Origin of the sequence: Arthrospiribacter ruber (genome assembly GCF_019343195.1) — a bacterium.
Classification (GTDB): Bacteria; Bacteroidota; Bacteroidia; order Cytophagales; family Cyclobacteriaceae; genus Arthrospiribacter; species Arthrospiribacter ruber.
Genome location: NZ_RPHB01000001.1, coordinates 57,672 through 115,342, shown reverse-complemented (window position 1 = coordinate 115,342; position 57,671 = coordinate 57,672). Strand labels below are relative to the sequence as shown.

Annotated in this window: 49 protein-coding genes (2 of these 49 cut by a window edge); 16 read left to right on the top strand and 33 right to left on the bottom strand. The window is 41.0% G+C overall.

Going from position 1 to position 57,671, the window contains the following annotated elements; genetic code table 11:
- Nucleotides 1–617: the 5' portion of a Na+/H+ antiporter NhaC gene (nhaC, locus tag EGN73_RS00485; RefSeq protein WP_219286079.1), read on the bottom strand. 865 nt of this gene lie to the left of the window's left edge; the window shows 617 of its 1,482 coding nt (coding positions 1–617); the start codon lies at nucleotides 615–617; the stop codon falls past the left edge of the window.
- A 51-nt stretch (nucleotides 618–668) separates the two neighbouring features.
- A complete protein-coding gene (locus EGN73_RS00480; protein WP_219286078.1) occupies nucleotides 669–1,796 on the bottom strand; it encodes an NAD(P)/FAD-dependent oxidoreductase in 1,128 nt (375 codons plus the stop codon).
- Nucleotides 1,797–1,874: 78 nt separating this feature from the next.
- Here EGN73_RS00480 and EGN73_RS00475 point away from each other — a divergent pair, with 78 nt between their 5' ends.
- Nucleotides 1,875–2,354 carry an Mpo1 family 2-hydroxy fatty acid dioxygenase gene (locus EGN73_RS00475; protein WP_219286077.1) on the top strand — a complete coding sequence of 160 codons (480 nt, stop codon included), beginning with the start codon at nucleotides 1,875–1,877 and terminating at the stop codon, nucleotides 2,352–2,354.
- A gap of 65 nt (nucleotides 2,355–2,419) precedes the next feature.
- Nucleotides 2,420–4,444, top strand: coding sequence for a monovalent cation:proton antiporter family protein (locus EGN73_RS00470; protein WP_219286076.1), 2,025 nt, complete (start codon nucleotides 2,420–2,422; stop codon nucleotides 4,442–4,444).
- A gap of 2 nt (nucleotides 4,445–4,446) precedes the next feature.
- On the opposite strand, the gene EGN73_RS00465 is transcribed toward EGN73_RS00470, so the two are convergent.
- The gene (locus tag EGN73_RS00465) at nucleotides 4,447–6,729 is read right to left on the bottom strand and encodes a patatin-like phospholipase family protein (RefSeq protein WP_219286075.1); all 2,283 of its coding nucleotides are present in this window, start codon (nucleotides 6,727–6,729) and stop codon (nucleotides 4,447–4,449) included.
- Nucleotides 6,730–6,847: 118 nt separating this feature from the next.
- Between EGN73_RS00465 and EGN73_RS00460 the strand changes: the two genes are divergently transcribed.
- On the top strand, nucleotides 6,848–7,465 hold the full coding sequence (locus EGN73_RS00460) for a DUF4494 domain-containing protein (RefSeq protein WP_219286074.1): 618 nt from the start codon (nucleotides 6,848–6,850) through the stop codon (nucleotides 7,463–7,465).
- A gap of 81 nt (nucleotides 7,466–7,546) precedes the next feature.
- Nucleotides 7,547–7,969 carry a hypothetical protein gene (locus EGN73_RS00455; protein WP_219286073.1) on the top strand — a complete coding sequence of 141 codons (423 nt, stop codon included), beginning with the start codon at nucleotides 7,547–7,549 and terminating at the stop codon, nucleotides 7,967–7,969.
- Here the strand turns inward: EGN73_RS00455 and EGN73_RS00450 are convergent.
- Nucleotides 7,953–8,576 carry a histidine phosphatase family protein gene (locus EGN73_RS00450; RefSeq protein WP_219286072.1) on the bottom strand — a complete coding sequence of 208 codons (624 nt, stop codon included), beginning with the start codon at nucleotides 8,574–8,576 and terminating at the stop codon, nucleotides 7,953–7,955. The two genes, EGN73_RS00455 and EGN73_RS00450, sit on opposite strands and share 17 nt — an antisense overlap.
- A gap of 53 nt (nucleotides 8,577–8,629) precedes the next feature.
- Here EGN73_RS00450 and EGN73_RS00445 point away from each other — a divergent pair, with 53 nt between their 5' ends.
- Genes EGN73_RS00445 through menD form a run of 3 tightly spaced genes read left to right on the top strand, consistent with a single transcriptional unit; the run spans nucleotide 8,630 to nucleotide 11,941 of the window.
- Nucleotides 8,630–9,052, top strand: coding sequence for a hotdog fold thioesterase (locus tag EGN73_RS00445; protein ID WP_219286071.1), 423 nt, complete (start codon nucleotides 8,630–8,632; stop codon nucleotides 9,050–9,052).
- Complete coding sequence (locus tag EGN73_RS00440) at nucleotides 9,049–10,260, top strand: chorismate-binding protein (RefSeq protein ID WP_219286070.1); 1,212 nt, start codon at nucleotides 9,049–9,051, stop codon at nucleotides 10,258–10,260. The genes EGN73_RS00445 and EGN73_RS00440 overlap by 4 nt, the downstream gene beginning before the upstream one ends.
- 4 nt (nucleotides 10,261–10,264) lie before the next feature.
- On the top strand, nucleotides 10,265–11,941 hold the full coding sequence (gene menD, locus EGN73_RS00435) for a 2-succinyl-5-enolpyruvyl-6-hydroxy-3-cyclohexene-1-carboxylic-acid synthase (RefSeq protein ID WP_219286069.1): 1,677 nt from the start codon (nucleotides 10,265–10,267) through the stop codon (nucleotides 11,939–11,941).
- Nucleotides 11,942–11,996: 55 nt separating this feature from the next.
- On the opposite strand, the gene EGN73_RS00430 is transcribed toward menD, so the two are convergent.
- From EGN73_RS00430 to EGN73_RS00415, 4 genes are read right to left on the bottom strand one after another with little or no spacing between them, the layout of a single operon-like run.
- Nucleotides 11,997–13,115: a glycoside hydrolase family 16 protein gene (locus EGN73_RS00430; protein WP_246611401.1), complete on the bottom strand. Its 1,119-nt coding sequence runs from the start codon at nucleotides 13,113–13,115 to the stop codon at nucleotides 11,997–11,999.
- Between the two features lie 14 nt (nucleotides 13,116–13,129).
- Nucleotides 13,130–14,602 carry a PKD domain-containing protein gene (locus tag EGN73_RS00425; RefSeq protein WP_219286067.1) on the bottom strand — a complete coding sequence of 491 codons (1,473 nt, stop codon included), beginning with the start codon at nucleotides 14,600–14,602 and terminating at the stop codon, nucleotides 13,130–13,132.
- 18 nt (nucleotides 14,603–14,620) lie between these two features.
- Entirely contained in the window at nucleotides 14,621–16,090 is a 1,470-nt protein-coding gene (locus tag EGN73_RS00420) for a RagB/SusD family nutrient uptake outer membrane protein (RefSeq protein ID WP_219286066.1), read from the bottom strand.
- A 4-nt stretch (nucleotides 16,091–16,094) separates the two neighbouring features.
- Nucleotides 16,095–19,175, bottom strand: a complete 3,081-nt coding sequence (locus EGN73_RS00415; RefSeq protein ID WP_219286065.1) for a SusC/RagA family TonB-linked outer membrane protein — start codon at nucleotides 19,173–19,175, stop codon at nucleotides 16,095–16,097.
- 244 nt (nucleotides 19,176–19,419) lie between these two features.
- Here EGN73_RS00415 and EGN73_RS00410 point away from each other — a divergent pair, with 244 nt between their 5' ends.
- Entirely contained in the window at nucleotides 19,420–22,284 is a 2,865-nt protein-coding gene (locus EGN73_RS00410; protein ID WP_246611400.1) for a helix-turn-helix and ligand-binding sensor domain-containing protein, read from the top strand.
- Nucleotides 22,285–22,301: 17 nt separating this feature from the next.
- Here EGN73_RS00410 and EGN73_RS00405 read toward each other — a convergent pair whose 3' ends face one another.
- From EGN73_RS00405 to EGN73_RS00380, 6 genes are all read right to left on the bottom strand, one after another.
- Nucleotides 22,302–23,606, bottom strand: a complete 1,305-nt coding sequence (locus tag EGN73_RS00405; protein WP_219286064.1) for an MFS transporter — start codon at nucleotides 23,604–23,606, stop codon at nucleotides 22,302–22,304.
- A gap of 78 nt (nucleotides 23,607–23,684) precedes the next feature.
- The gene (locus EGN73_RS00400) at nucleotides 23,685–24,512 is read right to left on the bottom strand and encodes a helix-turn-helix domain-containing protein (RefSeq protein ID WP_219286063.1); all 828 of its coding nucleotides are present in this window, start codon (nucleotides 24,510–24,512) and stop codon (nucleotides 23,685–23,687) included.
- A 468-nt stretch (nucleotides 24,513–24,980) separates the two neighbouring features.
- Complete coding sequence (locus EGN73_RS00395; RefSeq protein WP_219286062.1) at nucleotides 24,981–25,184, bottom strand: type II toxin-antitoxin system VapB family antitoxin; 204 nt, start codon at nucleotides 25,182–25,184, stop codon at nucleotides 24,981–24,983.
- A gap of 99 nt (nucleotides 25,185–25,283) precedes the next feature.
- Complete coding sequence (locus EGN73_RS00390; protein WP_219286061.1) at nucleotides 25,284–25,619, bottom strand: type II toxin-antitoxin system PemK/MazF family toxin; 336 nt, start codon at nucleotides 25,617–25,619, stop codon at nucleotides 25,284–25,286.
- Nucleotides 25,619–25,906 (bottom strand): AbrB/MazE/SpoVT family DNA-binding domain-containing protein, encoded by a 288-nt coding sequence (locus EGN73_RS00385; RefSeq protein ID WP_219286060.1) that lies wholly within the window; start codon nucleotides 25,904–25,906, stop codon nucleotides 25,619–25,621. Before EGN73_RS00385 ends, EGN73_RS00390 begins: the two co-directional genes overlap by 1 nt.
- A 150-nt stretch (nucleotides 25,907–26,056) precedes the next feature.
- Entirely contained in the window at nucleotides 26,057–26,305 is a 249-nt protein-coding gene (locus tag EGN73_RS00380; RefSeq protein ID WP_219286059.1) for a LysR substrate-binding domain-containing protein, read from the bottom strand.
- 445 nt (nucleotides 26,306–26,750) lie between these two features.
- Between EGN73_RS00380 and EGN73_RS00375 the strand changes: the two genes are divergently transcribed.
- Nucleotides 26,751–27,398, top strand: a complete 648-nt coding sequence (locus EGN73_RS00375; protein ID WP_219286058.1) for a hypothetical protein — start codon at nucleotides 26,751–26,753, stop codon at nucleotides 27,396–27,398.
- A gap of 304 nt (nucleotides 27,399–27,702) precedes the next feature.
- On the opposite strand, the gene EGN73_RS00370 is transcribed toward EGN73_RS00375, so the two are convergent.
- Complete coding sequence (locus tag EGN73_RS00370; protein ID WP_219286057.1) at nucleotides 27,703–28,575, bottom strand: LysR family transcriptional regulator; 873 nt, start codon at nucleotides 28,573–28,575, stop codon at nucleotides 27,703–27,705.
- A 268-nt stretch (nucleotides 28,576–28,843) separates the two neighbouring features.
- Nucleotides 28,844–29,278, bottom strand: a complete 435-nt coding sequence (locus tag EGN73_RS00365) for a GxxExxY protein (RefSeq protein ID WP_246611399.1) — start codon at nucleotides 29,276–29,278, stop codon at nucleotides 28,844–28,846.
- A gap of 336 nt (nucleotides 29,279–29,614) precedes the next feature.
- Between EGN73_RS00365 and hutH the strand changes: the two genes are divergently transcribed.
- From hutH to EGN73_RS22790, 5 genes are all read left to right on the top strand, one after another.
- Nucleotides 29,615–31,183 carry a histidine ammonia-lyase gene (hutH, locus tag EGN73_RS00360; protein WP_219286056.1) on the top strand — a complete coding sequence of 523 codons (1,569 nt, stop codon included), beginning with the start codon at nucleotides 29,615–29,617 and terminating at the stop codon, nucleotides 31,181–31,183.
- Nucleotides 31,184–31,379: 196 nt separating this feature from the next.
- The gene (gene hutI, locus EGN73_RS00355) at nucleotides 31,380–32,624 is read left to right on the top strand and encodes an imidazolonepropionase (RefSeq protein ID WP_219286055.1); all 1,245 of its coding nucleotides are present in this window, start codon (nucleotides 31,380–31,382) and stop codon (nucleotides 32,622–32,624) included.
- Nucleotides 32,625–32,848: 224 nt separating this feature from the next.
- A complete protein-coding gene (locus EGN73_RS00350) occupies nucleotides 32,849–34,843 on the top strand; it encodes a urocanate hydratase (RefSeq protein WP_219286054.1) in 1,995 nt (664 codons plus the stop codon).
- A gap of 31 nt (nucleotides 34,844–34,874) precedes the next feature.
- On the top strand, nucleotides 34,875–35,057 hold the full coding sequence (locus tag EGN73_RS00345; RefSeq protein ID WP_009034835.1) for a hypothetical protein: 183 nt from the start codon (nucleotides 34,875–34,877) through the stop codon (nucleotides 35,055–35,057).
- A gap of 39 nt (nucleotides 35,058–35,096) precedes the next feature.
- Nucleotides 35,097–35,351, top strand: coding sequence for a type II toxin-antitoxin system RelE/ParE family toxin (locus tag EGN73_RS22790; RefSeq protein ID WP_219286950.1), 255 nt, complete (start codon nucleotides 35,097–35,099; stop codon nucleotides 35,349–35,351).
- Here EGN73_RS22790 and EGN73_RS00335 read toward each other — a convergent pair.
- The 17 genes from EGN73_RS00335 to tsaD form a co-directional block, all read right to left on the bottom strand.
- A complete protein-coding gene (locus EGN73_RS00335; RefSeq protein WP_219286053.1) occupies nucleotides 35,343–36,056 on the bottom strand; it encodes a CPBP family intramembrane glutamic endopeptidase in 714 nt (237 codons plus the stop codon). The two genes, EGN73_RS22790 and EGN73_RS00335, sit on opposite strands and share 9 nt — an antisense overlap.
- 279 nt (nucleotides 36,057–36,335) lie before the next feature.
- Nucleotides 36,336–36,560, bottom strand: coding sequence for a Blp family class II bacteriocin (locus EGN73_RS00330; RefSeq protein WP_219286052.1), 225 nt, complete (start codon nucleotides 36,558–36,560; stop codon nucleotides 36,336–36,338).
- A 560-nt stretch (nucleotides 36,561–37,120) separates the two neighbouring features.
- Nucleotides 37,121–37,858, bottom strand: a complete 738-nt coding sequence (gene istB, locus EGN73_RS00325; protein ID WP_219286051.1) for an IS21-like element helper ATPase IstB — start codon at nucleotides 37,856–37,858, stop codon at nucleotides 37,121–37,123.
- A gap of 11 nt (nucleotides 37,859–37,869) precedes the next feature.
- Nucleotides 37,870–39,417: an IS21 family transposase gene (gene istA / locus EGN73_RS00320; RefSeq protein ID WP_219286050.1), complete on the bottom strand. Its 1,548-nt coding sequence runs from the start codon at nucleotides 39,415–39,417 to the stop codon at nucleotides 37,870–37,872.
- Nucleotides 39,418–39,592: 175 nt separating this feature from the next.
- Nucleotides 39,593–40,066: a hypothetical protein gene (locus tag EGN73_RS00315; protein WP_219286049.1), complete on the bottom strand. Its 474-nt coding sequence runs from the start codon at nucleotides 40,064–40,066 to the stop codon at nucleotides 39,593–39,595.
- 365 nt (nucleotides 40,067–40,431) lie between these two features.
- A complete protein-coding gene (locus EGN73_RS00310; protein WP_219286048.1) occupies nucleotides 40,432–40,617 on the bottom strand; it encodes a hypothetical protein in 186 nt (61 codons plus the stop codon).
- 12 nt (nucleotides 40,618–40,629) lie between these two features.
- Nucleotides 40,630–40,809, bottom strand: a complete 180-nt coding sequence (locus EGN73_RS00305; protein ID WP_219286047.1) for a class IIb bacteriocin, lactobin A/cerein 7B family — start codon at nucleotides 40,807–40,809, stop codon at nucleotides 40,630–40,632.
- A 265-nt stretch (nucleotides 40,810–41,074) separates the two neighbouring features.
- Nucleotides 41,075–41,179 carry a hypothetical protein gene (locus EGN73_RS22785; RefSeq protein WP_425515015.1) on the bottom strand — a complete coding sequence of 35 codons (105 nt, stop codon included), beginning with the start codon at nucleotides 41,177–41,179 and terminating at the stop codon, nucleotides 41,075–41,077.
- A gap of 894 nt (nucleotides 41,180–42,073) precedes the next feature.
- Nucleotides 42,074–42,568, bottom strand: coding sequence for a CPBP family glutamic-type intramembrane protease (locus EGN73_RS00295; protein ID WP_246611398.1), 495 nt, complete (start codon nucleotides 42,566–42,568; stop codon nucleotides 42,074–42,076).
- Nucleotides 42,569–42,772: 204 nt separating this feature from the next.
- Nucleotides 42,773–43,093 (bottom strand): HTH domain-containing protein, encoded by a 321-nt coding sequence (locus EGN73_RS00290; RefSeq protein WP_219286046.1) that lies wholly within the window; start codon nucleotides 43,091–43,093, stop codon nucleotides 42,773–42,775.
- A gap of 108 nt (nucleotides 43,094–43,201) precedes the next feature.
- Nucleotides 43,202–45,352 (bottom strand): peptidase domain-containing ABC transporter, encoded by a 2,151-nt coding sequence (locus EGN73_RS00285; protein ID WP_219286045.1) that lies wholly within the window; start codon nucleotides 45,350–45,352, stop codon nucleotides 43,202–43,204.
- 11 nt (nucleotides 45,353–45,363) lie between these two features.
- Nucleotides 45,364–46,539 (bottom strand): HlyD family secretion protein, encoded by a 1,176-nt coding sequence (locus EGN73_RS00280; RefSeq protein ID WP_219286044.1) that lies wholly within the window; start codon nucleotides 46,537–46,539, stop codon nucleotides 45,364–45,366.
- Between the two features lie 341 nt (nucleotides 46,540–46,880).
- A complete protein-coding gene (locus EGN73_RS00275; protein WP_219286043.1) occupies nucleotides 46,881–47,933 on the bottom strand; it encodes a M42 family metallopeptidase in 1,053 nt (350 codons plus the stop codon).
- Between the two features lie 253 nt (nucleotides 47,934–48,186).
- Nucleotides 48,187–50,070 carry an amidophosphoribosyltransferase gene (locus EGN73_RS00270; RefSeq protein ID WP_219286042.1) on the bottom strand — a complete coding sequence of 628 codons (1,884 nt, stop codon included), beginning with the start codon at nucleotides 50,068–50,070 and terminating at the stop codon, nucleotides 48,187–48,189.
- Between the two features lie 128 nt (nucleotides 50,071–50,198).
- Nucleotides 50,199–50,714, bottom strand: coding sequence for an HNH endonuclease (locus EGN73_RS00265; protein WP_219286041.1), 516 nt, complete (start codon nucleotides 50,712–50,714; stop codon nucleotides 50,199–50,201).
- 54 nt (nucleotides 50,715–50,768) lie between these two features.
- Nucleotides 50,769–51,236 (bottom strand): SsrA-binding protein SmpB, encoded by a 468-nt coding sequence (gene smpB / locus EGN73_RS00260; RefSeq protein WP_219286040.1) that lies wholly within the window; start codon nucleotides 51,234–51,236, stop codon nucleotides 50,769–50,771.
- Between the two features lie 715 nt (nucleotides 51,237–51,951).
- Nucleotides 51,952–52,956: a tRNA (adenosine(37)-N6)-threonylcarbamoyltransferase complex transferase subunit TsaD gene (gene tsaD / locus EGN73_RS00255; protein ID WP_219286039.1), complete on the bottom strand. Its 1,005-nt coding sequence runs from the start codon at nucleotides 52,954–52,956 to the stop codon at nucleotides 51,952–51,954.
- A gap of 13 nt (nucleotides 52,957–52,969) precedes the next feature.
- Here tsaD and EGN73_RS00250 point away from each other — a divergent pair, with 13 nt between their 5' ends.
- Nucleotides 52,970–57,589, top strand: a complete 4,620-nt coding sequence (locus EGN73_RS00250; RefSeq protein WP_219286038.1) for a translocation/assembly module TamB domain-containing protein — start codon at nucleotides 52,970–52,972, stop codon at nucleotides 57,587–57,589.
- Between the two features lie 51 nt (nucleotides 57,590–57,640).
- Nucleotides 57,641–57,671 carry the 5' end (the start) of a cryptochrome/photolyase family protein gene (locus tag EGN73_RS00245; RefSeq protein ID WP_219286037.1) on the top strand. Its footprint extends 1,268 nt past the window's final position, so 31 of the gene's 1,299 nt are visible here — the first part of the coding sequence; the start codon lies at nucleotides 57,641–57,643; its stop codon lies off the right edge, out of view.

The following is a 57,671-nucleotide window of genomic DNA, read 5'->3' as shown; positions in this document are numbered from 1 at the left end:
ATCGAAGGTACCGTGGTCTTGGTCATGTGACGGATATGCGTAAAAAGATCAGTTCCTGCCATAGCAGGGGCAAGGTTGGTTGTATCAGACAAAGGAGACATTTTATCTCCGAAATAGGCTCCTGATAGAACCGCTCCAGCTATAATGCCTTCCCCAAAGCCAAGAGCTTTTCCAATCCCCAGCAATGCCACGCCTACTGTCGCTACTGTTGTCCAGCTACTTCCTGTGGCAATAGATACTATCGCACTTACAATACAAGCTGCTATCAAAAAAATAGTGGGATTCAAAATCTGAAGGCCGTAATATATCATAGCAGGAACTATACCACTAAGCAACCAGGTTCCGGCCAATGCTCCTATCAGCAATAAGATCAGTATACTGGACATGGCAGAGCTAATGGAATTTACGATACCATCCTGAAGCTCTTCCCATTTGATTTTGAGCCTGAAAATCGCGACCAAACCCGCAACCCCTGATGAAACCACCAGTACCATTTGGTTGGAACCTTCCAGTCCATCTGTGCCAAAAATAAAAATATTAACGACCAGGAGGGCTATTAAAAACAGTATTGGAAAAAGGGCTTCCAATACTGAGGGTTCTTTTCGACTAACTGCCATTTACAAGATTTGAAAATTTTGGAAATTTGAAATTAAGAAATTTTTATAAAATCATTGCCCTTCCAGTAGGTTTACGAGTTCAGATGCTGTTTGCCAGCCAATGGCTACTCCCATCCCTCCTAATCGGACAGCAACACCCAGATCTTTGGTCAACAGTTCTACGACCGGTTGTTTGGTGGGCCCAAATGCCATGATACCTGACCACTCCATATCTACTTCCAATGTTTCACCTGGCAATATTATCCTCTCCACAAGATCCAAAAGATAGGTTTTAAGTTTGGGATTGATTCCGTGATCCCAAGTATTTTCCACTTCAAAATCCAGATTTCTACCTCCTCCGATCAATAACCTATTTTCAATATTTCTGAAATACACATATCCTTTGTCATAATGAAAAGCTCCATTCCATGGAATTGTTTTTTTTAACGGTGCTGATACCATTATCATACCCCTTCCCGGCTGAATATCTTTCCCCTTCACTATTTTGGAGGTGAAAGCATTGGTACAGACTGCAATTTTCGACCCTTTGAATTGGACTTTACTCCGATAAACTGGAGAGTTTACAAACACTGTATTGTTTTCATCATCCAACTCCATCACTTCTGAACCGGTCAGGATTTTTATTTTAAACAACTGACAGGTTTCCCAAAGCTGATTAAGAAATTTACCGGAATCCAATTCACCTTCCAATGGGTTGGACACTACAGCAACTACTTCTGGAGAAAAACCAAAACGTCCAGGGACTTCTTCCAAGGTAAAAACATCTCTGCCAAACACAGGGTACAGCAGGGTGTTGATGTATTCAATTTTTTCAATGCATTTTTGTTCTTTAGCGGTAATCAGTTCATAACCTCCATTGTCCTGATAGCCCAGCCCCTCATCACCAAAGATTGATCTTATGAATAATAGTCCTTTATAGCGCTTTTCAATAAGGTCTTTGACTTCCTGTACTGTCAAAGTATTCATGTCGTCAATGATTTCCGTAAGACTTCCAAAGCAGGCAAATCCGGCATTTCTAGTGCTGGCTCCGCTGGGGAAAATCCCTCTTTCCAAAACCAAAACACTCGCATAAGGATTGTTCTTTTTAAACTGTATGGCCGTAGAAAGACCTACAATTCCACCTCCTATGACAATCAGGTCATATTCCAAAAAACTTCTGGACTCCCAAAAACTCAACATTCGGACTAATTTTTAAAGATAATTTGAAGCCTATTTATTAAATTCATCCTGATAATCCAACAAAAAGCTCCAATAGCCATGAGAAAGATAGATACTTTGCTTCACGAATATGGTCTCAGCCATCAGAATGAGACAAACAAGACCATACATTGGATTTGTGTTCCTGCTATCTTTTTCAGCATAGTCGGCCTCGTGTTCAGCATACCTTCAGGACAATTGCAAAGTCTGCTTCCGTTTTTAGGCAATTTTGCGAATTGGGCCACCCTGGTTCTCATTGTGGTTTTGTTCTATTATGTCTCCCTTTCCCCTCCATTGGCTTTAGGTATGTTTTTCTTCTCTGCAATTTGCCTGGCGCTGGCCAATCTCATTCACTTGATTTCCCCCATTCCCTTATGGGCAGTCAGCATTTTTGTTTTTGTGCTGGCCTGGGTTTTTCAGTTTTATGGGCATAAAATAGAAGGCAAAAAACCATCTTTTCTTAAAGACCTGCAGTTTTTGATGATAGGCCCTGCTTGGCTGATGCACTTCATCTATAAAAAACTGGGATTGGCTTACTGATACTTTTTTAAAATATTAAATTGTACTTTTAAGGCTGTTTTCAATTTGTAATTAGCGGATTTTATATGCTTGAGTTTGTTTTGGCAGCAATGGAAATCCCAATGCTGTCCGATATAGTACTGATTTTCGGTCTGGCCACTTTGGTGATTTTGGTCTTTATGAGATTCAAAATCCCAACTATTATAGGATTCTTGTTTACCGGGGCGCTCGCAGGACCTTATGGACTTTCAGTAGTCAACACTTCCACTACTGTAGAAGTGCTGTCAGAGATTGGCGTGATCCTTTTGCTTTTTGTAATTGGGATGGAGTTTTCCCTAAAAAGCCTCATGGCCATCAAGAAGGCTGTATTTGTGGGTGGTGCTTTACAGGTGTTTCTCACCATATTATTTACGACCTTTATTTCCTATTTCCTGGGATTCGATTGGGAAGTAGCCGTCTTTATTGGCTTTTTGTTTTCTCTTTCCAGTACTGCGATAGTCCTGAAACTATTGCAGGAAGGTGGACAAATGAATACCATCTCAGGCAGAACAACCTTAGCCATCCTGATTTTTCAGGACATTGTGATTGTCCCATTGATGTTGTTCACTCCTATGCTGGCAGGTGAATCGGACAATGTAGCGCTTTCGTTGTTTCTCATGGCCGCAAAGGGCACCGGGGTGGTAATTCTGACATTGCTAAGTGCCAAGTACCTGATCCCGAATTTGCTCTTCAGGATAGCCAAAACAAGAAATGAAGAACTGTTCCTGCTTTCTATAATTGTGATCTGTTTTGCAGTGGCCTACCTCACCAGTCTATTGGGACTTTCCCTAGGTTTGGGGGCATTTTTGGCCGGTCTTATCATTTCCGAATCAGACTATAGCCATCATGCAACAGGGAAAATCCTCCCATTCAGGGAAGTATTTCTTAGTTTCTTCTTCGTGTCGGTAGGTATGTTGTTTGATATCACATTCCTTTTCAACCATATCCTGGTCATTTTGGGCCTGACCATTCTGACATTTATCGTAAAATTCGGAACCATCGTAGCCGCAGTTTCTGCCATTGGCCAGAAGACAAAAGATGCTTTCATTGTGGGCTTCTCTATATTCCAGATCGGTGAATTTTCCCTCTTATTGGCAAAGGAAGGACTAAGGTATGACCTCTTGGATGCTGAGACTTACCAGTATTTCCTGGCTATATCCATTCTTTCTATGGCTATTACTCCATTTGTACTAAAAGCCAGAGAAGATTTGACAAGGAAGCTTCTTGTCATTCCTTTGCCGGCAAAACTGAAAAAAAGACTGTCCAAATCACGGACAAACACTTCTGATCCTTCATTGATCGAAAAGGAGCTGAAAGACCATTTGGTAATCATAGGCTATGGGCTCAACGGGAGAAACCTGTCCAGAGCGGCAAAGTCTGCACAGATTCCTTATTCCATCATTGAAATGAATCCAGTGACTGTGAAGGAAGAAGGTATGAAGGGCGAGCCTATCATGTATGGAGATGCTGCCAATGAATCCGTACTCGAGCACGTCAATATAAATAAGGCCAGAGTTGCTGTAATAGCCATTTCCGACGCAGAAGCTACAAAAAGGATTATCTCGGCCATACGTCACATGACCCAAAATCCTTACATCATTGTGCGAACGAGGTATGTCAATGAAATGGAAGAAAACCACAAACTTGGAGCAAATGAAGTGGTTCCTGAGGAATTTGAAACTTCCATTGAAATATTCAACAGGGTATTGACAAAATACCTGATCCCAAGACATGACATTGAGGAATTTACGGAGGAAGTGCGCTCACATAATTACGAAATGTTTAGGCTTGGAAGTGAAAGCACTGCCAGCAAGGTAAAGTTTGATCTCCCTGCCATCAATTTTATCGGAGTCAAAGTGGAAAGAGACTTTGGAAGCATCATCAATGTGCCGCTCAAAGACGCTGGGATCCGTGAAATGCTCGGGGTAAACATTGTAGCCATCAAGAGAGGAAGCAGGACCATTTCAGAAATAACAGGTGAGGAAAAACTCAAACTCGGAGATGTGGTATATGTAGTAGGCAAACCTGCTGCCTTGGAAAAATTTGAAGAAGAAGTAGAAATCCACGATTAATTTCACTCCAGAAAAGTATAATTTTTCAGCCTTAGGAGTGACCTTTGGTTGTAGGGAGAATGGATATTGTCAATGACGGACTTCTTCTCCCTTGCGGTCAGTCGCCAATTGAGAGAGGCTCGCAGGATTTCTTGGGTTTCAGGGTTGAAGACTCCTTCCTGATCGGCCAGTCCTCTTTCCTTCAAATATTGGAGCGTGGAATACTCAAACTCAATTCTATCCATGGGGAAACCAACGGTTTCTTTCATCCTCGTAAATAGGACCTCATTGTGCAACGTCTGCACATTATCCCAATTGATATAAATATTTTTGAGTGGGGTAAACAACTTCTGCATCACCGTAAGTGCCTGCTTACCTTCTATTTCGGAAAATTTTTCAGAATCCCTTATGGTCAACAATAATACGCCTGAGGTATTTTCCGAAATCCAATCCTGAAATACATGTATAAATTTCAGAGCATCCTGAATCCCAAAATTATCCGACAATCCCGAGTCCATCACTTCCATCCTTGGACTGGAAGGTAGTTGTATATTGGGTGTGATAAAAGGAAATGTGGCTCCCATCCTCAAGGCGGATATGAACCGGAGTCCTTGTGCATCCTGGGCATAAAAAAACCGCTGAAAATCCACCCCTTGGCTTTTTTCATCCCAGCCTTCCGACTTAGTCGGAGAAATGCCCATGTAGGAAATTGGCTTTGGTGAAATGTACAGCTTTCTTCCATCATTTGTAATTAAGGGAGTAATCAGCAGCATTGGGATTTTTGATTCCCTTTCCGGTTCTAAATACGCTGACAAAGGCTTATCCAATACTTTATTGGTATTGATATTAAGCTGTTGCTCGAAAGAAAACCCTCTATCTTTCAAATACTTTCGGTTATTGTAAGTAAAATATTGGCTTCTGATCAGAAGGTCGTTGACGAGAAGTGTGAAAATGATTGGGTTCAGGTTGTCAGAAGAAATCTGGTCCAGGAAGCGATCGTCTTTGGGGTGCAAAGATGCGTCAGATTGGCTTTGCAGATACAGTTCTCTATAGAAAGCCGCTCCAATGATCCCTCCAGAAGCACCTGTGATCAGCTGTGTATGCTTTGTCAACTGCCCATTGGAAACAAATTCCGCTTCCTGAAGTACCTTTAGTGTCCAGAGAGCAGCCCTCTGCCCTCCTCCACTTGTGGTTACAAAAACCATTTTGGGCTTTTTATCTGCTGGAAATTTTGCCCTCCAGTTTTCCAAAGTTTTGATGGTATTTGCCTTATCTTCTTCAATATTGTCTGAAAGAAGAGTGGCATTGATGGTTTCCAGCTTGTATGATGCAAGATCTCCTTCGTAATCCATTCCAAAAGCAGTATGAGGCCTGTTAAGGAAATCCGAATTGGAAAAAAGATTGAACAACACAATACCGGCTATAGCGACGGGCGTAGCCCACTCCCGCAGCCAAAAAACCACTGCACCAACCAACATGGTCAGAATGGACAAAAGAAGCATGAAGCTAGCAGCAGCAGGCAATTGCAAGAGAGGTATTTCTCTGAAAAAACCCAAGATAAAAATCAAGCTTATCAATGCAGTCTGGATTACCACCATATTGAGGTGATTCTGATCAAAAACACGCAATAGCTGCCTGCCTTCAAAAGCAGACAAGTCACTCCTTACCATCCGGAACCTTAGCCTCAAATCCAGATAATCAACAACCTTGTTTGTGGCTTTTTTGGACTCTTTTATCCGCTTGAGCATATTGGCCCTGGAAATTTTCGTCTTTCTGAGCCTTTTTTCAACATTACCAGCAAAAAGAACAAAGAAATCCTTATTGGTAAATCTGAAGTAAATAAACAAAAAGGCGAAAGTCAGTGTACTTCCCCCAGCAAAACCCAACAGGTAATGTACTACTGTCCAATTGGACTCATGCTCATTATCCAACTGAAAATTGATAATGGCATAAATGTAACAAATGTAAAACACCAATGGGATCAGACCATTATTGATACAAAACTGGATAAATGGCCTGGGAATTACCGCCAAAAACCTAAACTTGGCACCATCAAGGATATAAGTGGTCATATGGAAAGCCATGGTAAATACGGCCAAAGCAACCCCTACCAAAAAGAAGCTTTGCCAAGAAACCAAATTTAGGTATTCAGGGTCCAAAAAGAGATACGGAATCCCAAGAACAGAGCCCGAATGCTGAAAGATGATCAAAGCCAATAAAACCCAAAGAGTTACTAACAAAAGGTTTTTCCTTAAGTGCAGCAGCAAAAGCTGTATCGGAAAGCTATAAATTATTTTTTCCCACATAAATTGATATTCCCGGATAAGATAAGGGAATTTTAAAAGAATTCTAAATGCTTAATTTTCATTGTGGCTTAAGGGGATATCTCTTACCTTCGCTACCTCAAATAGTAAATACAGTAGAATGAGAATTTGGTTTTTGTGTAAGGTAAAATATGCCAAGGAAAATGAGCAGGGTTTGCTCAAAAATGTCTCTGAACAATACTTGGTAGATGCTGTGTCATTTACAGAAGCAGAGGCAAGAATATATGATATGCTGGGATCGACTATTAGGGGCGACTTCCAGGTCACGAATATCAGTAAAAGTAATTTCGTGGATGTATTTCCATACGAGGATATTGATATTTGGCATAAATGTAAGATCACTTATGTAGTAGCAGATGCCGATAGTGGCAAGGAAAAGAAGGTGACCCAATACATGCTTGTCACTGCTCACGATGTCAAGGAAGCTTACGACAGGATCCACGAAAGCCTGAGTAATATGTTGGTAACATTCAGAGTTCCTGATATTGTGGAAAGTCCGATAGTAGAAGTCTTTCCTTATGAGCATGACGATGAAGAATTGTTACCACCTCCACCGTCTCATCTCAAGCCATTGAGTGAAGTGAAAGCAGAACAGGAAAGACGGGAAGAAAGTCGAGCTGCCAACCAAACTCACAGTACTGATACTGAGGAAGAGGAAGAAGCAGAATTAATTGAATACAATTCGGAAGATGACGATAATATAGAGAAGGAGCTTTAAACTCCTTTTCTTTTTTCAGAACAATCTTGGGTATTTAAACTTAGTATTGATATTGCCGTTAATAATGCATAGTTTTCGGATATGAAGTTGCTTATTTCCACGATATTACTCATTCTTGTGTTCCAAACTGGATTTGCCAAAGATCCAGCTGAAAAAACCTTTTTGATTATTTTTGACAAATCTGAACTGAAGGAGCTAAAAACCAGTCCTGAGTATATTGAGCTGAGCCTAATGTCTATTTTCAAAACAAAGGCCTATACCGGAAATTCAGATGCTGCCATTCTTGTCCAAGTTCCTTATGGCAATATCGATGAATGCCAGTTGGGAGATATGTTTATCAGGCTCAACAGAGAGCGGATTGTTTCCCTTAACGAAGTGGCGCTTAAGATTGTAAATCTTGACCAATCCAAAGCAATGTATGAAAATCTGTTGGCCTCTTTTGAGGAGAAAAACCAAAAAGTAAAAGCCAGATCCAAGCAGGGAAAAGCTATTTCTGCTGATTGAAATGAGCCCCACAATTGTATTTTTCCAGCCAAAAGCTCCCTTCTGCCCTTTGGTGAAGTAAGTAAAGGCCCAAATTTTGGTGTCTGAAAACATCCATATACCGAAGATCATACCCCAAAAGCACGCTCAACAAGACTCTCATTGCCCTTCCATGCATACAAACCAACACCAATTTCTCAGGTTGTGATAAAATGTAATTGATCCCTCTCCTCAGCCGCTTGGCTACAATTATAGGGCTTTCACCACCTTCAATGGCATACTCGAGGTCTCCTGATGACCACCTTTCCAACATATGGAGATAATATTGATTTTCCTCTGGAGTCATCGGAAGCCCTTCATATTTCCCCCAACTGATCTCGTTGAGGTCAGGCACACCCTCATGTGGAAGTCCCAAATTCAGAAAACCTTCGACAGATTGCTTGGTACGCTGCAAGCCAGTGTAAAATATTTTTTCAAAAGGCACCTCCTTGTAAGCCTCAAAAAATGCCCGGGCCTGATCTCTTCCATTTTGATTTAAAGGTGCATCTATACCACTTCCCTGCACCACTCCTTTCAGATTGTAATCGGTCTGACCGTGTCGGATAAGGTAGATTTTTTTAGTTACCAACTTTACTTATTTTTGCTTCAGACTTCAAAGAAAAAACTTTTATCCCGTAATCCATGATATTTCCTCCAAACCTTACTGTAGATGAACTGAATAAATGGGGCAAAAACACGATGACAGAATTTTTGGACATCCGGTTCACTACCATAGGAGAGGATTATCTTGAGGCTACCATGCCTGTAGATTCCAGAACCAAACAACCTTTGGGACTGTTACATGGAGGGGCTAATGTGGTGCTGGCAGAAACACTGGGAAGTGTTGCCGCTACGCTTACTGTAAACAAGACCACCCAATATTGCGTAGGCTTGGAGATCAATGCCAATCACCTTGCTTCGGTAAAAGAAGGAAGGGTAAAAGGCATTACCAAACCTATTCATCTTGGTAAAAAAACCCAGGTATGGGAAATTAAAATTTATACAGAAGAAGGAAAGTTGAGCTGCATCAGCAGAATTACCATGGCCGTGATTGACCGAAAATGAAGATACAGACTTTAACAGAACAAAAAATAACCAGTCTTGAACAATACCTCTCCAGCCTGATTGCATTCAGCTTGGAGCAAGACTTTCAAATTGCAGTATGGAGAAAACCCAACGGTAATTTTCTGGAAATCCTGATAGATAAATCCAGTACAACCAAAAGAGTGGACATACACCATTTGGAAGAGCTTAAGCCTGGTTTTATAGCTCATCCCTTTGAAGATCAGAAGGATGAAAAAGGCTTTTTTATAGAGGCCGACAGTTATTTCAAAATTGATCTTCAAAGATCCATTTCAGAGCAATCCCAATACCTCGAACCTCTCTCACAGCTGTTTGAGAAAGCAAATGGTAATTTTCAGATCAAAGCAAGTTTTGTCAGTGAAAATGCCTCGGTTCAAAGTAAAACTTCAGAGGAATGCTCAAAACAGGAGTTCATAAATCTTGTCAAATTGGGAATTGAAGCCATTCAAAATGGAGAATTGAATAAAATCGTACCGGCAAGGATAAAGAAAAAACAACTTCCCCAAAACTTCGATCTTGTATCGGTGATCAAAAAACTGATAGACGCTTATCCTAATGCTTTTATTAACTTCTTCCATATACCGAAAGTAGGCACCTGGATTGGAGCTTCCCCTGAAATATTGATCCGGACAAGAGGAAATGAATTTTACACCATGTCCCTTGCCGGAACACAAAAAGCCCAGGGAGAAAATCCTTTGAAAAACGCAGCTTGGACACAAAAAGAAATCGAAGAACAGGCATTAGTCAGCAGGTATATTGTGGATTGTTTCAAAAAAATCAGACTGAGGGAATATGACGAACATGGACCCAAAACGGTACTTGCCGGAAATCTGCTTCACCTGAGGTCGGATTTTAAAGTTGACATGGAAGCAACCAATTTCCCTCAGTTAGGATCAGTGATGCTGGGTCTGCTTCATCCTACCTCTGCGGTTTGTGGGATGCCCAGAAAAGAAGCCTTTGAATTTCTCAGCAAGCACGAAAGCTTTGACCGCTCTTTGTTTGCGGGATTTATAGGCCCTGTAAACGTAGAAGAAGAAACATCCATTTATGTCAACTTAAGAACGGCAAGACTCACCAGTGAACTGGCCATTTTATATGCTGGAGCAGGAGTTACGGAAGATTCAGATCCTGAAAAAGAATGGGAAGAAACCGAAATGAAGTGTGACATCATAGGAAAGCACCTTAATTAAACCTATGCCTTTACAACCTATAGCTGACCTCGTTTCCATTTGTGTAAAACAAGGAATTACAGATGTGATATTATCTCCGGGGTCGAGATGTGCACCCATTTCTCTGGCTTTTGTAAGGCATCCTAAGGTACATGCCCGAACCATTTCCGACGAAAGAAGCGCAGCCTTTATAGCTTTGGGCATGGCTCAGCAGTCAAACAGACCCGTTGTATTGGTATGCACTTCAGGTTCCGCAGCTTACAATTATGCTCCGGCGGTAGCAGAAGCCTTTTTTCAACAGATACCACTGATCATCATCACGGCTGATAGACCTCCCGAGTGGATAGACCAATGGGACGGGCAGACCATTAGGCAGACTAATATTTACGGCCAACATGTCAAAGCCTCGTACAACTTTCCGGATGAATTCGGTCATCATGATAAAATCTGGCATGGACACCGGATCTGCAATGAAGCCATCTTGTCTGCCATGCAATTCCCTCAAGGTCCTGTTCACCTCAATGTACCCTTAAGGGAACCTTTCTATCCTGAAAAGGGGGAGTCATTCGAATTTGACAGAGAAGTGAATGTAACAAGCGGGGTAAAGACGCTTAGCACCTTTGCAGATGAAACCAAGGAAAAATTCAAAGAAAGACTGGCGAATTTTAAAAGGGTGGTCATAATTCCAGGCCAACAAAGGCCGGATAAAAAATTGGCCGATCTTTTAAATGAAATCGCTTCTTCAAAAAATGCAGTCATCATCACGGATACCATTTCCAACTTTCAGTCTGATGTATCAGTCAATTTTCATGATCATTTTATTTCAGCTGAAAAGTTCAAAGACCAATTGGAGCCTGATCTGATCATTACTTTTGGAAAATCCATCATTTCAAAAGGACTGAAACTCTTTTTAAGAAAATCAAATGCCCAACATTGGCACATTCAGCCAGGAGGATATACGCCTGATACTTTTCAGAAATTGGGTAAAATCATTCCTTGCAATCCCTTAGATTTTCTGGAAAACATCAAAGGATTTCTACAATCAGACCGTGATTTTGTAGCAGCCTGGTCAGAATTGGACCAAAAAGTAAGCGCACATCTTCCGCCTTTGGTTTCGAGTGCAGCTTTTGGAGAATATAAGGCCATATCCTCATGTCTCAATTTTATCCCCCATCACGCAAAGTTACACCTGGCCAACAGCATGGCTGTGAGGTACGTGAACTTCTTGGGAAAGCGTCCACAGGAGATCATTTGCAATAGAGGCACCAGCGGCATTGATGGCAGCAATAGCACAGCTGTAGGATGTACTTTCACGACCAAAGACCCTGTAGTCCTCATCACCGGAGACATGGCATTTTTCTATGACAGAAATGCTTTTTGGCACAATTACGCCATGCCCAACTTGCGGATTATCTTGTTGAACAACCATGCAGGCGGGATTTTCAGACTGATAGAAGGCCCTTCCAAACAACCTGAGCTGGAAGAGTACTTTGAGACAAAACAGGCCTTAGAGGCTTCCTATTTGGCAAATGAATATGGATTCGGGTATTTCAAAGCGACAGATGAGCTCACCTTGGAAGAAGGGTTAAGGGATTTTTTCAAAAAATCCATCAAACCTAAGATTCTTGAAATCATCACAGACAGCCCAAAAAATGCTGAGGTCCTGAAAAAAATCAAATCATCACTCAATGAGATACTATAAAAAATCCCAGTGGCAAATTGCACCGGGATTTTTTTTATGAAAAGAAGGCAAGAGATCAATCTGCCTGAAAGACCCTCACGTAATCCACCACCATACGCTGTGGAAAGCGTGTCGAAGCATTTGGGTATCCGGGCCAGTTTCCACCTACCGCTACATTGAATAAGAAGAAAAACGGTCTTCTAAATTCGTCCAACGATTGAGGGCGAATATCAATCTCGTGGTAAGGAACATTGTCCAGCAACCATACGATTTTCTCTGCATCCCAAATGATGGAAAAAACATAAAACTTATCGTTGAAAATTCCATCCGTCAAAGTCTTACTTCCACCAAAGTTTGCATAGCTGCCATTATTGTCCCAGTGTACTGTTCCGTGTACCGTATCATCTCTGCCGGACTGACTACCACCGATCATTTCCATTATATCTATTTCTCCACATGCAGGCCAGCTTACTTCTGTGATATTGTCACCCAACATCCAAAGTGCAGGCCATATTCCTTGCCCCTTGGGTAGCAAAGCCCTGATGTCAATTCTTCCGTAAGTAAAAGATTGCTGATCTTGGGTTTTGATTCTGGAAGAAGTGTACTCTTTTCCTCCAAACCTCTCTTCCTTCGCTTCAATGATCAGGTAACCGTCTCTTACGGTTGTGTTTTCCCTTCTATAAAACTGGGACTCATTATTGCCCCATCCGCACAAGTTGGGACAGCCATCACCCAATTCATGCACCCAATCCGAAGATAAGGCATCTCCTTCAAACTCATCCCTCCATACCAAGCTGTATCCAGAATACTCCTCAGGACTTATAAATCCCTCTTCAGGAATCAGACCTCCAGCGATTTGATCTGCTATAGTCACTGAAACTGATTCAGATATAAAATCCTCTTCAGTGGTATGGGCTTGGACGGTGATTACATATTCTCCGGGGTCACGATAGGTAAAACTTGCCTGATTGCCCGTAACTCTTTGCGGCCCATCATTTCCTACGCCAAAATCCACCCGAAAGAAATTCACATTTTCTGCCTGAAAAGATACAGTAACACGTCCCGATTCAGTCTGCTCCAATTCTACATTGAGATTGGAAGGCAATAAGACTTTTTGGTCCACTTCTTCCTGACTGCAGGATTGGCCAATCCAAGCAGTCAGGAGAAATAAAACCATAATTTTAAATTTACTCATTAGAATGATCATTTTTATTCGTTTGGCACCAAGACGAATGTCCACCAAACGGATCCACTATCAGTAATATCAATCACCAAAGTCAACTCTTTTGTTTCTTCATCGTAATCCGCTACAGTGTAAGTAACGGATGCGTTGTTATTGGGAGGACCTTGGGTATATTCTCCACCATTGAATGCTTTTGGCAATACAATGAATGCCCCGGTACCTGTCACAGTGATTTTAGGGTTGGTATTAGCAGAACCAGCAGTAAATTCAAAGCCATGTGTACCTGAAGCCCAAGCTGCACCAGGAGTCCCATCAAGATTGGACTCAGGCTGGCAACCTTCGGATTCAAGCCCCATGTAGAACTCACCGAAAATATCTCCCTGAGCATCATATTCAAATTCTCCATCAGAGGAGAAGATAAACAAATCATTGAACAAACATTCACGTTCCTCGGAGATATCTTGACCATTAGGAAAAAACTCATCGCTCATTGGTCTTGGACCCACACCGAATGCTCCTGCAGCAGGCTTTAACTTCCACGTTTTGGCACCTTCACCAACTAAATCGCTTAATGTAAAGTTCACATCTCCAGTTTCCGGCTCTTCTGGCTCAGGAGCCTCGCCTTCCATTCCTTTTGGAACCAATCTTACATACCAAGCCAGCTCTTCATTGGCTCCGTCTACAAACCTTACAAACAACTCGTTTTCTTCAATGTTGATAATTTGGTAAGTCCTTGTTCCAGCAAAATAACCTAGGAAACCTCCTTCTGAAATAGTCAATACAGGATACCCGCCATCTTCTTCCTGAAGTGTCCATGTAAGATTATCGGGTGCAGTATATGGGGCGGAAAGGTCACCTACGCCAGGATCAAAAGCGTCTGGAAAATTCCCTCCCTGCTCTACATTTAGGTAAACCAACCCATTGGTTTCCATAACAAACCTGGAATTTTCCAGCTTGAAAGTATATTCATCTGTATACATACCGCTACCCTCCTTTTCCAAAGCCCTAGCTGCATACCACTCAGGGAAATCACCAGCATCTGAGGAAGGATTAGGCCCAACACCGAAGTGCCCGTCTCTGTTGGCATCTACTACCCAGGTTTTACCATCTACCTGTGAAAGACCCCCAGTAAGGAATGAAATTGTAGGACTATCAAGTAGGCTTGGATCATCCTGCGCAATTACTATATCCTGCGAAAATTCCGCACTTCCATTGTTATTAAAAACGGTCAGTTTTACAGTGTAAGTACCAGCATTCGGATACCTTCCTTGCGCAGTTCTACCCTCTGCTGTAGAACCATTTCCTAAATCCCATTGCATTAAGAAAAATTCCTTGTCAGCTGTGAAATTGATCACATTGTCACTTTCCGAGCTTGGCGAAAAGGTAAACCTGGCATCTTCCGAAGTCGGCGGTGCGTCCTCAAGGTTGGTATCCTCGACGCATGCTGCCACAAATAAAAAGGACAGCAAAATCATTAAATAAAATCTGTAATTTTTCATTTTAATTTATTTGGTTAATTAATATCCTGGGTTTTGTCTCCAATTGCCACCTGCCAAGTCAATCTCAACTTGCGGAATAGGGAATAGCTCGTGCTTCCCCACCTGAAAACCTTGAATGTTTTCTGCTGCCTTGCCAGTGCGGACCAGGTCAAAAAACCTGTATCCTTCTCCTGACAACTCCAATCTTCTTTCTTGAAGAATATCCTCGACCAGTGCTTGTCCTGAACTATTAATAGCAGGCATACCTACCCTTTCCCTCACTTTATTCAGCTCGGTTCTGGCACGACCATCATTGCCTGTCCTTGCAAATGCTTCAGCAGCCATCAAAAGCACATCTGCATAGCGAATGGCCCTGTAGTTTAATGGACTTGTAAGGTCATCATCAGGCAGACCTCTCTCATCAAGTCTTTTTATGTATTTATTATTGTAAAATCCTGTGTGTCCACCTCCACCTCTGGCATAGGTAATGTTACCCGAATTGGGAAGGGAAGCGATAAAAGCATCTATATCCAGCAAAGTCGCTTCACGTCTTGGATCATTTGGGCTAAAAGCATCATATAAGTTCCGGGTTGGTAAATTGTAGCTGTTCCCATCTCCATAAAAAGGCCCATTGTACTGCCTGATGCCATGGAAACCTACCGCCAGATTTCCCTGGAGACATACGTAGCATCCATAATCTCCACCCTGCTGTCCGGAATATTGAATGGTAAATACATCCTCATTTACATTTTCATTGATTACATAAAACATGGTAGAGTAATCTGCGAACAGACCATAACCTGCCTGATTGGTATTGATCAGCTCATCCAAAACCGAAGCGGCTTCCGAAAACTTCTCCTGATAAAGCAAAACCTTACCTAAGAGTGCCATGCTTGCCCCTTTGGTAATCCTTCCTACTTCGGGCTGCACCCAAGGCAAAACTTCTATGGCGATAGCCAGATCACTTTCAATCTGAGCATAGATTTGCTCTTTCGGTGTTCTTTCAGATCTTGAGATTTCACTTAAAGAAATCCTTCTATCCACGATCAAAGGCATGTCGCCAAAGTAAGTCACCAAAGTGAAGTAATAGTATGCCCTTAAAAAATGGGCTTGGGCGAGCAACTGATTTTTCCCCTGAAAATCGAGTTTATCCTGAAATTCAAAAATGTAATTTACCCTTGCTATTCCCGTATAATTGAAACGCATCACATCCCTCAGCTCAGCATTTACTCCGCCATGGGTCATGTTGTCTATTTCATGGAGGCCTTGAGTGTCGGTCACACTTTCTCCACCGGCTATGGAATTGTCTGAGGCAATTTCACCGATGAAAATCTGTAGGTAGGCAGTTTGCATCAGGTCATATGCCCCTATCAATGCCCTTTGAAAGTCCTCTTCAGTATTGAAGAAGTTTTCAGCATCTTGTGTAAACTCAGGATCTATGTCCAGCAAACTATCGCATGAGGACATCAGACCCGCACAAATCAGTAGTGTTGTAAATATTTTTTTCATTTCCTTAGAATCTAAAATTGACACCTCCCATTATGGTTCTTGCTTGGGGATAAATCCCATTGTCTACCCCTGCAAAAAGAGGGTTGGCTGCGCCCACATCAGGATCGAATCCCATGTAATTGGTCAAAGTGACCAGGTTGTTGGCCGCTACATAGAAGCGCGCGTATTGAATCTTTAATTTGCCCGTTAGAGATTGGGGAAGGGTGTAGCCCACCTGCACATTTCTCAACCTCGCAAAAGAACCATCTTCCACATAAAAGTCTGAGAACACTGTATTTCTGGTCTGCCCTGTAGTCAGTCTGGGAACTGTAGTGGATGTTCCCGGGCCAGTCCACCTGTCCAAGTTATAAGCCAACTGATTGGCAAATGGCTGCTGTCTCTCATAGTTTCTGATGATATCCTGACCTAATGCTGCATAGATATTGGCAGAAAAATCAAAGCCTTTGAAATCTACCCCAAAATTGAGTCCCATGATAAAATCAGGAATCGGCGAGCCTACAAAAGTCCTGTCATTGTCATTTCCGAAGCTGATCACTCCGTCCCCATTTTGGTCAACATACCGAAGGTCACCTGGTCTGGCACCGGATTGACTTACCGGGTTACTGGCTACTTCTTCTTGGTTTTGGAAAATCCCATCCGTCTGGTAACCTACAAAGTATCCGATCGGAAATCCCTTTTCAAATCTTGTTACGATATTGCCTCCTACTCCAAATCCGGCTCCCGGTATAAATTCAAAGCCTTCAGGCACCCTGGTCACCTCATTTCTAAGAAAGGTCACATTATAATCAACCCGGAAGTTGACACCTCTTGACCTTTGGGAAGCATAGCCAACTTCCAGCTCAATTCCTCTGTTGGTCACGTTTCCGGCATTGACTACCGGAGGGGCACCACCTGCTCCATATGAACCCAAAAGGGCAGACACTTCCGGTTGAAACAACAGATCTCTGGTATCTTTGATAAAGTAATTGGCGGTGAAATCAATTTTTCTAAAGAGCGTAAAATCCAGGCCTATATTGGTTTGATAGGTTGTTTCCCATTTGAGGTCTGGATTGGAAGTAGTGCCAATTGCAGCTCCATTTACAATCAGGCCGTCAAATACATACCTTCCCAAACCGTTGAGGAGCCCTCTGTACCTGAAAAGTCCGATCTGGTCATTTCCGGAAATACCAAAGCTGGTTCTCAGTTTGAAAAAATCTATAAAATCAACATTGAAAAAAGACTCTTCAGAAATCAACCAAGCACCGGAAACAGCCGGGAAATATCCGATCCTGTTATTGGGGCCGAAATTGGTAGAGCCATCTCTCCTCATTATAGCGGAGAAAAGGTATTTGCCCTGAAAATCGTATTCTCCTCTCAAAAACACTGAAGTCAGCCTCTGTCTTGCCTGAAATGACCCCACATTATTAAGAAATCCTCCTGGAGCCTGATTGGCAGAAATATCGGCAAGTTCAAAATCATTGTTTGGAATATTGAAACCGGTACCGTTTAAGCCCAGGCTTCTATTGCCCAGATAGGAAACACCGACCATTCCCCTCACCCTATGGTCTTCTTTGAATACCTTGTTGTAATTAAGAAATGCTTCAAAATTATAGTCCAAGAAGGTATTTCTGGACTCATTCACAGAGGCACCTCTCTCGATTTCAAGTTCTCCAATATTGATGATTACAGGATCTAGATTGGCATTGCGGGCCGTATTGGCAAATTTCCCTGTGCCATACCACACCAAGGGGTTGAAGACCTTGGAATCTACCAAGGCAAAATTGTACCCTGCACGTCCTGTCAGACTGAAGTGCGGATTGATATCATAAGTGATCTCTTCCTTGCCTACAAGCTTATTGACAAAGGTTTCATTGAAAGTATTTTCCAGCTGGGCCACAGGGTTGATGATATCATTGACCCTATCGAGGTAAGAGTATCTGTCACCGATAAAAATCGGCTCTGTAGGATAAGCATTGACGGCATTGAACAAAACCGAACCTATTCCTCCCTGTGCGATCCCACTGCTTTGCTCATGCGTGTAAAGCAATACATTGGTCAGTCTGACTTTTGGAGCCAGCTCAGTAGTGAAGTTGATTCTTGCATTGTATCTCTCAAAACTCGCCTTCGGACCTCCGACTATTCCCTCTTGGGCAAAGTAAGATCCTCCTATAGAGTAGGAAGTTTTTTCCGATCCTCCCGTTACAGTAAGGTTATATTCCTGAATAGGAGCTTCCTGAAAAACAGCATTCTGCCAATCCGTACCTACTCCAAGATTGGGATTGGAAAAAGGAGCAGGTTGCCCACCGGCTACAAAAGCTTCATTTTTAAGAATAGCATATTGACTCGCATTGAGAAGGTCTAGTTGTCGGGCGGTCTGTTGGACTCCGTAATACGCAGACATGTCGACATTTGCCTTACTATTGAGCTTACCTTTTTTGGTTTCGATGAGAATGACACCATTAGCTGCCCTCACCCCATATATACCTGCAGTACCATCCTTTAGCACATTGACTGATTCAATGTCATTAGGATTAAGTGCATTCAAGCCTGCTGCATCATAGATGACACCATCAACGAGAATGAGAGGATCATTGTCACCAAAAGTACCTATCCCCCTGATCCTGATATTGGAGGTTCCTCCGGGCGCACCAGAATTGGTAGTTATGTTCACCCCGGCAATCTGACCTTGAAGGGCCTGATCTACACGGGGCATGTTCATTTTGGTAATACTTTCACCTTTTACTTGTGAAACAGCCCCAGTAAGTTCCTTTTTGGTTGCAGTACCGTAGCCTACCACGATTACTTCTCCAAGTGAGGTAAGTTCGGGTTCCATCCTGATCTCAACAGGCACACCGGGTACAGCCCTTATTACTTTGGACTGAAAACCAACATAACTAAACCTTAATTCATCACCTTCATTGGCATTGATTTCAAACTCTCCGTCCAAATCCGTGATGGTTCCTGTAGTGCTGCCTACTTTAAGTACACTCACACCAGGGATAGGAACTCCTTGCTCATCAAAAACCTTTCCGCTCACACTTGCTGATTGTGCATGAAGCGCATGGCAGCAAATAAATGCAAGCAAAAAACTCAATACATGTTTCATTTATTTTGGATTAAATTGATGGGCCAAGCTGGAAAGAAATGAAAGGCAAACAAAAAATCAGGATACATCAATACTACTACAAAAGCAAAAATCTAATTTCTCAAAAACTCTACAAATGAATTAAAAAATGGCCTTAAAAGAGCTATTAAATCGATTACATGAAATTTAAAAACACACACATTCAGATAAAATCACTACTACAACAAATTTTTGTTACCTTCATTTTTTCATATCAAGGCTTCTGATGAAAAAAATAATATCAATAGTTTATTTCTTCCTTTGCTACACCTCTTCAATGGCCCAAAGCATTGAGTTAGGACTGCCCTTTTACAAATATTTTTCCAGTCAGGAATACAGCGGAGGAATCCAAAACTACGGGTTCGCTCAAAATGAATCCGGGCTAATATATGTAGCAAACAATTTCGGGATGCTGGAATATGACGGGACAAAGTGGAATAGGTATTCACTTCCCAACAGTACCAAAATACGTGATATCGTCATTGATGATCAAAACAGGATATTTGCAGCCGGTCAAGGTGAGTTTGGATATTTTGCTCCAGGAGAAAAAGGATACCTAGAATTTCTATCGCTGATTCCAACGCTTCCCGAAAATGAAAGGAACCTTGAAGAAGTCTGGAAAATCTTCAGGATGCATAATGCCATCATATTCTGTACCTTCAACAAACTCTTTGTGTTTAGGACAGATCTTCAACTAGAAAACATCATTGAGGCGGAATCCCACTTCGAAAGCTTTTTCTCACACAACAATCAATTGCTTGTCCACGATAGAGGCATAGGGCTGAAACGGCTTCAAAATTCAACTTTGGAGCTGCTCAAAAATCAAGGAGAATTGTCTAACACCTATGTATCAGGCATTGCTGCAGTCGGAAAAGACGAAAGGCTAATATTCACCAGAGACAAAGGTATTTTTCATTACAATGAAGCGGAAATAAAAAAATGGGCTCCTTCCAATCTTAATGAGATCAAAAACATCAATCATGTTCTAAGGCTAAGAGACGGAAAAATAGCTTTGGGTACTCAAAATGACGGGATATTTATCATAACAGAGGCTGGAGAACTGACCCTCCACATGGACAAAAGCCATGGACTGCACAATAATACTGTACTGAGTCAATTTGAAGACATCAGAGGTAATCTATGGATCGGACATAGCAATGGGATTTCCCTTTTGGAGCTCAACCTCCCATTCCGATTGATCGATCAGTTTTCCAATTTATCAGGAACAGGTTACGATGCTTTTGTGGCAGATGACATGATCTATTTTGGTACCAATAATGGGGTATCCTACCTTCCACAAAATGAAAAAGGAGAATCAAAACTGATCAGCAACACCAGCGGACAGGTCTATCAGATCAATTCCATCCAAAATCATATTTTGGTAGCCCATAATGATGGAGCATTTGAAATCAATGGGACGCGGGCAAGAAAAATCACCGATTACCAAGGGGTTTGGAATTTCCTCCCCCTCAAAGACCATCCAAACCTGATTGTCAGCGGCACCTATACAGGACTGGTTTTATTTGAAATCAGAGATGGGAAAGTGGAGTTTCTGCGCAAGCTCAAGGGTTTTGATGAATCCTCCCGTTTGATGCAACAGGACGAAAAGGGCAATATCTGGATGACCCATGGCTACAAAGGTGTTTACAAGCTTCAACTATCAGAAGATCTACAGTCGGTCAGCTACGAGTTTTACGGAGTGGATAAGGGTCTGCCCACAAATCTTCTAATCAGCGTATGGAAAATCAATGACAGACTGCTTTTTACTACTGAGTATGGGATTTATGTGTACAATCATGCAGAAGATAGGTTTGAAAAAGATGAATTTTTCCGACCTTACTTTGGAGATGATTTTTTGATCACCAGCTTACTGGAAGACCCGCTTGGCAATATTTTCTATATTGGAGAGCAGGAAGTAGGAGTTTTAGAAAAACAGATAGGTGGTGGTTTCCAAAAGAAGCACCAAGTTTTTAATAAAATACTTCCTTTTCTCAATGATGACCTTCAAAACATCTCACTTCTTAGGGGAAATGAAGCCCTCTTTGCCGGGAATGATGGATTCATTTGGTTCAAACTGGATAGAAACTCCCCTGCATTTCTTCCTGGATTTCCTACAATCATCCGCTCAGTGTACCAAACTGGGGCATCTGACTCCCTCATTTTGATGAACAATCACCATCAAAGTAGGAATGTTCAGTTGAAATTGAAATATGAATTAGCTGATCTGAGGTTTGAAGTGGCCAATCCAGTGCCCAATCAGGAAAACGATCTTGAGTTTCAATATTGGCTGGAAGGATTTGAAGAGGGCTACGGAGAGTGGACAGTCCGCAAAGACAAGTCCTATACCAACCTAAGGGAAGGCAAGTACACATTCCATGTTATAAGCCGTGACCTTTTTGGAAATGAAGGACAGGAAGCCATTTTTGAGTTTGAGGTAATGCCTCCTTGGTACAGGTCCACATTGGCATATTTCATTTACTTTATCCTAACTATGGTGGCCCTATATTTTATCTATAAAACCATAGAAAAGAGATACCAGAAAAAAACAAAAAAGATAACAGCCGAGCAGACGCGTCAACTCAAGGAAAAAGAGTCTGTCCTGGTAGCTTCTCAAATGGAAATCGAAAGGTTGAAAACCGAGAAGTTGGAATTTGAGATCAAAAATAAAAACAAGGAGCTGGCCTCAGCCACCATGCACCTGATCAACAAAAACGGATTTATAGATCATACCAGGACCCATTTGACATCCATCATCAAAAAAAGTAAAAATCAGGAAGTCAAGAATGAAATCCAGAAAGTCATCCACAGCATAGAAAAAAACATCAAAGGTGATAAGGAATGGGAGCAGTTCGAAATACACTTTGATCAGGTTCATGGGGATTTTATGTCCAGGTTCAAAAAAAGGTATCCGGACCTTAGCCCACAGGAGATCAAACTGAGCGCTTACCTCAGGATGAACCTTTCCTCCAAAGAAATTGCTTATCTGATGAATATTTCGACCAGAGGAGTGGAAATAGCCCGCTACAGACTGAGGAAAAAAATCCAGTTGGAAAGACATGAAAACCTACAGGAGTTTATTCTTAAATATTAAAAAAACGGCTTAGCCCCTTAAACCTCTTTTAATTTAAAAGCCAGAAAAAGACCTAAACCCAAGAGCCCTACAAAGACAAACAGCATTACCTGCACCCCGAAAAAGGAAGAAAAACTCCCCAAGCCTGCAGCAAGTAAGGTGAAAATCCCGATCATAGTATTGGAAAGAGAGACATATAAGGGCCTTTCTTTTTCAGGAGCAAAATCCACAAGGTAGGTCTTCCTGCTCAGTCGGGCGCCTCCATGGGCCATCACCTGAATCAGGAAAAGGGCTGCAAAAACGTAAATGTTTTGCAAACTATCCGGCCAAAAAGGAAATAAGGCCATCAGCGAAATATTGACCATTCCAAGGACAGAAACCCATACCATCAGCTTGCGGCTGGACTGATCTGCAAATCTTCCCCAAAATGGACTGCTCACGATATTGGCAATACCTGCCGCGATTACCATGATTCCCAGATTATTTACTTCACTTCCCAATTCCTCTTTACCCAAGACCACGAAAAAGGGCTGTGCCAAAGGAATCGCCATCAGTAGCCCCCGGGTAAAAATAAAACGGCGAAGGTTGCTGTCTTCCTTCCAATACTTCCATGCATTTTTGATCTCATTTACCGGTGACCTGCCTCCTTCTGTGGCCCCCTTTTCTTCCGCAATCAGTGAGAATAGCAAAGCTGAAAGTATCCAAAGAATAGCTCCTCCCATTACCAACCAAAACAAAAGGTTCTGATCCTGTTCTCCCTCCAAATCCTGTAGAATATATACGCCTCCTATTAGGGTCAGAATCCCGCCTATAGTCGATCTCATGGCCAAGAGCTGTCCTCTTTTCCCTTTGGGAACGGTCTTTCCGACCACATCCTTGAAACTGATACTGGCTACACCGCTGGCCAAGCTAAAAATCAATAAAAGGCTTAAAATTGAAACACCTGCTGCACTCCCCTCTGTTCCCAAAACCACAAAAGCCATAGCGACCAAAGCTAAAGCCTGTACCAATGCAGGAATCACCCAAAACCACTTTCGGATGGCATAAGCTCTGATTTTAGCAGATACAAACAACTGCGGCAGCAAGGACCCGGCATCTTTGATGGGTACCAATGCTCCTGTAAAAGCATTGGGCACACCCAAAGCAGACAAGATCCAAGGTAAAGTAGTCCCGGGACTGACCAATTGCTCTGCAAATTTGGAGAGGGCTCCACTGAAGACATTTTTGAAAAAATTTCCCGGAGTTTCCTTACATGCCCTTTCTGAAATTGCCTCACAGGCCCGTTCTTCTCCTTCGTCAGTAATAAGTTCGTATGCTTTGGAAGCTAAAGTTTGCTGCGACATGGTCAAAAATATAAAACCTTTCTTTCCATCAATAACCAGAGGAAAGAAAGGTTGTTAAGATTTTATTTTTCAATGCTATTAAAGTATGGCAGGTTCTTTACCAAAAGAGTTGTAAAATTCGTCTGGGGAAAGCTTTTTGTATTCCTGATAAATCAAAACCACCAAAGCAATCTCGAATACGGTCAAAAAGATCAATCCTGGAATTGCAAATACTACAAACATAAAGCAAATTCCTGTCACGATCCCAATTGCCCCGACCACAATGTAGCAGGCTCCTTTGGATCTGGACAATTGCAAAAATGCTGCAGCAAAAAGCACGTACAGTACTCCAGAGATCAGGGATCTTAAAATCAATCCGGAGACAAGGTCTATGCCAAGCCAGTAAGTGACCACGTCTTCCACTAAAACTATAGCAGTCCAGACGATCAGCATTACGGCCATAACCTTGAGCATGAGATTGGAAAAAAGCTGACCCAATTTATGGAATCCTAAGGTGAAGATTGTAAACAAGACCAGAATGGAAAGCTTCAGAAAAGCATAAAAGAAGCCAAAACCCAAGAATGCAAATTTCTCTCCTGCTAAAAGCTGTATGTCCATTACCGACTCCACCATGGCAAAAATCAGATATATTATACCCGCAACAAATGCCCACTTCAACCAGGGAAGAAGGTCTTTGTAACTATCTGAGCTTTGTTCGGTATTTTCTGGGTGATTCACCTCCGAAGGTGAGACTTCCAACGCTTCCAAGATCGTCTTTACGGTGTAGGACCTCGGCATCACCTCCCCTGCTTCTATGCGCTGTATGGTTCGGACGTTGATATTGCACTTTTCTACCAATTCCTCTTGGGTCATTCCTTTGGCCTTTCTCCACTCTTGGATTTTCTGGCCTAGTTGCGGTTGTTGCATGTTGTGAATATTTTGTTTGACCATGGCAAGTTGGTTGGATTCTTACAAATATAGCCCGAAAAATGGGAGGATTTCACCCGACATTTGGACGGCATTTGATTGAAAGACACAAGATGTGAGACAATAGACACTAGAAAGACCATCTAGAAATTGAAATATGCTTCGCGATATAAAATAGAAATAAGCCTCCGCCGATATATTGGGAGCATGTAAATAATTATAAGAATAAATATCTGGATAAGGAAAAAAGAAAGATGATGCAACTAATCAACATTCACACATTCAACTAATTGCTCTCACTTCAACTTTGCGAGCGTTGCGTTAATCGTTGCGCCCATTGCGTAAAACCTTAACCTAATCTCATTAAGAAAACTATCCAATTTGGAACAAACGTTCATACCCCACTACCCTCTTAAGCTTTTTATCCAAAGTCCAAAGCTTCAATTCATTTAAAAACAACACCTCTCATCAGCGATTCAAATCTCTTAATTCCTGAGCAGAGTATTTAAACTCTAAGGGCTCACTCACAATCGAAGCTCCTATTTGCTTGACCTTTTGAGAGCGGATGTATGAAATTAAGGCTACCTTCAAAGGCTCTGTTATTGTATCAGCTTTAGAAAGCTCCATAGCTTCTTCAATCAATTCTTGGGAAATTATCGCTGTAACTTTCATAATATTAAGTTTTTACAAAAAAACGATAATGTATCGTATAGAGGCCGAAAATTTGACATTTTTTTCTTCTCTCTCAACTTTAGCATCCCAAGCAAAACTCTAAATCAACCCTAAAATCTTCGCCAAAGAAACCTTTACTTCGGCCAATTCAAGTTCTGTAAGTACTCCAACTTTCTTTACAAACCTTCTTTCAGACAAACTCTTTACTTGAAAACAATCAGCAAAAGAGGCTTTTGATAATCCATTGAGATGATTAGGGTATAGGAGAACCATCCAACTCTTTTGTTCCTTAGTCCCATCGGTCAACGGAACAACTATCTTCAAAGGCAACACCCCAAGGGAATCATCATTTACAATGATTGCTGGCCTGGTTTTTTTTATTTCTTGGCCAACTTGAGGTTCAAAGTTCACCAGCCACACTTCTCCATTTTTCATCATTCAATGATTTCTGTATCAATATCACCCCATTCCTCAACTTCTTGCTCATAATATGATCTAGTCTCAGGATCAGAGGCCTCTTTTTCCATTTCTGAATAAATGGACTTTTTGTTTTTTCGAGCTTCCTCAATTTTCACCTGAAATATGGATTTAGAAGCTGGCCTGATCATAATGCCATCACCATGATCTTCAATTACTACTTCAGAAAGATCATATTTATCAATCAATGCTTTGGGCAAAATAATCCCACTACTATTCCCGATTTTTCTGATTTTTGCTTCCATATTCAAATATACGAATAAAGTAATAACATGTTATAACTTTCATAAGCACACGAAAATTTTATCACTCTACTTTTTTTATTGTATTTCGAAGAGCATTTTTCAATATCCATCAATATCGCAGCGCAAATATCTCTCAATATCACTATTAATTTATATCAACCCCAACACCTTACCCAAAGCCGCATTCCTATTCCCCTTTTTCCAAACGGCATATAACTCCGTTTTTTGCTTGATTTTATCCAGTTCGATAAACTTCACCTTTAAATCATACCCTTGTTTCAAGGATGTGGGCACTATGGCCACCCCCAATCCAGCCTCCACCAGTTTGAATATGGTCAGGGCATGGACAGACTTATGGGTGATTCGTGGTGAGAATCCCTTATCCTCACAGAAAGGCATGGATTTGAGGAGGAGAATTGAAGGAAAAATTTAAAAAAAACGATCAATGAGTATTCAACCAAATCATAATAAATAAATCATAACAAAACAAAATACGACCTATTAAGCTATAACATTAAAATAAATCTTATAAAATTAACATATTAATAAAATAATTTGAAAGAATTAGTTGTATCTTAAATACATATTTTCAACTCTAGACTTTAAATTCGATGAAAACAAAATTCCTTTGCACTATGCGTGAATCCGCAGTTTTAGGTACTGCTTTGGTTTTGATAATGGGGGGGGTGTCAGGATAACTTAAATGACCATCCTCTTTCTATTGAAGCGGAATCTTCTAAAAAATTAGATGATGTTAGAGATGGATACTAAATACATAAATTTAACACTGTTCCTAATTTTCGGATTTGGTAAAATTGACTTATCTGCGCAAAGCCAAAAAGAAGTGATTTTAGGTATAGAGCTAGGCCCGGCTATGCAGTTTGGAAATATTGATCAAAGTAATTTGCAGGGTTTGACTTTGAAAAATACCCTCAATCCACAGATCAGATTTAACGGGTATTTGGAATTAAGTGATAACCTTAGGCTAAAGACAGGTTTGGGCTTAATGACTTACAGCACAAATATTGCTTTTAGGGAGTTTTCTGATCCGGTTTTGATTAGAGAAGTATCCAATATTTCACTTGGCCTGGAAAAAGAATTTCTAAGTAAACGTAAATTAAGACCATTCTTAGGATTGGATATTTTTGTCCAATCCAGACCTAAAATGAATAAGGTAGAATTTAATTCTTCTGAAGGCATAAAACTCATACCTGCCAGTGAAACTCAAAATATTTTGGTGAATCAGGGAACAGTCACTGTGTCTTCCTCATCGGTTTTCTTATACCTTACCCCATCAATAGGCTTCAACTATCAGTTGAGCAATAAAATCATTGCCGGTTTAAGCGGAACCTACGGATGGAACCTCACTGACCCATTGATAATTTTTGATTACAGCACCCTTACTTTAGGAGAGAGAAATTACAGTTTTAAGGGCAGTTATTCAGGAGATTTTCTTTCAGTTCTAGTTGGGCTTAAATACAGATTGAAATAACAATTTCTGCGTTTTCAGTCAACAGTAGAGGCCTTAAAAAAAATTAGAGAAATAAGATATGAAAACCAAATTTTTAGTGCATCACATAGTATAAGTCCTTGGTTTTCTTTCATTTCACTTGGTTATGAGATTAAGATCAGATAATTGGTCCATTCATATTAAATCCGTTGACTTAACATTTTTAGTCAACGGATTTTTCATTATTTTCATTTGTTAAATTCCTAATTGTAATTTTAAACGGGCACTTGTTTCACTACTTTTATCTATAATATTTCAAACAATATCTATCAATATCACTATTAATTTATATCAACCCCAACACCTTACCCAATGCCGCATTCCTATTCCCCTTTTTCCATACTGCATACAGCTCTGTTTTCTGCTTGATTTTATCCAGTTCGATAAACTTCACCTTTAAATCATAACCTTGCTTTAATGAAGTTGGTACGATGGCCACACCCAATCCAGCCTCCACCAATTTGAAAATGGTCAGAGCATGGACAGACTTATGGGTGATGTGCGGTGAAAATCCCTTATCCTCACAGATAGACATGATCTTGTCATAGTAAATGGAGGAATAGTCCTGAGAAAAGAGGATAAAATTTTTCTCCTTCAATTGCCCTATATGCTTGAATTCATGCTCCGATAAAGGATGCTCTCTCGGCAATACCACCGAAAAAGTATCCTGATGGACCATTTTCATTTCCAAGGATTCCGGAACCCGCGCCAACCGTACAAATCCCAAATCCAGCTTATCCTTCTCCAACATTTCGATCTGCATCGCATTGCTGAGTTCTTCCAAAGAAGTCTGGATTCCGGGATAAGTTTGGGAGATTTTGACGAGGAGCTCAGGAATTACTGTATGAGCCGCAGAGCCTAGAAATCCAACCCTCAACTCCCCGATGTTACCCGCAGCAATTTCCTTCAGTTGGGTTTTAGTGAGTTCCAGGTGATTGAAGATGTAGTCTACTTCAGCTTTGAGGAATTGACCAGCAGCTGTGAGTTCGACTTTTCTCTTGGTCCGCTCAAAGAGTTGTACTTCCAATATCTCCTCCATCTGCTTGACCTGACGGCTGAGACCTGGCTGGGATATAAATAATCGCTCTGCAGCCCGGCCAAAGTTGAGTTCTTCGGCTACGGCGCGGAAATATTCGAGGTGTCTTAATTCTATAGTCAAAATCCAAAGTTTTTGATGTCACAAAGACACAAAGAAAGGTAATATGGGCCACAAAGGCACTGAGGCACTAAGAAAGATTTGAGTGGCCACAAAGGCACAAAGACACTAAGAATATTTTTATATGCCACATGTCCTCTTAGGCATTTGGCTTACGGAAAAGATAGGACTAGGTATTGCCACCATTTCATTTATTAGGTTGGTATTTATGATTTTTGGTTTAACCTTTATTCAATTTTCTTCGTGCCTTTGCGTCTTAGTGGCAATACATTTAATTACGAAACCTCCTTATCCCATTCTTTATTAATGGTACATTAAAGTTTCTCAAATAACCAAGGGATAAACCTGTCAATTTCAAATGACTGATAATCTGAGCTTCCCAAACAGGATTTACTTGTTCTACTGATTTGATCTCAATAACAACTTTATCTTCGACCAATAAATCTAACCTCAGACCTTCATCAAATTGTATTCCATCATACTGAATTGGAATAGTAACTTGTCTTTTTACATCCAAACCTACTTTTCTCAGTTCATGCGCCAAACAAACTTCATAGATTTTTTCTAAAAGCCCGGGCCCAATACTTTTATGGATGATGTAAGAAGCATTTACAATACACTTTCCTATCCTTTCTTCTTCAATACTGAGCGCATTAAATTCAATTTCATAAAAGTTTAAATCATTGAAACCAAAATACGACTGCAAATTAATAGACCCAAGTATTACTGTGAATTTAAACGTTTATTTTTAAATAACCAATAGTTATTATTAATGCATGAAATTGGTATTTATAATTATGTTTATAACTGACTATTTTTGAATTTCAATGCCACGAAGTCACGAAGGCTCAAAGAATAATTTCTAGGTATTGGTATTTTCTAGCCATATTTAATTCGTAGTGCCTTTGCGCCCCTGTCTGCATTCAGGCAGGTTTGCAGCAAACCAAAGTACAAATCTTAGTGCCTTTGTGCCATTGTGGAAAACCAAAATAAAAATCTTAGTGCCTTTGTGCCTTTGTGGCAATAAACCAACAAGACTCCTATGAAAACCTTCCAATACGCCCAACAACACCTCACAGCTTCCATTGCCCTGGGAATTGCCAGAGGGGAAATGAGAGGTATCCTTACCCCTGAGACACGGGAAAAAGTTAAATCCAGTGCTGCTGCGGTTGAAAAAATCGTAGCCAATGGCCAACCTGTCTATGGCATCAATACCGGTTTTGGGCCATTGTGCACTACGCTGATCTCACCCGATCAGACCCGTAAACTCCAGGAGAACCTGCTCAAAAGCCATGCAGTAGGTGTCGGTGAACCTATTCCTGTGGAGATTTCCAAGCTGATGCTGATCCTAAAAATCCATGCATTGGCAAAAGGTTTCTCGGGAATTCAGGAAGATACACTGGACAGAATGATTTGGCATATTGAGCAAGATATCATTCCCGTAGTACCCAAGCAGGGTTCCGTAGGTGCATCAGGTGACCTCGCTCCTCTCTCCCACTTGTTTTTGCCGCTGATAGGATTGGGAAAAGTGCATGTAGGTGGAAAATTACGCTCGGCAGCCGAAGTCCTCCAAGTGCATCAGCTGTCCCCCATCCACCTAGGCCCCAAAGAAGGTTTAGGCCTGATCAATGGTACGCAGTTTATTGCAGCGTTTGGAGTGAAAGTTCTAGAGCGCTTTTATAATATCCTTGCCCATGCAGACATCACCGGTGCCATGATGCTGGAAGGATTGTTGGGTTCGATCAAGCCATTTTCCGCAGAGCTCCATCAGCTACGGCCCTACGCAGGTAATCAACATGTAGCGCAGACCATCCTAAACCTCTTACATGAATCTGAGATTGTGCATTCCCATGCTACCTGTGCAAGGGTTCAGGATCCGTATTCTTTACGCTGTATGCCGCAGGTGCATGGCGCTTCCAGAAATGCCTGGCTGCACCTGAAACAAATCCTGGAAATTGAAATCAACTCTGTGACTGATAATCCTGTAGTCTTTGACGAAAACCACACCATCAGCGGCGGCAATTTCCATGGGCAGCCAATAGCCATGCCATTGGATTATGCTTGTTTGGCCGCATCGGAAATCGGGAACATTTCCGACCGTAGGATTTACCTTTCCTTGGAAGGTGATACGCCAGGAGTTCCCAAACTACTATTGAAAGAAACCGGCCTGAACTCAGGATTTATGATCCCCCAATACACTACAGCAGCTTTGGCTTCCGAGAATAAGGGGCTATGTTTTCCTTCCTCTGCTGACAGTATCCCGACTTCCCTAGGTCAGGAAGACCATGTAAGTATGGGAAGTATAGGAGCCAGAAAAGCCTTGCAGGTCATCGAAAATGTGGAAAAAATACTCGGAGTAGAACTATTCTGTGCTGCTCAAGCAGTGGATTTCCATGCACCTTTGAAATCCGGGAAGATCATGACTGCCCTCTACGAACATGTGCGCACCAAAATCAAGCATGTCACCGAAGATCAGCTTATGTATAAAGATATGGAAACTGCCATTGAGATCATCCGAAGTGGGGAATTGCTTAACTTGGCAAGGGAGGTTGCTGAGAAAGAAGGATTGGAATTGGAGACGCAATGGTCAGGGGATTTTGATAAATTTTAAAGAAAGCCACAAAGTCTCCAAGGCACTAAGAAAATAGCGGGTAAATATTACTTGGCAATATAAGATGCGAGAAATCAGAAACAAGAAGGAAGACAGTTTTCTCTATCTTACAAAAGATTTTGCGACTTTGCGGCTTTGCGAGCCAAATACCAAAGCTTTGTGTCTTTGTGCCTTTGTGGCAATTTAAAAAATGAATATGCAAACCATCAAACATACCTTCATAGGCCCTATCCGGCAAGCGGTTACCATGGCAGGACTTCCCTTGAAAGGAGCGCTTAAAGATGAACAACTGGAGATTATTTCTGAAGCAGGTATCCTGATCAAAAATGATAAAATCCATCAGGTCGGTAACTATTGGGACCTGTATCCCGAAGCACAGTCTATCGGGGCAGAAATGGTGAATCTCAAAGGCGATTTTGTGGCATTACCCGGCCTGATCGACTGTCATACACATATATGTTTCGGTGGTAGCCGTGCCCAAGACTATGCCATGCGGAATGCAGGCAAATCCTACCTGGAAATCGCCAAAGCAGGTGGAGGTATCTGGGATACGGTCACACAAACCCGCAAAGCCAATCTAGAAAAGCTAGTTCAACTGACCCTTCAGCGAGCCAACAGGCACCTCAAAGACGGTATCACCACCATTGAAGTCAAAAGCGGTTATGGCCTCTCCGTAGCCGAAGAACTCAAAATGCTCCGAGCCATCCAAGAAGCCAATGAAAGTACCTATGCAGACCTTGTTCCAACTTGTCTAGCTGCCCATATCCCACCTAAAGACTTTCAAGGAACCCAAAGGGATTATTTGAAAAGCATAAGTGAGGAAGTTTTTCCTGTTTTAAAGGCAGAAGGTTTAGCCAATCGAATTGATGCATTTATCGAAGAGACTGCTTTTACTGCTGATGATATCCATTCTTATTTCCAAAAAGCAAAAGAAATGGGTTTTGACATCACCGTGCATGCAGACCAGTTTCATGCTGGCGGTTCACTAGTAGCAGTGGATTTCGGAGCCATTTCAGCAGACCACCTAGAAGCCAGCACCGAAAAGGAAATTGAGTTATTGGCAAGTTCAGACACCATAGCAGTAGCCTTGCCTGGTGCCTCCATGGGTTTGGGTGTAGCCTATACTCCCGCACGAAAACTACTAGATGCTGGTGCTTCCCTGGCCATCGCCTCTGACTGGAATCCAGGTTCGGCCCCCATGGGTGATTTGCTTATGCAGGCTGCTGTTTTAGGAACTTACGAGAAACTCAGCAATGCTGAAATTCTCGCTGCCATCACCACAAGAGCCGCAGCCGCACTCAACCTCCACGACCGAGGACAATTGAATCTAGGTATGTTGGCCGATATCGTTCTTTTCCCTACCGCTGACTATAGAGAGATTACTTATCAGCAGGGAAGGTTGAAGCCGTCTAAGGTATTTAAAAGGGGAATAGAGGTGTAATTGATATAAAGCTGATATTCGATGGAAATATAGTTGAAATAAGCCTGTGGCGAAATATTGTGGAAATAAGTTCTCCTTGTCACCTCGACGATAGGAGAGGTCTATTTTATCTCAGGTTGGCAATAGATTTCTCCTGGCGTCGAAATGACAAGTTGAAGCCCAATTCAGTAGCATTCATTAATTCTTAATTCAGCATTTTAGAATCCAAAACAAAAAAATCAAACATGACCTTCCAAGACCAAATAACCCAAGGCATACCCTCTACCCTACCCTCTAAGAAGCAACCAAATCCTGATTTTTCGCATGCACCTAAGCGAAAAGATATTTTGAGTGCAGAAGAGAAAAAGTTGGCGGTGAGAAATGCGCTTCGCTATTTCCCCAAAGACTGGCATGCGGAACTGGCAAAGGAGTTTTTTGAAGAGTTACAGGAATACGGAAGGATCTATATGTACCGATTTATGCCGGACTATGAAATGTTTGCCAGGCCGATTTCGGAATATCCAGCCAAAAGCCAACAGGCAGCAGCCATCATGCTGATGATCCAAAATAACCTGGATCCAGCAGTGGCCCAACATCCGCAAGAACTAATTACATACGGTGGAAATGGGGCTGTTTTCCAAAACTGGGCCCAGTACTTGCTCACCATGCAATATTTGTCTGAAATGACAGACGAGCAAACCCTCCACATTTACTCTGGTCATCCAATGGGACTTTTCCCTTCTTCCAAAGATGCCCCAAGAGTCGTAGTCACCAATGGGATGATGATCCCCAACTATTCCAAACCTGATGATTGGGAGAAATACAATGCGCTCGGCGTCACCCAATATGGACAGATGACCGCAGGTTCGTATATGTATATTGGCCCTCAGGGAATTGTGCATGGTACGACCATTACGGTAATGAATGCTTTTAGAAAAAAATTAGGTGCAGCTATCAACCCCAAAGGAAAGGTCTTCCTGACCGCAGGTTTGGGAGGCATGTCAGGTGCCCAACCCAAAGCAGGGAATATCGCAGGCTGTATCACCGTATGTGCAGAAGTTAACCCCAAAGCCGCTCACAAAAGACATGAACAAGGTTGGGTAGATGAGTTGGTAGAAGATTTGGATGAATTGGTCTCAAGAGTAAGAATAGCACAAGAAAAACAGGAAGTAGTCTCCATCGCCTTTCTGGGCAATATAGTGGATGTATGGGAGAAGTTTGACGAGGAAAATATCACCGTAGAATTGGGTTCCGATCAGACTTCCCTGCACAATCCTTGGGCCGGGGGATATTATCCTGTGGGTTTGAGTTTCGAGGAAGCCAATATCATGATGGCCAATGACCCAGAAACTTTTAAATCAAAAGTTCAAGATTCACTCCGTCGACACGCTGCAGCTGTAAATAAACATGTGGCCAAAGGAACCTACTTTTTTGATTATGGCAATGCTTTCCTACTAGAAGCCTCCCGTGCCGGGGCTGAAGTGATGGCTGAAAATGGTAATGATTTTCGATATCCATCCTACGTACAGGATATTTTAGGCCCTATGTGTTTTGATTATGGATTTGGTCCCTTCCGCTGGGTTTGTACCTCGGGCAATCCAGAAGACTTAGAGAAAACCGACCGCATCGCTATAGAAGTCATGAAGAAAATCAAAGCCACTGCTCCAACAGAAATCCAACAGCAGATGCAGGACAATATCAAATGGATAAAAGAGGCTGGGAAAAACAAGTTGGTGGTGGGCTCACAGGCCAGGATCCTTTATGCTGATGCTGAGGGCAGAATCAAAATTGCCCAAGCTTTCAACAAAGCTGTTCAAAAAGGCGATATTTCCGCACCGGTAGTCTTGGGCAGAGATCACCACGATGTCAGCGGCACAGACTCCCCTTTCCGGGAAACAAGCAATATCTATGATGGCAGCAAGTTTACAGCAGATATGGCGATTCACAATGTAATCGGAGACAGTTTCCGTGGTGCCACCTGGGTTTCCATCCACAATGGAGGCGGTGTAGGCTGGGGCGAGGTCATCAATGGAGGTTTCGGTATGCTCCTCGACGGTACAGAAGAAGCCAATCGCAGACTTCAATCTATGCTGCTTTATGATGTGAACAATGGCATTTCCCGCAGGGCTTGGGCCAGAAACGAGGAGGCTTTGTTTGCGATAAAAAGGGAGATGGAAAGGACCCCTGGATTAAAGGTCACGCTGCCGGAGATGGTAGATGAGGATTTGTTGGGGTTTTGAAAATTAGCTAACTTGTACAAAAACTTTGACTATGTTAACAAAATCACAGGTAAAGAGGCAATTGGAGAAACTTCCTGAGGAATTTTCATTGGATGAACTTGTGGAGCAATTAATACTTATCCAGAAAGTTGAAAAAGGACTGAAAGACTCCAATGAGAATAAGTTTATTTCAGAGGAGGACCTGGATAAAGAAATCGAAAAATGGTTCGAATAAACTGGACTGATCAGGCTGTATATGATTTAAAAGAAATAGCTGACTTTATTTAGTAAAGATTCTGTCAAATATGCCAGATTTCAGGTTAAGCGACTAAAAACTCGGAATGACATCCTTAAAACAAACCCTTTTTCTGGTCAAACTACAGATTTTTTCAATGATAAGACCATAAGGCAATTGACTGAAGGAAGTTACATTATCATTTACAAAATAATCAATGAAAGTAGAATTGATATTCTTACTGTTCATCATACTGCAAGAAACTTGAACAAGAGAAATCTTGGATTATTGTAAAAATTTCGGATTGGGAGGACCGGGTTTTAAGAAAATAATCATCAATATGATTATACATCTCATCATAATCCCCAAGACACTTCCCTCAGGTCCTTGATCGCCACCGTTAAAAAATATATCCGTAACAATTTCAATCTGAAAAAGACCAACTTGTTCCATTCCGGAAACGGGGAAACCCAATACAGGTCCTTGGATAAAATTCCAGAAAAAATGGATGGCTATGGGAACCCATACAGTCTGGAATTTCAGAAATGCGTAGCCATACATGATTCCTCCTAGAAAATAGCTGAGCACTTCTAATGTATTTTGAGGAAAATGTGCGAAGGAGAACAGCAATGCTGTCAGTACTAAAGCAGCTACTTTTTTCCTAGTGAAATAGAATAAACTGGAAAAAATAAAAACCCTGAAAACAAGCTCCTCAAATATTACCGCTGACAATTCAGACGGAACAGTTTTCAGCAAAGCGGACAGATCAAAAGCTCTTTCAATTGAAATCAGATTCCATTTGACATTCAACAAGGTCAATCCTACAAAAAGAACAAAAACAAGCATCAAGAAGGCCGCAATGACCTTCAGGTGATATTTGTCGATATACAAACCAACAAAACCCATCAGATTTTTTCTAATAGGATAAAGTACAGCTATTCCATGAACAAGTAAAATCAAGCCAAGAAAAATACTAAGTCCAAAAACCAATTCAATCATAAAACATTGTAAAGCATTTTACATAAAGCTAATAGCAAGTACCTAATCTGAAAACTAAACTACAGAACCCCATTTAGCCATGTATTCACAAATAGAATTATGGAATATAATGTTATTTGTGAACACATGGCTTCCAAGAACCCATTTCGGGAGTAGAGGTAGGCTAATCATCTGTAATACTTAATTCCAAAATATTTATTTATAAAAAAGCTATCTGACTAAAGAGATAGCTTTTTTGAATTTGAAAAATGGTTTAGGTTAACACCTATAACTTTGAAACTACTTATCCCTTATATACTTCCAAGTATAATAACATGCGAGACCAACCCCAACACCTATAAGAAGTACTCCTATTGTAAGACCACAACCAACAGCCAAGGCCGCTGCACCAGAAACTGATGCTGGCTCTCCTCCATTGATTTGCTTTAAATCATCAAAATCTAACTCATCGAAATTCAAATTATCAAGAACTTCATTCGAAAATTTATTTACAACCAGTTCCATAAAATTAATCTGTTATAATACCAATAAATATCCCTAGGAAAAAACCAACTAAAAACGCAATAAATGCAATAGTCTGAATGGTTCTTCCTAAATCTGAATTTAATACTTCCAAAACAGTCTTAATCATATTAAAATTAATTTAGTTCACGGCAGCTCCAATCGCTATCCCGCCAGCAAACCCTGCTAAGAAACAAGCTCCACTTGCGGCTGTTACTTGACTTGCGGTAAAAACTATTTATTCGATAACTGTTGAACAAAAATATTAAACTACAATACTTGAAACAACCTTAATTCACAGACTTAAAGTTGAAATAAGTAAAGAGAAAAAAGGCAGTAAATTCCAAACTCCATGGAATATTATACTAGCCAAAATCCCTTTTATATAAAACACATAACAAGCGATTAATCCACTAAAAAACCTAGTCGTTATTACAAAAGTAGTATTTATGAAATTCTCTGAAAAAACTGAGTAGTCGACAAATGGATATTTCGGTCTGACCATGCCAGTCATTTCGGTCAAACCGTGCCACTTTGAAAGATCGCTTAAAGTAGGTTAATTTTTATTCATTTTTCAAGACTCCCTTTCTTAAAGATTCTCCTTTGAGATCTATTCTATGTGAGGAGTTTACCAGTCTGTCCAATATAGCGTCTGCAATAGTCCCTTCTCCAATGATGTCATACCATGCTGAGACGGGTATCTGGGATGAAACAATGGTGGAAGTCTCATTGAATCTGTCATCTATAATATCCATCAATATTTCCCGGGCAGTCGCATCGAATGCCTGTAATCCAAAGTCATCAAGTATCAGAACATTTGTTTTCTGAAGTTTCCTGAGTTCTTTGAGGTAAGTACCGTCTACTTTGGAAAGTTTGAGTTTTGCCAGGATTCGTGAGGTGCTCGCATAAACGGTCCTGTAGCCCATCAGGCATGCCTGGTTTCCAAGTGCCTGTGCGAGATAACTTTTCCCGACTCCCGATGGGCCTGTCAGAATGATATTTTCCTTTTTCTTTATAAAGGATAGGGTCGCAAGCCTGCCAAACATATTCCGGTCAAGGTTTCTGTTGTGACTGTAGTCGATATCGGCAACTGAGGCTTTCTGTTTGAATAAGGCCCCCTTGATCAGTCTTGCCATTTTTTTGCCCTGCCTGTCCTCCCATTCGTGATCGGCCAGCAGAGTAATATACTCATCGGGCGTAAAGGCGGTAAACCTGTTGTCTTTTACATTCTGGTAATGGAGTTCTGCCATGGCACCCAGTCTCATCTGCCTGAGTTTTTCCACTGTCTGGTTACTGTTCATAATTGTTTTGTTTATTGGTAATTGGATGCTCCTCTGATGTTTTCATGTATGGGTATATGGGATTTTTTTGTATCCGGAGGCTCTTCGGGAGCAACCCTGTCGAGATTGTTTTCAAGAATGTTTTTAATCCTGTTCAACGATACCGCCTTAGCATATACAGCTCTGTTACATGCAGCGTCAAGCCTTTCCCTGCCGTAGCTTTTTGATAGCTGTATGATACCTATTGCCCTTTTATAAGCGGTTTCAGGGTAATCCGAATCAATAAAGAGTCCGGTGATGCAGGCCAGCACGTTGGGACCGAGGGCGGAAGCCTGTTTCTTAAAGTATTCGGGATTCCAGTCGAGATATTTTTTATGTGTGCTGCTAAGATGGTCTGCCACGGTATTGTAGCTTCCCCTGGGCCCTCTTTTATGGAAAGCGATCCTTTCGTGACTGTAGTATATTTCCACGACATCCTTTGTATAATGGATCTGGGTAGACTTGCCTATAAACCTGTAGGGTACGCTGTAATGGCTTTTGTCCGGGGAAAAGTAAACATAGCCGATCTTCTGTACCTTTGCCCGTGTATAGTCCATCAGCTGGTAAATGCCATTGGAAAGCGGTTTGAGGAGAGCCCTTTCCACGGATTGGAAAAGCTCCCTTCTGCTGGCCTCCTTTCTCTGGAAGAGCATATTGTTGTAGTTCTCCAGAAGTCTTCTGATCTCCCCGTTGAGATCATCAAGAGAAAAGAAGGTCATCTCTCTTATGGGATAAAATATACGCTGGTAACTGAGCTGCACCGCATTCTCGACCAGTGCTTTATCCTGTGGGCTATATGGCCTTGTGGGATTGATCACACAGTCATAATGTCTGGCGAAGTCCTTGAGCGAACGGTTGATCTCAGGCTCGTATTTGCTGGATCTGGTAACGGCTGACTTGAGATTGTCCGATACTACTGCTTTGGGGACTCCTCCATAAAAACGCATCATGTTGTTCATACAGCTGATAAGGTCTTCACGTTTCTGGGTCCAGCAGGCTTCCACATAAGTATACAGGCTGAAAGGGAGAACAGATACAAAGATTTCAGCTTTCCTGACCTCTCCTGTTTCCCTGTCAACGATCTCAATCTTTGTACCTGCAAAGTCAATGAATACTTCATGGGCCGGAAGATGCTCAAGTTTCATAGATCCGGCAGCTCTTGCATATATCCTGTGATAATGCTCTAAAAACTGGGTATAGCTGTAAGGGTCTTCTACGAGCTGCCTGTATTCATCATAGTGATGCAGGAAGGTGAATCCGGGATGGTTTCTGGCCGCTTTACCCTGTTCAAAATACTTGGTCAGGGCATCAAACCTCTCGTTTTTGATAGTGGTACGGGATGGGAAAATCTCCCTGAGCCTGCCATTATTGAATGCTAAAATCTCATCAACTTCATATTCCGAGGCAGTAAGCCAGGAAATATATTGGTTGACAGTGTTGCGGGAAATACCCAGAACCGAACCAATCTTACGGTTACTGAGTCCATCCCTGTGCAAACTGAAAATCTGTTTAATGTCCATAGGATCAAGTACGTTGGCCATATCTTCTTTTTTTAAGACGATATAGCAGGTTAAACTTGATCTTTCAAAGTATTGGGGTAAACCTGGCCAAAATTGTGGCACAAATCAAACCGAAATCCGATTCAGAAAACTGGCACGGTTTGACCGAAATAGGCGGCACAGTTACACCGAAATAGGTGGCACAAATCGAACCGTATTATCCAACAAAGGCGATATGGGCTATACCAAACATAATCGAAGAAGTATAAACTAGGAAAAGCTGGCTTACATGAAACCCGGATTTCTTAAAAGTAAACAAAATCCCTAAGTAGCCCCCTATGAGCACAAGACCAAAAACAGAATCATAAAATAGAATTATCGCTCCAACAAAGGATATTACTATAGACCTAAACTTCATATTTGTATGGTACCTAAAAACAATCTCTTCCAAAATCGGAGCAAGAATAATAAAATTCAAAAATATCTTTAAAATCCCTTTATCTCCAAGTAGATGAGCATTATCACTGCCTCCAAAACCTAATAAAATTCTAAAAATTAAAACCACAAATACAAATACAAGGGCTTTGAATAAAAATAAATTCAAGTAAAATTTCCCATTGGTAATAGCTGGGAAAGTGAAATTTTCTCTCTTGAATAGAAATTGAGAAAACGACTTTAAAAGTTTTAACATATTTTTTAAAGAATATTAATTCTTGCCCTGTCAATTTGCTTATTACCGATGAGGCAATTAAGCAAATTGTATATACACAAATCTGTAGAAATTGAAATTAAATACTCTAAAGCGTATTTTAAGTCAATTAGTCCCTAAAAATCAAAGTAGAGATTTAAGCCAATCCCAATTGTAAAATATCCACAAAAATATTAGGAATGATAGGGTAAAAGTGAGTACAAATTTCAAGTTTTTCTTCATCGAGTCAGAATTAAAATGCCTTTTCATTGTCTTAAAGTTTTAAACTACCGCTCTTTATAACATTAAAAGTAATACATCAAAAGAAAATATTGGGTTTGTTAACCCAATATTTTCTTTTAAATAAACTAGCTCGGACATTTTTTAGCTTCTGCTACAATAACGCCCATTGCAATTGAATTGGGATTACTAGGTCCGCCCGAAGAGAAATAACCTGCAAGAAAATTACCTGCATACCTTAATCCACACCCTACATCATAAGCAAATCCTCCTCCGCTTAATACGAATAGTTCATTTTGATTTAAAGGTTCCATAGCAAAAGAATTTTAATTACATGTACATTTAATTTCAGGTTCCCCTTTAAGACCGGCTTTAAAATTGTCCCAATCCGAAATAATGGCTACAGCAGACGCAACTAGAATCCCTGCACCAACTGTTGCCCAGAATCCTAACCCCCCCTCAACCTCCACCATCTCCTCAAAACTCAATTCTTCAAACTTTTCCATAATTTAAACAATTTTCATTTTCCCCCCAACCTTTACCGGGCGCTGGGTTTTCCCAATCTCAGTCTGCCGGATTCTTAGCTAGCATGGTTCCCGACAACTGATCATAGAACTAAATTACCCTCCCTCCGTGCATAAAAACAGCACGGAGGAAAAAAAATGTATTTTTTTCTCCAAAATCCAATAATCACCAAATAATCATAATTTCTCTGCCTTATAGGAATTCCTATAAAGCATACTCGAATTTGCTTTTGTGAACAAAAAAAATCTAAGGGACTTCAGACGCAATTCTAAGACATTCCGATAAAAATGGCAGCAAATTCCAAAAAGCATGAAAAAGCATAGATACAATGACACCATTCCGGAAGTAGATGTAACAATAGAAAAGTCCTCCTATAAATTGAGGAACAGATTTTTAAAAAAAATCAACGATAGTCCCTGAATTATTCCAGTCAATGATCTGATAATGATGCGCAAAGGCAAAAATAATACTGGAAGAATAGATCAAAAGGAGTCTTGAGATGAAAATTTTTCGAATCCTAGTATAACCAACAAGAATAAAATACCACAATAAAATTACAATAAACCAGTCACCCCAAAATAAAATTATCGAAAGCAATAAAGCCAGCACTATGTTTTCTAACTTTAAATTTAGGTGATTTCTAAAAATCAATCCTTCCAAAATAGGTGCTAAAACTATGAAATTAACAAAAGTGTGAACGATGCTGGAACCTGCTCTTTGCTCAATATTGGAAAATTTCCCAAGACCAAAGACTATCGTCACGAGGCCTATATATAAACACAGCAGATAAAACTTTATGAAGAAAAGCCTTAAAAAAATAGACAATGTCAACTCTTTTTCCTCTTCTTGAATGGTACCACTAAGCGCAAAAGTTAACAGCTTTCGTTTTGTCATTTAACATGAACAATCGACTTCCATCCATCCTTGGATAAACCCATCAAGAAATTCATAGACAAAATAGCCTAAAACAACTAATGCGAATATCTTTATGCACCAACCTTTCCATGATTTTAAAAAATGAGAGCCCTTGATTTGAGGCAGTTCATTGTTCTTCATCTCATTATAAATTGCCATTTTTCTTTAATTTAATTCAACCTGATACTTTATATTTTTAAACCGATTTAAGTTCACATTATCAATTCCAATTCAATCCAGCCTCTTGATTTAGTAGCTTTCATTTAGAATACAACTCTAAATTACCCTCCCTCCGTGCATAAAAACAGCACGGAACAAAATTTTTCAATTTTATGGTTCATAAAAATAAATCGCTGGGATAACTAGAACCGCATTGTAAACTGCATGAAAAATCACCGCCCATTTCATACCATGGTTCAAACGAATATAGCTTAAAACCAATCCAACAATAAACTGTGCAGCCACCAATAAAGGCACTAAATAAAAGTAATTTCGATAATCAAAATCAGTAAAATTGACCATATGGATCAAGGCAAACATAGCTGAAGAAAAATAAACTACAAACTTCAGATTAGGAGTCTGTCCTCGATCGACTTTTACTAAAAGATAAATCAAGTAAATCCAAAATAGGACTAAAGGGTACCATATATTGTTTATCAACAAAAGCGACAAACCCAAACTCCATATGATAGAAGATTTTTTTAAGTCCAAATGTAACCTGTAAATAGGCTCTTCCAACACTGGAGCAACTAAGATGGCAAGGACTGCTACCAACCACTTTTGATTTTCCAGCAACTCTAGCATGATATTGTCAAACTGATCCATCCCGCCCATTCTAAAATCAAAGCGTAAGGAACGACAACTACCAGAGTTACAATCAATAAAAATAAAAAATCATACCCCCTTAAGTCAGTATAAGATTCAGCACGGTAAGGAGCTTTCAAAAAGGACAATAGATTTTCTAAAGTTTTTATATTTTTAAAATTTAAGTAAGTACAAATTAGTTTAAATTTATGTTTCAGTTAACTTTTATTGAGGTAAATAATGATTGACATATGAGTAATTACTAAAAGTCGCCAAACCTCCTACAAACTCCTTTGCATCCTTAGAAGTCAAAACTTCAAACCTCCAATCAATATATACCTGCTTTTCACAAGCGAACACGAAACTGTTCAACCTCCTTGAAAATTGAATATCCAAACCCATATCTTTCAAATACTCCAAATACACATACAATTGCCTGCGGCTTACACCCAGCCTTTCTGCCAGCGCCTCGGGACTTCCCGTCCTTTGTTCCCGGATAAGTTTGTTCATTAACTGTAATCTTTCTATTTGTTTGATAAATTCCATAGTGATTTAATTTATAAGTTAATGGTTTATTAAGTTTATAAGATATTCGTCAATTATAGATTCTAATTCTTTGTACTTAGTACATGGTACTTGATACTTGGTACAATATCACAGCACCACCAACTGCTTCCTGATCATTTCAAAATATTTTCCTTCCTGGGTCAACAACTCAGCATGAGTACCTTCCTCGATCAACTTACCCTTATCCAAAACAAAAAGTCTATCAAAGTCCTGTACAGCGGCCAACCTATGGGTAATGAATATTATCGTCTTGCCCTCTGAGGCCAGCATCCTGATGGTTTGTTGTACAAACTGTTCCGAATCAGGATCCAAGGATGCAGTGGCCTCGTCCAAAATCAGGATTTCAGGATCGCGGTAAAGTGCTCTTGCAATGGCTATCCTCTGCTTTTGACCTCCAGAAAGAGATGCTCCATTTTCTCCCAAGTAAGTTCCAAATCCATTGGGAAGGGTTTCAATAAAACCCATCATACCCAACTTATTACAGATACCCACAATTTTTTGCATATCCGGTTGGTAATCTCCCAAGGCTATATTTTCCAATACATTCCCGGCAAAAAGATCGATACGTTGCGGCACTACAGATACGATCTGCCTTAAACTTGCATTGTTGATAAACTTGATATCATGCTCTCCAATGTAAATATTTCCAGACTGAAGCGGATACAAGTTTTGAAGTAGGGATACCAAGGTGCTTTTCCCCGAACCACTTTCTCCCACTACACCTGATATCTTTCCTTGAGGAAAAACCAAATTTAAACTGTCAAAAACGTTTGCCCTGGAACCATACCTAAAGCTTACATTTTTGAATTGGATATCACCCACATCTTCTTTCTTCAAAGGAAATGTTTCGTCCGCACTTTCCACTTCCAAGTCCATGATCTCAAACAACCTGTCTGCGGCAATTAAGGCATTTTGAATAGTTTTGTTCATCCCAATCAAGCTGGAAACCGGCCCAGTCAAGTAACCTGTCAATGCATAAAATGACATCAGCTCTCCGGGAGTGATTTCATTTTTCAACACATAGCCCGCTCCAACCCACAAAAGGATTATGGTAAACAACCTGGAAACAGTTTCAGAGGAAGTACCTGAAAAAATATTGTTCATTCCAGACTGATAAACAGTCCTCAATAAAGACACGAACCTGATTTCGGTTTTGATATTGGCATGATCTTCCGCACCAAAACGCTTGATGGTACCTGCCGCTGTGATAGATTCGACCAGTTGGGACTCCAATTCGGCTGATTCCTCCATCAGCCTTCTTTCAATCTTTTTATTCAAGCGATTGGTAATCCAATAAATTAAAGTGTAAAACGGGATGACCAATAACATCACTAAGGCCAGTTTCCAGTAAAAAGTAAACATCAAAGCAAAAGAAAAGACTACTATAAAGATATTCACCAAAAATCCTATAGAAACATCATTGATAAATGCCCTGATTTTCACAGCATCATTGATTCTGGAAATAATTTCACCAACCCTCATGGTATCAAAAAAACGTTGAGGCAAGGTCAGCAAGTGCTTATAATAGCCCAATATCAGCCGGGCATCGATCCGTTGACCTACTTTGATGATAAACAAGGTTTTAAAAACCCCAATGACAATCTGCAAAACCAGTAAAACAATCATGGTTACAGATAACAGGTTAAGTAGGTTTACATTCCTTCCTATAAATACATGGTCGATGATCTTTTGTACATAGATAGAAGTTGATAATCCCAAAATGGTATAGATCACAGCCCCAACCAAAGATTGGAACATAACCCCCTTGTGCGGTCTGACCAAGTACCAAAATCTGCTCCATGTGCTCACCTTTTGATTGATGGCCTTGAACTCATCATTCGGCATCAGCAGTACCAACACTCCGGTCCACATTTCTTTGAAGGCATCTGGACCGACCTTATGGATTTGTCCATCTCCCGGATCCATATATTCTACCACTTTGTCTGTCACTTTATATAGAACCACGAAATGATGGAGCACTTTTTTGACAATGACATGGGCAATTACCGGCATAGGCACTTCAAAAAGCGCATCAAAATCACCACGAACCCCTTTAGCAGAAAAGCCCATCTTTGAAGCGGCTTCAATTAAACCTAAAATATTGGTTCCCTTTTGGTCTGTAGAAGCCATTTGCCTGATTTTGGCTACAGGCATTTCCAATTTGTAATGTGCTGCTACTGAAGCCAAACATGCCGCGCCACAATCGGTAATATCCCTTTGTTTGATTTTAATACCCATAATGATAAAAATTAAGATGGTTGTTGAATCTGAGGGTTGAGCCAGTTATCCACTTTATCATAAAGCAACTGAAACAGAGATCTTCTTGCCACCACAAAGCGTGCATTGAATGTCATACCCTTTTTTACTTGCCCCTCCAGCCCATTAGATATGGTTAAAAAGGGAGTGTCTAAGGTACAGGTTACTAAAAAACCGGCCTCCCTTTCATTGACCAAAGTGAGGTCATCAGCAATATCAATGACTTTACCCTTTGCTACTCCCCATTGATTATAATTGTAGGCATCCACCTGAAAGTTTACTTCTTGGCCTATATTCAAAAAAGCTATATCTATGGGTGAAATGTAAGTAACAGCTATAAGGGTAGTATCAGGCGAGATTTCAGCCAATTTTTGCTGAGGATAGATAAAATCACCCACATTTAAGTTCAGCACATTGATCAAAGTCCCATTGGTTCCAGCTATGATTTTATATTGATCCATCTGCTCTGTGAAAACATCCATCTGACTTTTCAGGCGCAGTTTTTCATTTTGATGATTGATCATCTCCTGTTCCCAATTATTGAGCTGTTGCTTTTTGAGTAATTCCATTTGAGTGATAGCTTGCTTGTATTGGACCTCAGTATTGTCAAAATCAGCAAATGCAATGGATTTACTGTCAAAAAGCAATTGGGCACGATTAAAATCCCGTTCTAACTTTTCCATTAATGCAGCCTGATTGTGGATTTTGGTCTGAAACTCTAAAAGAGATGTCTGATAGAATTTGGACTTCAAAGGAATCATGTGAATTGAATGCCCATCCAAGTTCATGTTTAACAACTTGCGTAGGTCTTCGATAAAATCATTCAAAAGAATAAGTCTTTCTTCAACCCCATTCATCTCCAACTGTACAACCTCTGCCCTTACTACAGCTAAAACTTCCCCTTTTTGAACTTTTTGGTTTTCCACAAGACTCCACTTTTCCAAACGTCCACCAACCGAACTTATTAATGAATTGCGCTGAAGCGCAGATTGAAAAGTTCCCCTTGACTGAACGGCAACGTCCACATATATCAGTGGCAAAGCAGCTATAGAAGCAAACATCAACCCTATTAAAATCAGGTATATCACTTTAGACCGGACACTAATCCGGGAATCATACACCTCAACTGTTTGCTGCGTAATCGCAGAAGGAAATATCTTAATACTCATCTTATAAAAAATTTTAGATGAAACTTAAACCTTAGCTAAAAATAGAAATGAAGGTCTAAAAATCTTCAATTACCACTCAAATTAAACGTTTATTTAAACGGATAATTAATTCAATAATTTATTTGAATTTTAATAACTTTTATTTAAAAAAATGTATCCAACATTAAAAATTCACCATATACACTTGTAAAAAGCTTTTGCAAATACACCTTCAGTTTATTGAACCAAACCGGATCACAACAAAAAAGTCTGTCCACTTTCATTTGGACAGACTTTTTTCTTTCAAAATCATTTATTAAAAAAGGCTGCAGAAAGGCCTTGAAGCCTAAAATCCACATTGATCAATGGTCCCAATTAAAGGTACCCATATCCTCCAAACAAGCCTTGAGAAGGAGAATGCTTCCTGCAATATCCTCTTTGTGAGCCATTTCGATTACCTGATGCAAATGTCGCGTTGGAATTGAAATTGCCCCTGCAATCGCTCCCTGTTTACCCATTCGCTGAACTCCGGCAGTATCTGTACCTCCGGCAGTAAGGATCTCGGGCTGCCACTTGATCTGATACTTGCCTGCTGTTTGTTTCATGAAATCCACCATACGGTAATCACAGATGGTCATGGCATCCATGATCTTAATCGCTGTACCTTTTCCCAACTCCGTGATTTTCTCATGGGCCTGCGCTCCAGGCACATCAAATGCTATCGTGGTATCCAGTGCTATTCCAAAATCAGGATTGATCCCATGGGCGGCTACATTCGCACCCCTTAGACCTACTTCCTCTTGCACCGTAAAAGTTGCGTACACATCATAGGCAGGATTTTCCAGTTGCTTAAGGGTTTCGATAAGGATAAAAACCGCCACCCTATTGTCAATGGACTTACAATTGACACAATCCCCCATTTCAATCAACTCCCTGTCGCGGGTAACAGGATCGCCCACAGAAACATGCTTCAACACCTCTTCCTTGCTCATTCCGAGGTCTATAAAATAATCAGTGGTTTTGGGCAGTTTGGCACGCTCCTCCTGGGACATGACATGGATAGGCTTACTTCCCATGACCCCTACCAGGTCCTTTTTCCCATGCACGATCACCCTTTGGGCGGTAAGTGTCTTCGGGTCAAATCCTCCAAGCGTATGAAAACGCAGAAAACCATTATCATCTATATGGGTGACAATAAATCCGATCTCATCCATATGGGCAGCTACCATCACTTTTTTGCCCTCAGGATTATTTTTGGACTTTTTTATGGCGATAACATTACCCAAATTGTCTGTTTTCACTTCATCAACAAAAGGTGTGACCAATTCAATCACCAGGTCTCTGACACGTTTTTCATATCCCGGAGCTCCGGCTATTTCACAAATCTGCTTCAATAAGCTTACGTTAATTTCCATTTTCAAATTGTTTTTCTTCCCAAATGGGAAAAGTTCTGCATGAGGAGTTAAATCGTAAATAGCATGAAAGAAACTTTACAAAAAACCAAAAAAAGCTATAAAATACTTTTCGACGAACCTCATCCAATTTAAAGAACAAGTAACCTCATATCTCAAATAAGCCCTAACCTATCTAGGTTCTTATTTCTTGCTTCTTGTCTCTCGCTTCTTGAATCTTATTTCATTGTTCATTGTACTTGGTACTTTATTCAATCTAATAAGCCCTAACCGCCTTGCCCTCCATAAAATTCACAAATGCCCTGTTGACTACTCGCATCCCTCCGGAAGTGGGGAAGTTGCCGGTAAAATACCAATCCCCGATATGGTCAGGAATACACCTGTGAAGGTTTTCCACAGTCTGATAGATTACTTTTACTTCAGCTTTAATATCTTCTGTAGTGATGATTTCAGCGATTTTGTCGGAAATTTCCTGATCAGAAAATGGTTCATACAGCAACTTGACATAGTTCATGCTTGTATTTTGACCGCTTAAGCATTTGTCATGGATTTCATCCATCAAAAAGCCCATCTTCCTTTCCTTGAGCAATTCCAATGTGGCCCGAAAAGCGATAAACTCCCTCATTTTGGACATATCTATACCATAACAGTCCGGGAATCTGATCTGAGGCGCGGAAGAGACTATGATGATACGTTTTGGATTCAGTTTGTCCAAAGTCGTTAGAATGCTTTTTTCAAGTGTAGTTCCTCTTACGATACTGTCATCGATCACTACCAAGGTATCTATACCTGATCTGACCACCTCGTAGGTAGTATCGTAGACATTGGCTACCATGGCATCTCTGTCAGAATCATTGGTGATAAAAGTCCTTAGTTTCACATCTTTTGATACGAGCTTTTCAACACGGGGCCTAAAATTCAACAACTCTTCAAGGTCTTCCAAATGTGGTTTTCCTTCCAACAACACTTCTCTCCTTTTGGCACTTAGGTAATCTTCCAATCCTTCTATCAATCCCAAAAAGGCAGTCTCTGCCGTATTGGGGATGTAAGAAAACACGGTATTTTTCAGGTCAAAATCTATGGCCTGAAGTATCTGTGGGATCAATGCTTTACCCAAAGCTTTTCTTTCTCTATAAATATCAGGATCGGTCCCTCTGGAGAAATATATCCTCTCAAAACTACAGGACTTTTTCTCCCTGGCAGGCATAATCTCATGCTCTGCATAAGAGCCATCTTTATTGATTACCAAGGCATTGCCCGGCTGAATTTCCTTAATCTCCTTATAATCAATGTTGAAAGCAGATTTGATGGCAGGTTTTTCTGACGCTACAACCACAATTTCCTCATCGGCATAATAGTAGGCAGGCCTGATACCAGATGGATCCCTCACCACAAAACTGGAGCCGTTTCCGATTAATCCAGCCATAGCATATCCCCCATCAAAATCCCTGCAAGAACGTCTCAGTATTCTGGCTACATCCAATTCATCTTCGATCACAGCTGTGATCTGCTCATTGCTATAGTCTTTTTTGTATTTGTCAAAAATCCTTTGGTTTTCCTCATCCAAAAAGTGTCCGATTTTTTCCATTACGGTGACAGTATCGGTTTTTTCCTTAGGATGCTGTCCCAATTCTACCAGTTTTCCGAACAATTCTTCCACATTGGTCATGTTGAAATTACCTGCCATTACCAGATTTCTACTCCTCCAATTGTTCTGCTTCAAAAAAGGATGACAGGTTTCTATACTATTTTCGCCATGGGTTCCATAGCGCAAGTGACCCAGCCAAACCTCGCCAGAAAAGGCTATGTTTTCTTTGAGGTGCTCAGCATCATATAGCACTTTTTCTCCACCATGCTTTTTAGCTTTCTTGTATTTTTTATGGATTTTGTCAAAAATGAAATTGACCGCCTGAGGCTCTATGGACCTATATCGACTGATGTATCTTGTCCCTGGCTTGGTATTGATTTTAATATTGGCTACTCCGGCTCCGTCCTGCCCACGGTTGATCTGCTTTTGCATCAACACATAGAGTTTGTTTGGTGCATATAGAGGTGAGCCGTATTTATCGATGTAAAACTGCGGATCTTTTCGGAGCCTTAACATGGCTATACCACATTCATGTTTGATCTGGTCACTCATTTGGGTCTGGGTGAAATTTTATATGACGAAACAAAGGTACTTCTAATTTCAATGATTAGAAAAACCTTTTTGTAAATGGCATTACACTCATCTGCAAAAAATAGTTTCCTATCCCCTTTTTCTTAAGCTTATTTAACACCTACGGTTTTCACCTCCAAGAAGGGCAACCATTCTCCTGCGTGCCTTTCAGCATATTCTGCCAAAAAAAAGCCCAAGGTCGGCCTGAAAGGAATAGTCCTGAGCTTCATGCCCATTTGTTCCGGTGTCTTGTCTCCTTTCATCACATTGCAGCGGTGACAGGCTGTGACCAGGTTGGACCAATTGGTTTTGCCGCCTTTGGATTTGGGAATCACATGATCTATGGTAAGTTGCTTTTTTGATCCACAATACTGGCATTCGTTTCCATCTCTGCGGAAAAGATTGGCTCTGTTGAGCAAAACACCCTTATAAGGTATATTTCTGTATTCGTTTAGGCGGATTACCGCAGGATATTTAAAATCTTTGGAAACTGTCCTTATCACTAACGATTCATAATGGCTGAGTGTGCTTACCTTTTCTAAAAATACAAGAATGAGGGCCTTTTGTACATTGACAACGGCAATCGGGCTATGATCTAAATTCAACACCAAAACACGCTTTTCCATAGACCTCTAAGATAAAACTTTGATTGGAAAAACATGTAGTTCAATGAGAATGTTTTAAAACTTCATGCGTGACAATTCTCTTTTGGTATCTTTGTCTTTGATACTTTGCCTCTTGTCATGTAATTTTTTACCCCTTGCCAATGCAATTTCTAACTTCGCCAGCCCTTTATCATTGATAAAAATCCTCACCGGAATAATCGATAATCCTTTTTCTTCAAACTTACCTTCCAATTTCTCCAACTCTTTTTTACTGAGAAGCAATTTCCTTTCCCTGACCGCCTCATGGTTGTAGCTCGAAGCCATAGAATAGGGGGCAATATGCATCTGCTTGATAAAAAGCTCTCCTTTCCTAAAAAAACAGTAGGCCTCCGTCAAGGACACTTTCCCTTCCCGGATCGACTTGATTTCAGTTCCTTTCAAAACCAAGCCTGCTTTGTAGGTATCCAAAAACTCAAATTCATAGCTTGCCTTCTTGTTTCTGATGTTGATTATCTTTTCAAACTTCTTTTTTTCCTGTGCCATTTCTTTAAAAATTCCTTCGTAGCTCCACTTTGCTTTGTTTCTTATTTTAATGCTTGTAGGTCTATTTATTGAAGATTGAAGATTTAAGATTGTAGATTGTAGATTGTAGATTAAACCAAAGTTTCACTACTCGTTATTCACTATTCACTCTCCACTTCTCACTACCTTAGTTCATCCTTCATCCCTCATCCTTTCCAAACCTTCCCTGTTTTTGGCGAAAACCATTCTTCACCATTGACCATCCCTCGGCCAAAAACAACATCCAATTTCAAAACTCAGGGTTGAAACCCCGGGCTATTAAATCTATGCCCATACTGGACTTTAAACTCCTCACTCTTCACTACTCACTACCTTAGTTCATCCTTCATCCTTCATCCTTCCCTTCCACCCCTTCATCTCCGCTTGGATGACCAGTCGGACAGGCTTCATCCCTCCTCCTTCATCCTTCCTCCTTCATCCCTCATCCTTTCCAAACCTTCCCTGTTTTTGGCGAAAACTATTCTCCATCATTGACCATCCCTCGGCCAAAAACAACAAACGACCTTCATTTCCAAAACCCAGGGTTAAAACCCCGGGCTATTATATCTACGCCCTTAAAGGCTTTAAACTCCTCACTATTCACTCCTCACTCTCCACTTCTCACTCTTCACTACTCACTCCCTAACTCCTCCCTCATCCTTCATCCCTCATCCTTCCTCCTTCCCACTCCTTCCCTCTAAATCTTCATCCTTGCCTCAGGTACCACATCTAGATCACAAAACTCCCCTTTGAGATACTTGTAGTGTGCTGCCATGGCAATCATTGCGGCATTGTCAGTACAGTATTCGAATTTAGGTATGAACACTTTCCAACCATGTTTTTTGGACAATTGTTCCAGTTCAGCCCTCAGCCCTGAGTTAGCAGACACTCCCCCAGCAATGGCTACCTGCCTGATTTTATGTAAGCTGACTGCTTTTTTTAATTTCTGAACCAGCATTTTGATCAGGGTATATTGAACGGATGAGCAAAGATCATGTAGATTTTCATCAATGAAATTTGGGTTGGACTTCAGCTGATCTCTCAGGAAATACAAAACGGCTGTTTTGATTCCTGAGAATGAATAACTCAATCCAGGCATATCAGAAATAGGGAACTGGAATGCATTAGGGTTACCCAACTTGGCGTATTTGTCCATCAAAGGTCCTCCTGGGTAAGGCAGTCCAAGCAATTTGGCTGTTTTATCGAAAGCTTCCCCTACTGCATCATCCAAGGTTTCCCCTATTACCTCCATATCCAAATGATCTTTGACCAGTACCAGCTGGGTATGTCCACCGGACACCGTCAGGCAGATAAAAGGGAAAGTTGGCTTTGGGTCATCTATAAAATGAGCCAAAATATGTGCCTGCATATGATTCACATCAATCAGGGGTACATCCAATGCATAAGCAAAGGACTTGGCAAAAGACACCCCGACGAGTAATGATCCCATGAGCCCAGGCCCTTTGGTAAATGCCACCGCCGAAAGCTCCTCCTTGGTAATCCCTGAAGTAGCGATGGCCTCATGGACTACCGGAATCAAATGTTGCTGATGGGCTCTGGAGGCCAATTCAGGAACTACACCTCCATAATTTTCGTGTACGGATTGCGTAGCGATAATATTATTAAGTATTTTGCCATCAGAAATTACCGCTGCGGACGTTTCATCACATGATGATTCTATGGCCAGAATATTGATTTTCATTGCAGATTAATCCTTGGAAAAGAACCCGAAAGTTACGGAAAAAATACTGAAAGCCTTAAGGCTGATCTTCAGGCTAGTACTTTTCCTTGTTCTGGGTTTATTTTTGGTGGCAACTCTCCTGCAGATCCCTTACTTCCAGACCAAGGTATCCAGAATCCTTACCAACTACATCACAGAAAATACAGGTTTCAAAACCAACATTTCAAAAGTCCAAATCAGGTGGTGGGATGCTGTAAGCCTTAATGATGTCATCATCTATGACCAAAAGGATAGTCTTATGGTCAACTTGGAGGAGGTCTATATTGACTTTTCCATCAGAGGACTTTTAGACAGAGAAAAACCTTCCCTGGACCAGATAAAAATGGAAAGGGGCAATGTGCGGCTTATTTTTCACGAAAACGAAGAGCTACTCAATATATCAGAATTTTTTTCGCGACTGAATGCACTTCTTCCCGGCACAAAAGATCCCGACAAACCTTCCGGGAAGTTCGCCATCAACAACATCTATTTTCACGAGACTTCCCTTGACATCCTGAATTACAGTGCTGTACCCGTCACTGCGGGATTTGATTACAACAACCTCAGGTTTAGAAACCTCATCGCTGATGCAGATGATTTCTACACAGATGGGCCACAGCTAGGCATGAAAGTAAACTACCTCAGAGGCGAAGAAAGCAACTCAGGAATGGTCTTTCAACAATTGAAAACAGATTTCACCTATGCTCCTACCTTTATGGAGTTTGACAACCTTTACCTCAGGTCCAATAGGACAGAGATAAAGGACTACCTCAGGTTTGAATACGCATCCAGCCAGGCCCTATCCAATTTCAATCAGGAGGTTCAGATTGTAGCCAGATTGGACGAAGCTGTATTGGACATTCAGGACCTTAATTACTTTACAGATCAGCTTCCACAGGTGGAAGACAGGATTTTTCTTAGCGGAGAAATCAGCGGAACCGTAGCCAACCTCGTTTCTGACCAATTGCTCATCCGTTTTGGTCAAAGAAGTGCTTTGTTCGGTAAATTTAAAATCGATGGACTTCCTGATGTCAGCAATACCTTCTTTGAAATGTCGTTGATGAATTCTGTCTTGAACTCCTCCGATCTCAGTCCATATATTTCTGTTGAAGCCCAAAGGGAAATTAATAAGTTCAGAGACATCAGATTCGACACAGATTTTTCAGGTTACCTGCATTTTTTCACTTTCAATGGAAGGTTCCGAACTGGTATTGGGAATTTATCCGGAAGATTGAGTTACAGATCAGAAAACAACCGCCCCACCTATTCCGGCAGATTGGAGCTGGACAATCTGGATCTTGGAATTTTGCTGGAAGATCGCGAACGCTTTCAGAAAGTATCCATGACAGGAAGAGTAAGGGGGACAGGCTTGACTGTAGAAACGGCCCTCCTGGAAGTAGATGCTGAGATAAAGAAAATCGGGGTTTTAGGCTATAATTATGCCAACATCCGCACAGATGCCACCTATGGTCTGGACCTCTTCAGGGGCAGTCTCAAAGTCAATGACCCCCACCTTAAAGGAGAAGCCGAAGGTGTGTTGGACCTGAGAGAAGGTAAGGACTCCATTAGACTGAATGTGGAACTGGATACAGCATTCTTGCGTGACTTAAAACTGGTAGAAAGGGACCTTTTCATCAGTGGCAATGTGGATATGGATACCAAGGGAGTCACTCTTGACGATATCGAAGGTATTGCCAGGTTTAGCGATATAGAAGTAAGTCTTGAAGGTCGAAACCTCCAAGTGGACAACTTCTTTTTTCAGTCTCTTTTCACGGATGATTTTAGAGTAATTTCACTCAATTCAGACCTGTTGGTAGCAGGGATTTCGGGGGTTTTTAAAATTGAGGAACTGATAGCTGATGTGGCTACCTTAAGTAAAGAGTACCTGGCCATACTTACCAATTCTGAAAGCGGGGTAAATGTCAGTCAAGTAGGACTCCACAACCCCTATAGTATTGACATCGACCTTAATTTCATAGACATCAACCCCATTATCAACCTCTTTGAACCTAAAGCATCGATTTCCAAAAACACGCTGGTAGAAGGCTCCTTTTATCAGACTCCGGACAATACTATCCTCAATTTTTACAGCAGCATCGACAGCATTTATTACAATGGAAGCTTCCTTTTCGATACTAGCCTGGACTTCAATACCTCCAAGCTTACCCGAAGTGATGAGGTACTTGCGTCATTTTACATTTTTTCCAGACAGCAAGACCTTAGTTCCGGCCTTACCTTCAACAACCTGGAAATGGAAGCCATCTGGGATGTAAATAATATTGACATCACTTATAGACAGGATCAATTGAGTACCGGGAGCTACATTCGCATTCAAAATGAAATCACCATTTATCCGGATCTTACCACTGTAGTCTTTGAACCTTCCGAACTAAAGATCATAGATAAAGTATGGAATTTTGACCCGGAAAACAGTATATACATCACTGACAACAATTTTCTTTTTGACAACCTAAAGCTCTTCAATGACAATCAGTACATCGCTCTTAATGGAAATATCTCAACTGACCCAAATGATGTTTTAGGACTGGAAATCAACAACCTAAATCTTGATTTTTTCAACACTCTTTCTATAAAGGAATTCGAAGGGACTGCCAATGGGCAATTTGCCATTAGCAATCTCTTTGAGGCAATAGCTATCAACGGACAATTGGGAGTGGAAGACTTTTATATCAACAACTTCCTGATCGGAGACCTAGAAGCAGGGACCTATTTTTCCGATGGGCTGATCAATGTGGAGCTGAACAATTACCGCTTAGGAGAAAAAGTCATCTCTCTGGAAGGCTCACTGGGCAGTAAGGACCAGGAACTGGACCTGACAGCAAAATTACAACAGGCCAATATTTCTGTATTAGAACCATTTTTGGAGGACTATGTCACAAGAATGGGAGGTACCGTTACGGGTGAACTGGGAATCGGAGGAACTTTAACCTTTCCTGAAGTAAATGGAACCGGAAGAATTGATGATGGGCGATTGAGAATCAATTACCTGAATACCCTGTACACCATTGACGGCAACTTGGTATTTGAACCTAATGAAATCAGTTTTAGGGAAATCGTATTGAGAGATGTCAATGGAAACAGGGCCAGAATGAGAGGTGGAATTTCCCATGACTATTTCAGAGATTTTGTATTGGACATTTCGTCTACAATGGAAAACTTCCAGGTGCTGAACACATCTATCCGAGACAACGACCTCTTTTACGGAACTGCCAATGTCTCCGGCACCCTCAACATCCTAGGGGCTGCAAATAACCTTGACATCAATGCAAGAGCAACCTCCCAGCCCAATACCAGGATATTTATCCCATTTGGCACATCGAATGTACAGGCACAGGAAGATTTCATCAATATCATCAATGTGCGCGATACTACCCAGACCAGAGTATTTGAGGAATCAGTAGAAAAATTGGCTATCAACAATGTACGGATGAATTTTATCCTGGACATTACGCCTGATGCCTACACTGAAATCCAGATTGATCCAAGAACCGGAGAAAACATTCAAGGAAGAGGGAGAGGTGTACTTACCATGAATATCGACACCCAGGGAAATTTTTCTATGCAGGGCAACTATGAAATCACTGAGGCGAGGTACAATTTCTCTTTATATAATGTCATCCGAAGAGAATTTATAGTAGAGCCCGGAGGCAGGATCTCATGGTTTGGCGATCCCTATGAAGGGGTAATGGACCTAAAGGCATATTATCAGGAAAGTGTCTCCCTACAGAACCTACAAAATGTACAAAACCAAGGACTGGAAGACCCAAACATGCGGAGAAGATGGCCCCTTCGGGTAATCATGACCCTCAAGGGCAACCTGCTTTCTCCTGACATCGCTTTCAATTTTGACTTTGCTGAGTTTCCTTCGGAAGGAAACATACAGACGTACATTTCTGCCTTCCAAAACAGAATAGCCAACGATGAGCAGGAAAAAAATAGACAGGTGTTCTCCGTCATCATGATGAGATCCCTTTCTCCGGAAGGACAGTTTACGGGTGTGAGCAACATAGCCACATCAAATTTGAGCCAGCTGCTTTCCTCTCAGCTCAACAGCTTTATCGCTCAGGTGGATCAAAACCTGGAAGTGGACATAGACGTGGCCAATCTCGACCAGTCAGCTTTGGAGACATTCCAGCTAAGAGTGGCCTACACATTTTTGGATGGGCGCTTGAGGGTATCTAGAGACGGAGGATTTACGGACCTGCAAGGAAATGCAGACCTAAACAGCATTGCCGGTGACTGGCAGGCAGAATACCTGCTCACCGAAGACGGAAGGTACAGAATGAGGATTTACAACAGGAATAATTTTAATACTTTCACTTCATTATCCATCGCTCCTAATGTGGCTACATACGGTGTCTCGGTATCGCAAAACCTTTCCTTCAACTCCTTCTCCGAACTCCTAAGTAAATTGCGGTCCAAAGAAAGAGAAAAGCTTAGGATAAATGACATTGATGATTTTCTAAGGTATGATTTTGAGGATTCAGAAAACTGGAAACCCATACAGCTTCAGGATCTGGAGAGAAGGATGGATTCTGAGCAGATTGAAATCATTGACCAGCCGAAGAAAATCAGAAAAGAAGAGGAGGAATAAAACATTTTTCCTCCCAATAAATTCTAAACCTATACCTACGCAATTTAACAAATGGAAAAAATAAGCATATTTTGGTTTAGAA

Excerpts from the sequence above, each read along its gene's own strand:
- EGN73_RS00480 (WP_219286078.1), bottom strand. The coding sequence starts at position 1,796 with ATGTTGAGTTTTTGGGAGTCCAGAAGTTTTTTGGAATATGACCTGATT.
- EGN73_RS00475 (WP_219286077.1), top strand. The coding sequence starts at position 1,875 with ATGAGAAAGATAGATACTTTGCTTCACGAATATGGTCTCAGCCATCAG.
- EGN73_RS00470 (WP_219286076.1), top strand. The coding sequence starts at position 2,420 with ATGCTTGAGTTTGTTTTGGCAGCAATGGAAATCCCAATGCTGTCCGAT.
- EGN73_RS00465 (WP_219286075.1), bottom strand. The coding sequence starts at position 6,729 with ATGTGGGAAAAAATAATTTATAGCTTTCCGATACAGCTTTTGCTGCTG.
- EGN73_RS00460 (WP_219286074.1), top strand. The coding sequence starts at position 6,848 with ATGAGAATTTGGTTTTTGTGTAAGGTAAAATATGCCAAGGAAAATGAG.
- EGN73_RS00455 (WP_219286073.1), top strand. The coding sequence starts at position 7,547 with ATGAAGTTGCTTATTTCCACGATATTACTCATTCTTGTGTTCCAAACT.
- EGN73_RS00445 (WP_219286071.1), top strand. The coding sequence starts at position 8,630 with ATGATATTTCCTCCAAACCTTACTGTAGATGAACTGAATAAATGGGGC.
- EGN73_RS00440 (WP_219286070.1), top strand. The coding sequence starts at position 9,049 with ATGAAGATACAGACTTTAACAGAACAAAAAATAACCAGTCTTGAACAA.
- menD (WP_219286069.1), top strand. The coding sequence starts at position 10,265 with ATGCCTTTACAACCTATAGCTGACCTCGTTTCCATTTGTGTAAAACAA.
- EGN73_RS00430 (WP_246611401.1), bottom strand. The coding sequence starts at position 13,115 with ATGAGTAAATTTAAAATTATGGTTTTATTTCTCCTGACTGCTTGGATT.
- EGN73_RS00425 (WP_219286067.1), bottom strand. The coding sequence starts at position 14,602 with ATGAAAAATTACAGATTTTATTTAATGATTTTGCTGTCCTTTTTATTT.
- EGN73_RS00420 (WP_219286066.1), bottom strand. The coding sequence starts at position 16,090 with ATGAAAAAAATATTTACAACACTACTGATTTGTGCGGGTCTGATGTCC.
- EGN73_RS00415 (WP_219286065.1), bottom strand. The coding sequence starts at position 19,175 with ATGAAACATGTATTGAGTTTTTTGCTTGCATTTATTTGCTGCCATGCG.
- EGN73_RS00410 (WP_246611400.1), top strand. The coding sequence starts at position 19,420 with ATGAAAAAAATAATATCAATAGTTTATTTCTTCCTTTGCTACACCTCT.
- EGN73_RS00405 (WP_219286064.1), bottom strand. The coding sequence starts at position 23,606 with ATGTCGCAGCAAACTTTAGCTTCCAAAGCATACGAACTTATTACTGAC.
- EGN73_RS00400 (WP_219286063.1), bottom strand. The coding sequence starts at position 24,512 with ATGCAACAACCGCAACTAGGCCAGAAAATCCAAGAGTGGAGAAAGGCC.
- EGN73_RS00395 (WP_219286062.1), bottom strand. The coding sequence starts at position 25,184 with ATGAAAGTTACAGCGATAATTTCCCAAGAATTGATTGAAGAAGCTATG.
- EGN73_RS00390 (WP_219286061.1), bottom strand. The coding sequence starts at position 25,619 with ATGAAAAATGGAGAAGTGTGGCTGGTGAACTTTGAACCTCAAGTTGGC.
- EGN73_RS00385 (WP_219286060.1), bottom strand. The coding sequence starts at position 25,906 with ATGGAAGCAAAAATCAGAAAAATCGGGAATAGTAGTGGGATTATTTTG.
- EGN73_RS00380 (WP_219286059.1), bottom strand. The coding sequence starts at position 26,305 with ATGCCTTTCTGTGAGGATAAGGGATTCTCACCACGAATCACCCATAAG.
- hutH (WP_219286056.1), top strand. The coding sequence starts at position 29,615 with ATGAAAACCTTCCAATACGCCCAACAACACCTCACAGCTTCCATTGCC.
- hutI (WP_219286055.1), top strand. The coding sequence starts at position 31,380 with ATGCAAACCATCAAACATACCTTCATAGGCCCTATCCGGCAAGCGGTT.
- EGN73_RS00350 (WP_219286054.1), top strand. The coding sequence starts at position 32,849 with ATGACCTTCCAAGACCAAATAACCCAAGGCATACCCTCTACCCTACCC.
- EGN73_RS00345 (WP_009034835.1), top strand. The coding sequence starts at position 34,875 with ATGTTAACAAAATCACAGGTAAAGAGGCAATTGGAGAAACTTCCTGAG.
- EGN73_RS00335 (WP_219286053.1), bottom strand. The coding sequence starts at position 36,056 with ATGATTGAATTGGTTTTTGGACTTAGTATTTTTCTTGGCTTGATTTTA.
- EGN73_RS00330 (WP_219286052.1), bottom strand. The coding sequence starts at position 36,560 with ATGGAACTGGTTGTAAATAAATTTTCGAATGAAGTTCTTGATAATTTG.
- istB (WP_219286051.1), bottom strand. The coding sequence starts at position 37,858 with ATGAACAGTAACCAGACAGTGGAAAAACTCAGGCAGATGAGACTGGGT.
- istA (WP_219286050.1), bottom strand. The coding sequence starts at position 39,417 with ATGGCCAACGTACTTGATCCTATGGACATTAAACAGATTTTCAGTTTG.
- EGN73_RS00315 (WP_219286049.1), bottom strand. The coding sequence starts at position 40,066 with ATGTTAAAACTTTTAAAGTCGTTTTCTCAATTTCTATTCAAGAGAGAA.
- EGN73_RS00310 (WP_219286048.1), bottom strand. The coding sequence starts at position 40,617 with ATGGAACCTTTAAATCAAAATGAACTATTCGTATTAAGCGGAGGAGGA.
- EGN73_RS00305 (WP_219286047.1), bottom strand. The coding sequence starts at position 40,809 with ATGGAAAAGTTTGAAGAATTGAGTTTTGAGGAGATGGTGGAGGTTGAG.
- EGN73_RS00295 (WP_246611398.1), bottom strand. The coding sequence starts at position 42,568 with ATGGATCAGTTTGACAATATCATGCTAGAGTTGCTGGAAAATCAAAAG.
- EGN73_RS00290 (WP_219286046.1), bottom strand. The coding sequence starts at position 43,093 with ATGGAATTTATCAAACAAATAGAAAGATTACAGTTAATGAACAAACTT.
- EGN73_RS00285 (WP_219286045.1), bottom strand. The coding sequence starts at position 45,352 with ATGGGTATTAAAATCAAACAAAGGGATATTACCGATTGTGGCGCGGCA.
- EGN73_RS00280 (WP_219286044.1), bottom strand. The coding sequence starts at position 46,539 with ATGAGTATTAAGATATTTCCTTCTGCGATTACGCAGCAAACAGTTGAG.
- EGN73_RS00275 (WP_219286043.1), bottom strand. The coding sequence starts at position 47,933 with ATGGAAATTAACGTAAGCTTATTGAAGCAGATTTGTGAAATAGCCGGA.
- EGN73_RS00270 (WP_219286042.1), bottom strand. The coding sequence starts at position 50,070 with ATGAGTGACCAGATCAAACATGAATGTGGTATAGCCATGTTAAGGCTC.
- EGN73_RS00265 (WP_219286041.1), bottom strand. The coding sequence starts at position 50,714 with ATGGAAAAGCGTGTTTTGGTGTTGAATTTAGATCATAGCCCGATTGCC.
- smpB (WP_219286040.1), bottom strand. The coding sequence starts at position 51,236 with ATGGCACAGGAAAAAAAGAAGTTTGAAAAGATAATCAACATCAGAAAC.
- tsaD (WP_219286039.1), bottom strand. The coding sequence starts at position 52,956 with ATGAAAATCAATATTCTGGCCATAGAATCATCATGTGATGAAACGTCC.